Origin of the sequence: Paenarthrobacter ilicis, assembly GCF_016907545.1 — a bacterium.
GTDB classification, from domain to species: domain Bacteria; phylum Actinomycetota; class Actinomycetes; order Actinomycetales; family Micrococcaceae; genus Arthrobacter; species Arthrobacter ilicis.
In genome coordinates this window covers 1258795-1316465 of sequence record NZ_JAFBCD010000001.1, presented here as the reverse complement: position 1 = coordinate 1316465, position 57671 = coordinate 1258795, and the positions used below count along the sequence as shown (strand labels likewise).

The window sequence follows — 57671 nt, the reverse complement described above, 5'->3', positions numbered from 1 at the left end:
TTCACAGCAAAGCGTTGAACATCGGCTCCGTGGGCTTGGACGTACTGCGCAGGGCGCTGCTGGGCTGATGATTGTTCCCGCCCGAGACGCACGCCACATCCCGGGCGGGAATAACTTTCGCGCACGTAACATTTCTCAACGTACGTTCGCTATGTTATTGGGCATACACCTAACGTGTTCCGGTGAGCACCTCAACCAACACTTCCCCCTCAGCTGGAAAGACCGGCTTCCGGCTCCCCAAGTGGGCCGGTTCCTTCGGCGTCCAGATCATCGCAGCCCTCATCATCGGGCTCGTCCTCGGCTTGATTGCCAAGTACACGGGCAGCACCAAGACTGCCCCCAACGGCCTGGGCGCAACTCTCCAGACGATCGGCTCAAGCTACGTCTCCTTGCTGCAGACCGCCGTCGTTCCTTTGATTTTCACCGCGGTGGTGAGCTCCATCGCCAACCTGCGCCAGGTGTCCAACGCTGCGCGCCTGGCCTGGAACACGCTGCTCTGGTTTGCCATCACCTCGCTGGTATCCGTGCTGATCGGCATCGGCCTGGGCGTACTCCTGCAGCCCGGTGCGGCCACAGGCATCACCCAGAAGGCAGAGTACGCCGGCAAGACCGGTGACTGGTGGGCCTTCCTGATCGGGTTGTTCCCCAAGAACTTCCTTGGCTTGGGTGCCAGCTCCACAGTGACGGAAAGCGCCAATGCTGCAACCACCGTCAGCACCTCGGTCAGCTTCAACGTCCTCCAGATCCTGGTGGTGGCCATCGCCGTCGGCATCGCCGCCCTGAAGGTAGGCAAGCAGGCTGAACCTTTCCTGACGCTGAACGCCTCCGCGCTGGCAGTCATCCAGAAGGTCCTCTGGTGGATCATCCGGGTTGCCCCACTGGGCACCATCGGCCTGATCGGCAACGCTGTCGCCATCTACGGCTGGGACACCATCGGATCCTTGGGCAAGTTCACGGCCGCCATCTATATCGGCCTGGCCCTGGTGCTCTTCGTCCTGTACCCCATCCTGGTCCGCGTCCACGGACTGTCCGTCAAGCAGTACTTCTCCGGTGTTTGGCCTGCGGTCCAGCTGGCCTTCGTATCCCGCTCCTCCATTGGCACGCTGCCGCTCACGCAGCGCGTCACTGAACGGAACCTGGGCGTCCCCTCCGGCTATGCTTCCTTCGCAGTTCCGCTGGGCGCCACCACCAAGATGGACGGTTGCGCAGCAATCTACCCGGCGATCGCAGCAATCTTCGTGGCCCAGTTCTTTGGCATCAACCTGGACTTCAGCCAGTACCTGCTGATCGTGCTGGTCTCCGTCCTCGGTTCCGCTGCTACGGCCGGCACCACCGGCGCAGTGGTCATGCTCACCCTGACCCTGTCCACGCTGGGACTGCCGCTTGCCGGCGTCGGGCTCCTGCTGGCGATCGACCCCATCCTGGACATGGGCCGCACCGCGGTCAACGTTGCAGGACAGGCGCTGATCCCGGCGATTGTGGCCAAGCGCCAAGGAATCCTGGACGAGTCCCTCTACAACGCCCCTCGCAATGGTTCTGCATTTGCTGACGAATACGCAGCAGACAAGGCAGCAGCGGAGGCGGAACAGAAGGAACTGGCCGATTCCAAGGCCTGACCGCCGCGCCTTGGCTACGGCCTCATGCAAAGGCACACATCCTCCGGGGAGTTCTCCCCGGGGGATGTGTGCCTTAACGGCGTGATTCTGGATAGGCTCTGACCATGTTGATCGTCACCTCCAATGAAATTCCGGGCCACAGGATCGACGCCGTCTTCGGCGAAGTCATGGGCCTCACCGTCCGCTCCCGCGACATCGGCTCACAGATGCTTGCCGGATTCCGCTCCCTCGGCGGCGGAGAGCTGCCCGAAATGACCCGGGCGCTCTACGAAAGCCGCCAGGAGGTCATGGCCCGAATGGTCAATGAAGCACAGCAGCGCGGCGCGAACGCGATCGTTGCCATGCGCTTTGATACCTCGGAAATGGGTACCAACTGGACCGAAGTGTGCGCCTACGGCACGGCCGTCTACGTTCTCCCGCTGGGCGAAGGGGAACCCGGTGCCACAGGGCAGTCCGTGTACCTGACCCAGACCGCAGGCCAGCAGAATGCAGGCCAGCAGGGCGCCAGCCAGCCAGCTGCAGGCCAGCAGCAACCGCCCGCACCCCCGCACCAGTTCTAGTTCCCAGCACCTACCGCAACGGGCCCGCTCCCCTTGCTGTTCACCCGGTTTCCGGCGGTTCAGCGAGGGGTGCGGGCCTTTGTTGTGCGCGCCCCCAGCGGCTATGATCCACAGCCGTGCAGGACCTCAAATTGCGCACAGTGCAAACTTGCACTTAGTGTAAGTATGTGACCCAAACAAGTTCTTCACCATCGGCTGCGGAGCCCGATGAACCCAGCGCTCCCACCCGGCGCGAACTCAACAAGGCAGCCACCCGCAGCTCCATCTCCACCGCAGCCTTGGATCTCCTGAGAAGCAACGGTCCCGGCAATTTCACCGTGGAGGACATCGCTGCCAGCGCAGGGGTGTCGCGGAGGACCTTCTTCAACTATTTCCCCAGCCTCGAGGCCGCGCTGGCTTCAGTAGCGGATGGCTTCCTGGACCACGCACTGGAGCAATTCCGGCTGCGACCTGCGGACGAGTCCATCCTGGAATCGGCCCAGGCTGCCCTCATGGCGTTGGCAGATCCCATGTCCGTGGCGCCCATGGCCGAGCTCTTCAGCCTCACGCAGGACAACCGCTCCCTGGCCCGTTCCGAGCTGGAGGCTTGGGAGCACTGCACCGAACAGATCATCGAGGCCGCCCGGGGAAGGTTCCACTCCGGCGTCAGCGAGCTCTACCTGCACGCTTTGGCCGGATCCGTGATTTCCTGCGGAAAGGCTGCCATGACCGTCTGGTTCGCTGAACGCGGACCGGACTTGTCCCCGGAGTCCCTCAAAACACTCCGCCAGCACCTCATCGACGCGATGGGCCTCCTGGGAGCCGGCTTCGCGCCGCCGTCGGGCACCCCACAAACCAGCACCGCACCCGCCCTCCTTTCCACCCCAGTTTCAATCACCACAGATCGGTTCTGACATGGCTTCGTTCCTCTACCGTCTCGGTAAATTCTCGTACAGGCGCCGCTGGCTGGTCATCTCGCTGTGGCTGGCCGTCCTGGTGGCAGTCGGCGGTTCGGCCGCCGCATTCCATGGCACCATGTCCAACAACTTCACCATCCCGGGCACCGAAACCCAGCAGATGGCGGACAAACTCAAGGAAGCACTCCCGGAGTCTTCGGGTGGTTCAGCCTCAGTGGTCTTCGAAGCGGGCGAGTCCGGCTTCGACCAAGCCAAGAAGGACGCCGTCGCGGCCGCACTGACCAAGCTGCAGGACCTGCCCGAGGTCCAGGCGGTGGTGAACCCCTTCACCACCCAGGAACAAGTGGACAACGGTGCGGCTGGAATAGCAGCCGGCGAGGCGAAAGCCGCCGAGGGCAAGGCCCTCCTGGATGCTACCGGCGCGCAACTGGCTGCGAGCGAGCAGCAGCTCAACGCAGCAGCGCAGCAGCTTGCCGCTTCCGGCCTCACGCCCGCACAGATCGACGCGCAACTGGGCCAGCAGCGGGCAGAGCTCGCCGCGGGCAAGGAAAAGTTCGACGCCGGCACCAAGGAAGCGGCCGCTGGCGCCGCCACGCTGGCCCTGAGCAAGAGGCAGATTGAAGCCTCGCAGGGCATCCGGTTTGTTTCCACTGACAACAAGGCCGCAGTGGCCCAGGTGCAGTTCAAGACCTCCATCAATGCCGTGGACCCCGCAGTTCGCCAGGAAGTCCAGGACATTGTCCACGCCGTTTCTTCTTCCGGGGTCACCGCGTACGCCAGCAAGGAAATCACCGAGGACGTTTCAGAGATATTCGGCATCGCTGAAATCATCGGCATCGCTGTTGCAGCCCTCGTGTTGATCCTCATGCTGGGAACACTGATCGCTGCCGGCCTGCCGCTGGTGATGGCCCTGATCGGCGTCGCCGTGGGCGTTGGCGGCACCTTTGCACTGACCAGCGTGATCGACATGAGCTCCATCTCCCCCATGCTTGCCCTGATGCTGGGGCTGGCCGTGGGCATCGACTACTCCCTGTTCATCGTGAACCGCCACCGGACACAACTGCTGGCAGGCATGGACGGTGAAGAGTCCGCAGCACTTGCCACCGGCACGTCCGGCAACGCAGTCCTGTTCGCCGGCCTCACGGTCATCATCGCGCTTGCGGCACTGGTGGTTCCCGGCCTCCCGTTCCTCGCGGTCATGGGTGTGGCAGCCGCAGCGACAGTTGCTGTCGCCGTCGTCGTGGCCCTGACCTTGACGCCCGCCGTCCTGGCGTTGATCGGCCGCCGTCTCATTTCCAAGCGCGCGTGGGCCAAGGCCGCCACGCACAATGCCGAGCCCGGCCACGAAGCCGCTGACCGCGAACTCGAAGAGAAACGCAGCAGCGGCGGCTGGGGCGGCCTGGTGACGCGCCACCCGTGGGTTGCGTTGATTGTCAGCTTCCTTCTGCTGGGCGCCCTGGCTTTGCCGGCGGCACAGTTGCGGCTTGCGTTGCCCGACGGCGGATCCGAGCCTGTTGATTCGCAAGCCTTCAAGGCCTACGACCTCACCCGCAGCAGCTTCGGCGAAGGCGTCACCGGGCCGATCATCGTGGTTGGTGAGTTCCCTGAGGGACTCAGCGAGAACGATGCCAAGAACAAGCAGTACGACGTCGCGGACCAGCTCCGCAGCGTGGACAACGTGGTGGCTGCCGTGCCTGTGGCACTGAGCGAGGACCGCAAGACTGCCGTCTTCCAGGTCATCCCCTCCGAGGGCCCGGCCAGCGCAGGGACTGTCCAGGTGGTTTCCGATCTCCGGGCCAAGGGCACGTCCATCAAGAGTGACTTGGGCGTCAGCATTGGCCTCACCGGACAGACCGCCGGAAACATCGATGTGTCGGAGAAGCTTGGCGCCGCGCTGCCCCCTTACTTGGCGATCGTCGTCGGTCTGTCCCTGATCCTGTTGCTGCTGGTGTTCCGCTCCATTGTGGTTCCGCTGTTGGCCACGGGCGGCTTCCTGCTGTCCCTGGCGGCCGCGTTCGGCGCGGTGGTGGCCGTGTACCAGTGGGGCTGGTTGGGTGCGGTGTTTGATGTCGCCAACCCGGGCGCCGTGCTGAGCTTCCTGCCGATCATCCTGATTGGTGTGCTGTTTGGCCTGGCCATGGACTACCAGGTGTTCATTACCTCCGGCATGCGGGAATCCTTCATGCACGGTGAGTCCGCCAAGCACGCTGTCCGCTCCGGCTTCAGCCACGCTGCCGCAGTTGTCACGGCTGCCGCGATCATCATGGTGAGTGTGTTCTCCGGCTTCATCTTCAGCCACCTGACCATGGTCCGCCCGCTGGGCTTCGCCATGGCGTTCGGTGTGCTGATTGACGCCTTCGTGGTCCGCATGACCATTGTTCCCGCCGTCATGTACCTCTTGGGCGAGAAAGCCTGGTGGCTGCCCAAGTGGCTGGGCCGCATCCTCCCGGACGTGGACGTTGAAGGCGCCAAGTTGCAGCGCTCCGACAAGGATCCCAAACGCTCGGAGCAGCTGGTCCACTAGGTCCCTCTCTCACATCACCACCCAAAAACACCGTTGCTCTCTCACTTGCTCCAGGCAAGTGAGAGAGCAACGGTGTTTAAGGGGCGGGATGTGAGAGAGGGGCGTAATAGGGTGGGGGTGTGACCCGCCTGATTCTTGCTTCCCAGTCCCCTGCCCGCACCAAACTCCTCACCGAGGCCGGCATCCACCACCAGGTCCTGGTGTCCGACGTGGACGAAGACGCGGTCCAGGCCAGGTACGGCGTGACCGACGCCCACGACACCGCCTTACTGCTGGCCCGGGCCAAGGCCGAAGCCGTTGCATCACTGCCTGACGCCGAAGGCGCCCTGGTGATCGGCTGTGATTCCGTGTTCGAGTTCGACGGCGAATCCCACGGGAAGCCATACACCCCCGAGGTGGCCAAAGAACGCATGCTCCGCATGAGCGGCTCCCAAGGCGTCCTGCACACCGGGCACTGGTTGGTGGACTGCAGGGATACAGCCGCCGACGCGGACCAGGATGACGACGCCGGTGACGCACCGGAAGGGACCGGCGCCACCGTGGGTGCCGTCTCAAGCGCCGAAGTCCATTTTGCGCCCATGCTGGAGAACGAAATTGACGCCTACATCGCCACGGGTGAACCGCTGCAGTGTGCCGGCTCATTCACCATCGATGGCCTGGGCGGAGCGTTTATCCGCAAGGTTGTGGGTGACCCGCACGCGGTCGTGGGCCTCTCCATCTCCACCCTGCGCGAGCTGCTGGTTCACGCGAACGTGGGAATCACAGAATTGTGGGTGGCTGAGGACCAGTAGTTTGGATTTGTAGCAACCCTACAAAGGAAGCCGTCCTCACACACGGAATCCCCCATCAATATGGGCGGAACCCTCACAACCGCGCTAGGCTCCTCAAGGACAGAAGGAGTCAACAACTTGTCAGCTAACCCGGCGCAGCCCATTTCCAGCCCTCTTACCAAGGTCTTGATTGCCAACCGCGGAGAAATCGCGGTCCGCATCATCCGAGCTGCCCGGGACGAGGGCATTGCCTCCGTTGCCGTCTACGCAGATCCGGACCGTGACGCCCTGCATGCCCGCCTGGCGGATGAAGCCTACGCCCTGGGCGGCAACACCGCTGCGGAATCGTACCTGGTGATGGACAAGATCATTGACGTCGCCAAGCAATCCGGTGCGGACGCCATCCACCCCGGATACGGCTTCCTCGCCGAAAACGCCGGGTTTGCCAGCAAAGTCATCGAAGCCGGCATCACCTGGATCGGCCCCTCCCCCGAGGCAATTTCGGCTTTGGGTGACAAGGTCCAGGCCCGCCACATCGCGGAAAAGGTGGGCGCACCCCTGGTCCCCGGCACGGCAGATCCCGTGGAGTCCGCGGACGAAATCCTGAAGTTCGCCGAGGAATTCGGCCTTCCCGTAGCCATCAAGGCGGCCTTTGGCGGCGGCGGACGCGGCATCAAGGTTGCCCGCACCATGGAAGAAATCCCGGAGCTGTACGAGTCCGCAGTTCGCGAAGCCACTGCTGCCTTCGGCCGCGGAGAATGCTTCATTGAGCGCTTCCTTGATGCTCCCCGCCACGTGGAAACCCAGTGCTTGGCCGACTCTTTCGGCAACGTGGTGGTGGTTTCCACCCGTGACTGCTCTCTCCAGCGCCGCAACCAGAAGCTCGTTGAAGAGGCCCCGGCACCGTACTTGAGCGAGGACCAGGTGCAGAGGCTCTACGAGTCCTCCAAGGCCATCCTCAAGGAAGCCAACTACCTTGGCGCCGGAACCTGCGAGTTCCTGGTGGGCCAGGACGGCACCATTTCCTTCCTCGAGGTCAACACCCGCCTCCAGGTGGAGCACTGCGTCTCCGAAGAAGTAACCGGCATTGACCTGGTCCGGGAACAGTTCCGCATTGCCCGCGGCGAGGCCCTGGGCTACGGCGATCCCGAAGTACGCGGGCACTCCTTCGAATTCCGCATCACCGGCGAGGACCCGGGCCGCAACTTCATGCCCGCTCCGGGCACCATTGCCACGCTCAAGAACCCCACGGGCCCCGGCGTCCGCGTGGACTCGGGCGTGGAGCAGGGCGACGTCATCAGCGGCAACTTCGACTCCATGCTTTCCAAGCTGGTGGTTACCGGCGCAACCCGCGAGCAAGCTCTCCAGCGTTCCCGCCGGGCCTTGGAGGAGATGGTTGTTGAGGGCATCCCCACGGTCATCCCCTTCGACCTCGCAGTAGTGACCGATCCCGCTTTCGCTCCGACTGAGGGCCCGTTCACGGTCCACACCCGCTGGATCGAGACCGAATTCGTCAACAACATTCCGGCGTGGTCTGCCACCGGTACCGGCACGGAAACGCCCGACGCCGGGGATCGCCAGCGCGTTGTGGTCGAGGTAGGCGGCAAGCGCCTTGAAGTGGTACTTCCCTCCGGCCTTGGCGGCGGCATTGCTGCGGCTTCCGCGGGCAGCGCCAAGACCGGCAAGTCCAAGAAGCGTGCCCGCTCCGGCGGCGCGCAGGCAGCGGCTGCCGGTGGAAACGCGCTGACCTCCCCCATGCAGGGCACCATCGTCAAGGTGGCCGCCGCCGAGGGTGATGTGGTTGCCGAAGGCGACCTGATCGTGGTGCTCGAGGCCATGAAGATGGAGCAGCCCCTCACCGCGCACAAGTCGGGCACGGTCACGGGCCTCACGGCCAAGGCCGGAGAGACCGTTGCTGCGGGCGCTGTCATCGCCACCATCGAGGACTAAGAACACAGCGCCAAACGACGGCGGCTCCGCACCGGGAAGGTGCGGAGCCGCCGTCGTTAACGCTTGCTAGGCCACGTTGTTCTCGTAGTCAGTGTTCTTGGTTTCGCGGCTGAGCCACAGCGCGATGAACGTCAGCACCGCTGCGAGCGCCATGTAAGCGCCCACCCAAGCGGTTGAACCCTCGCCCAGCTGCCAGAGCGCAATGGCGATGAACGACGCCGGTGCCGCGCCGAGGACGGACGAGAGGTTGTAGGCAATCGCCGAACCCGTGTAGCGGACGTTGGCCGGGAACAGCTCGGGCAGGATGGCCGCCATGGGACCAAACGTCAGGCCCATCAGCGTGAAGCCAACAAGGAGGCCCACCATGGCAGCTGCCTGGCCGGGACCAAACATTGCGAACCAAAGGGCACCGAAGACGAAGATCCCCGCTGTCACGCCCAACAGGAATTTGCGGCGGCCCCACTTTTCAGCGAGCGGCCCGGACACCACAGTGAAGATTCCGAAGAAGACCACACCAATGATCAGCATCCACAGGAACTGGTTCTCAGGTATCCCCAGGCCAGGAACGAAGGAATCCATCTGGGCCTGGGTCATGGGCTTGCCGGACTTTTCAGCGGCCGCCTTGGCAGCTTCAAGCGACGAAGGCGCCTTGCCAAACGTCAGTGTGAACGACGTCATGATGTAGAAGAGCACGTAGGTTGCCAACATGATGAAGGTGCCCGCCAAGACGGGGCGCCAGTGATTCTTCAGGGTGGCGCCGAGCGGCAGCTTCTGGACTTTGTCCTGTTCGATGACCTTGCTGAAAGATGCGCTTTCCACCAGCTTGAGCCTGACGTAGAGGCCCACGATGACCAGAACGGCACTGAGCAGGAACGGCACGCGCCAGCCCCAGTCCATGAACTGCTGATCCGTGAGGGTTCCGCGCATCCAGATGAAGATCAGGTTGGCGATGATAAAACCGATAGGTGCTCCCAGCTGGGGGAATGTTCCGTAGACCGCACGCTTACCCGCAGGCGCATTCTCCGTTGCAAGGAGAGCGGCGCCTGACCACTCGCCACCCAGGGCGAGGCCTTGGCAGAACCGGAGAACCACCAGTAGCAGCGGCGCCAGAAGTGCCCAGCCTGCAACGGTGGCCGTGGGTAGGAGCCCTATGAGGAACGTTGCAATACCCATGGTCAGCAACGACGCCACCAGGGTGCCCTTCCGGCCAAATTTGTCACCGAAGTGTCCAAAGACGATCGCACCAACAGGCCGGGCTACGAACGCCACGCCGAAGATTGCGAAGGCACTGAGGAGGGCATTGATGTCTGTGGCGTTCGGAAAGAACAGCTTAGGGAAGACCAGCACTGAAGCGGTTGCGTAAACGTAGAAGTCATAGAACTCGATGGTCGTGCCGATCATGCTGGCGAAGATCACCCGTCCGCGCGAGTTCACTGGCTGAGTGGACTCGCCTTCCTTGGATGGTGCTGTGGAAGACATGTAATTTGCAGCTTTCATTCACATGGATTATTCGAGAGTTCAATAATAGTTCCCGGTGTCCACTGACTGGACAACCAGGTCCACAATGCGGACACATGGAGAAATCCCAATATGTGGTCGGCGCCACACTACCTCACCGTGGCCTCACGCGCCGGTGACCCCGCCGATAGGGAAATGTCACAGCACGTTTACAAACGGCGACCATCCGCGAAATGCGCCCTGCCTACCTTGGAAGGACACCATCCCCCATCAAGGAGCACTTCCGTGACTGTTGACCGCTCCGCAGATGAACTGGCACCCGCCCAGTCTTCTGCCACCGTCGCCCCCACCCTCGAGCACCGCCCCGGCCGTTGGATCGCCAACTGGGACGCGGAGGACAAAGGCCAGTGGGAAGCCGAAGGCCGGACCATCGCCAAGCGCAACCTCTACTGGTCCATCTTTGCTGAATTCCTCGGATTCGTCGTCTGGCAGCTGTGGTCCATTGTGGTGGTCCAGCTCCCCGCAGCAGGTTTCCGCTTCGACACCAACCAGATTTTCTGGCTCATCTCCATCCCCAGCCTGGTGGGTGCAACGCTGCGGATTCCCTACACCTTCATGGTCCCCAAGTTCGGCGGCCGCAACTGGACCATCGTCTCCGCGCTGCTGCTCCTCATCCCCACAACGGGCCTGGCTCTCTGCGTCTCCAACCCGGAAACACCCTTCGGCGTGATGCTCCTGATCGCTGCCCTGGCTGGTTTCGGTGGCGGTAACTTCGCGAGCTCCATGGCCAACATCACCTTCTTCTACCCGGCCCGGGAAAAAGGCTGGGCCCTGGGCCTGAACGCCGCGGGCGGAAACCTGGGTGCCGCCGTCGCGCAGCTTGTTGTGCCCATCGCCATTACCCTGCTGGCTGCCGGCACCGTCAACCTGCCCATGGCAGGCATCATCTGGATTCCGCTGATCATCGTCGCCGCGTTCGGTGCCTACAAGTACATGAACAACCTCACCAGCGCCAAGGGAGATGTGGCCGGTTCACTGGCCGCCCTCAAGGAACCGCACCTGTGGGTCATGGCGTTCCTGTACATCGGCACCTTTGGCTCCTTCATCGGCTTTGCCGGAGTCTTCCCCAAGCTGATCAAGGACTACTTCCCGGATTTCTCCTCCATCCACGTCGGCGCAGTGGCGCTCTCCCTGGCCTTCCTTGGTCCGCTGGTTGGCTCCCTGGCCCGCCCCTATGGCGGACGCATGGCTGACCGGATGGGCGGCGCACGGATGACCATCATGTCCTTCGCGTCCATGGCCATCATCACCCTCACCATGATCTGGACGCTGCCGCTGAAGAACTTCTGGCTCTTCCTCTCCCTGTTCCTCCTGCTCTTCCTGGCCAGCGGCTTCGGAAACGGCGCAACCTACCGCATGATCCCGGTCATCTTTGCCACGTCCAGCCGCGCGGCACGCAACGGCGCAAGCAGCGCAGCCACCGCACGCCTGGCCGCGTCCTCCCTGGGCCTGATCTCCGCGATCGGCGCCTACGGCGGATTCGTGATCCCGCAGGTGCTGAACGCCTCCAACACTGCAAGCGGCTCCTACACCCCGGCGTTCTACGGATTCGTTGGAGCCTACGTCCTGATGCTCGCCGTTTGCTGGATCTGCTACATCCGCCCCGCCCGGCAGCGCAACACGATCGGACACATCTAGATGCCCCACGGCGCCGAAACCCACTGCCCCTACTGCGCCCTCCAGTGCGCCATGACGCTGACCCCCGCCGCACCCGCGGCGGGGGCCGTCCCCGCACCGGAGACAGACGCAAGCCAGCCTGCCGCTCCGCTTGAAGTATCCGGACGCGACTTTCCCACCAACAAGGGCGGGCTGTGCCGCAAGGGCTGGACTTCGGCGTCGTTGCTGCGCCACACCGGCAGGGTCACCGAGCCGATGCTCAAAGGATCCGACGGCGTCCACCAGCCGATCTCCTGGGACCAGGCGTTGATGCTGGTCACCGCAGCCGTCAAGGACACCCAGCGCCGGTTCGGGCCGGACGCCGTTGGGGTCTTCGGCGGCGGAGGCCTCACCAACGAGAAGGCGTACATGCTGGGCAAATTCGCCCGGCTTGCCCTGCGGACCTCCCGCATCGACTACAACGGCCGGTTCTGCATGTCCTCCGCTGCTGCCGCCGGCAACCGCGCCTTCGGGGTGGACCGCGGACTCCCCTTCCCCGTGACAGACCTGGACTCAGCATCGGTAATCCTCATGCTCGGTTCCAACGTGGCAGAGACCATGCCGCCGTTCGTCCAACACCTCCGGGGAGCACGCGACGCCGGCGGACTGATCGTAGTGGACCCCCGCCGCTCCGCCACTGCGGAGTTCACGGCCGACGGCGGCGGCCTCCACTTGCAGCCGACCCCCGGCACCGATTTGGCACTGCTGCTGGGCATCTCCCACGTTGTGGTGCACGAGGGCTTGGTGGATGCAGAGTTCATCGCTGCGCGCACCAAGGGCTACCCGGCAGTGGTACGCAGCCTCAGCGCCTTCTGGCCGGAGCGCGTGCAAACCATCACGGGCGTGCCTGCCGGCCTCATCAGGGAAACGGCCCGGCGCCTGGCAGAGGGCGCCCGCAGCGGTGGCAGTTACATCCTCAGCGGCCGCGGCGTGGAGCAACACGTGGACGGCACGGACACTGCCACGGCCGCCATCAACCTCAGCCTGCTCCTTGGCCTGCCCGGCTCGGCCCGCAGCGGCTATGGAACCCTCACCGGCCAGGGAAACGGGCAGGGTGGCCGCGAGCACGGCCAAAAGGCCGATCAGCTTCCGGGCTACCGCAAGATCACCGATCCCGCCGCCCGGGCACACGTTGCCTCGGTGTGGGGAATCGAGGAGTCGCTGATCCCGGGACCTGGCCTGCCCGCCGTCGAACTTCTTGCGTCACTGGGACAGCCCGACGGCGTCCATTGCCTCTTCGTTCACGGCGCCAACGTGGTGGTATCCGCCCCCGACACCAACGCCGTCATCCGGGGCCTGCGCAGCCTGGACTTCCTGGTGGTGTGCGACTTCTTCATGTCGGAGACCGCCGCCGAAGCCGACCTCGTCCTGCCGGTCACGCAGTGGGCGGAAGAGGAAGGCACCTTGACCAACCTCGAAGGGCGGGTGATCCGGCGTCGTCAAGCGCTGACGCCTCCCCCGGGCGTCCGCAGCGAGCTGTGGCTCATGGCACGCCTGGCCGAGCGCCTGGACGCCCCCTCCACGTTCAGCGATGACCCGGAGACCGTTTTCGAAGAGCTGCGCCTGGCCTCCGCCGGAGGCCTGGCCGACTACTCGGGAATCGACTACGCCATGCTGGACCGCGGCGAGGCCGCCTACTGGCCCTTCCCCGCAGGCTCCACCGGAACTCCTCGGCTTTTCACTGACGGGTTTGCCCATGCCGACGGCCGTGCCGTGCTGGTGCCCGTCACCCCGTCCAAGCGGGCCGCCCGCTCCTACGCCGACGATTCGCTGTCCCTCGCTACCGGCAGGTTGCTGGAGCACTATCAATCCGGGGCCCAGACCAGGCGCGTCAGCGAACTGTTGTCCGCCCAGCCCCAGGCCCGGCTGGTCATGCACCCCTCGACGGCGGCCTCCCGCGGCATTGCCGACGGCGACTACGCCACCGTGGTCAATGACCGGGGCGAGGTCCTCTGCCGCGCAGAGCTCAGCACCACCGTCCGGCCCGACACCGTGTTCCTGCCCTTCCACTTTCCGGGCCACGAAAACGCCAACAGGCTCACGGAAGCTGCGACCGACCCGATCTCCGGGATGCCCGAATTCAAGACCAGCAGGGTATGGGTCCGGCGTGCGGTTGCCGCGCCCGTACCGGTAGCTGCCGGAGCCCTTCCCAACGCCAAGGAGGCATTGTGAGTGAGCGCATTGTTGTTGTGGGATTTGGCCCCGTGGCTTCCCGCTTGGTGGATGAACTCCTTCCGTCCGTTCGTTCCGGCCTGGTCCAGCTCCTGGTTGTAGGACAAGAAGCCGAGGCCGCGTACAACCGTGTGATGGTTGCCGAACTGGGCGTCGGCCGCACCTCGGCGGCGGCCCTCGCCATGGCGGACGCCGCTGAGTTGGAGTCCGACGGCGTCCAGGTGCGGTTGGGCGTGGAAGTGAAACGGATCGACCGTGCCCGGCAGAACGTGGTCCTCTCCGACGGGGCCACCGAGCACTACGATCGGCTGGTTTTCGCCACCGGTTCCCGCCCTGTCATCCCCAACCTCACCGGACTGAATCCTGATCCGGCCCACCCCGTCCTGCCTCCCGGCGTCACCACCCTGCGGGACCTTCACGACGCAGAGGTGCTGCGCACAGCAGTTTCCGCCGGTCAGCGCATTGTGGTGTTGGGCGGCGGGGTCCTGGGCCTGGAGACCGCCTTGGCCGCAGCGGAGGAGGGCGCCCGGGCAACGGTGGTGCACAATGGGCGGTTTCCGTTGGGCCGCAGCATCGACCGGGGCAGCGGATCGGTCCTGACGGCAAGCATGCGCGCGGGCGGTGTCCGCATGGCCGGCAATGCCCGCTCCACCGGGGTGGAGACCGCCGGCCCCGGCGGATCCTTCTCCGCGCTGCTCCTTGACGACGGGTCCGCGATCGACGGTGACTTGCTGGTGCTCTCCTGCGGCGTGCGTCCGCGGATCGAGTTGGCGGCAGGCTGTGGGCTCCCTGTTGGCCAGGGCATCCTGGTGGACCACCATCTGCGGACCTATCATGAGCCCCACATGTTCGCGATCGGTGACTGTGCCGAAGTACGCTGCGCCGATCCATCCTGCACGGACTGCCGTTCCGCATCCGGACCCTCAGGCCTGGTAGGTCCGGGCTGGCGCCAGGCCGAATGGTTGGCCGAATACCTCGTGGTCCTGGCCCGGGACGGCCAGGAAACCGCTGACGCCTTGGACCCCCTGCCGCTGGAGAAGCCCGGCGTCGTGGTCCTTAAAGCCCGCGGCATCAACCTCGCTGTGGCCGGCGACAACGACGCCGACCCCTGGGACGAAGAGTTGCTGGAAGCAGGAGCGACGTCCGGACGGGAACGCCGCCAGGTCTCCCAGTGGGCGGACCCGGAACACGGCCGGTACGTCAAAATGACCACCCGCGGCGGGGTCCTGGAGGGCCTGGTGGCAGTGGGCATGCCACGGACTGCTGCTGAACTGGTGGTGCTCTTTGAGCGTTCCTCCGAGCTGCCCGCGGACCGGTCATTGCTGCTCCGCCTGGACGGCCCCGACCAGCCCTCCGGGGCCACGGCCAACGATCCCCAGCGGACCGTGTGCCGTTGCGCCGGGGTGAGCGCTGCCAGCATCGGGGACTCCGTGGCAGAGGGATGCTCCTCAGTAGCCGATGTTTCCAAAGCAACCAGGGCCGGAACGGGCTGCGGCGGATGCCACGAGGACATCAAGGGCATCATCGAGAAGCACTTCCAGGCTGCTGCTGCGTGACGCCGCTCTTGGGGACGCGGAGCCGCAAACCCAGAAGCTACATGTGGACGTGCAAGCGGCGTGCGGCCTCGGAGATGGAACCGGTCAGCGACGGGTAGACCGTGAAGGCGCTGGCCACATCGTCCACGTGGAGTTTCTGCGTCACGGCCACGGAAATCGGGAAGATCAGCTCGGAAGCATTCGGACCAACCACCACGCCACCGATCACGGTGCCGGAGCCCTTGCGGGCAATAATCTTAACGAAGCCATCCTTGGTGTTGCGCATCTTGGCCCGCGCATTGCTGAGCAGGGACAGCATCACCACGTCACCCTGGTACTTGCCGGATGCCAGATCTGCTTCGGAAACGCCCACGGAAGCAATCTCCGGGGACGTGAAAATGTTGGATGCCACTTGGTTGAGCTTCAGCGGCTTCACACCATCACCCATGAAGTGCGCAATGGCAATACGGCCCTGCATGGCAGCAACCGACGCCAGCGCAAACACTCCGGTGCAGTCGCCGGCCGCGTAGATGTTGGGGGCCGTGGTGCGGGAAACACCGTCCACCTTGATGTGGCCGGACTCAGTCAGCGTCACGCCGGCTTCCTCAAGGCCCAGTCCCGCGGTGTTAGGAATGGAACCAACACACACCAAACAGTGCGAACCCGTCACCACCGAGCCATCACCCAAGGTGACCTTGACGCCGTCGTCCGTCCGCTCAACGGCATTGGCACGCGAGCGGGACAGGACGCGGACGCCGCGCCGTTCAAAAACGCCTTCCAACAACTTGGCGGCATCGGTATCTTCACCGGGAAGCACCTGATCGCGGCTGGAGATCAGCGTGACTTTGGAACCAAGGCCGTTGTAGGCGGAAGCGAACTCGGCACCGGTCACGCCGGAACCCACCACGATCAATTCTTCCGGAAGTTCATCCAGGTTGTAGATCTGCGCCCAGTTAAGGATGCGCTCGCCGTCGGGCCGGGCCGTGGGCAGTTCGCGGGGGTGTGCGCCGACAGCAAGGAGGATGGCGTCAGCGTCGATGGTGCGGGTGCCATCGATGGTCAGGACCTCGATGGTGTTGTTGTCCAGCAAGGTGCCGGAGCCAATGACGATCTCGACGCCCAGGCGCTCAAGTCCTGCGCGAATATCCTCGGACTGCCCGTGGGCAAGGTTCAGGACGCGGTCGTTGATGTGTTTGAGGTCCGCATGGGGCTTGGAAGCCGAACTGTCGAACTTCACTCCCAGCTCACCAGCCTCGCCTACGCGGGTCATGAGGTCAGCGGTGGCAATGAGGGTTTTGGACGGCACGACGTCGGTCAGCACAGCTGAGCCGCCAAGGCCCGCCCTTTCCACTATGGTGACGTGCGCTCCCAACGAGGCGGCAACCATGGCAGCTTCATATCCGCCGGGACCACCTCCCAGGATCGCGATACGGGGGGCACTGAAGTCAACTTGGGTGGTCACAGTCCTCAATTCTCGCTCATTGCCGCCCAGCCTGCCAGTCAGCCAAGCCTCACCGGGGCTGCAGTCCTACCAAAGTCCTGCAAACGCGGGGTAGCGTGTACCAGTGAGTAACACTGAGCTGATGAACACAGACCCCTTCGAGGCCGCGAAAGCAGCCGCAGACTTCATTGCCGCAGAAACCGGCATCGAATCCCACGACGTAGCGTTGGTGCTCGGATCGGGATGGGCCGAAGCTGCCGACCTGATCGGTGAAACCACCGCCACCCTCAACGCCTCCGAGGTGCCGGGCTTCCACAAGCCCGCTGTGGTGGGCCACGTGGGCACCATCCGGTCCGTCCTGACAAAAGAGGGCAAGCGCGCTTTGGTGCTCGGGGCAAGGACCCACTACTACGAAGGTCGTGGGGTGCGCTCGGTGGTGCACGGTGTCCGGACCGCAGCGGCCGCCGGGTGCAAGACCCTGGTGCTCACCAACGGTTGCGGCGGCCTGAATGAAGACTGGAACCCCGGCACCCCTGTGCTGATCAGCGATCACATCAACCTCACCGCCACCTCCCCTTTGGAAGGCGCCACCTTCGTGGATCTGACGGACCTCTACTCGTCGCGCATCCGCGGGCTCGCCCGTGAAGTGGATGCGTCGCTGCAGGAGGGCGTGTACGCGCAGTTCACCGGCCCCCACTACGAGACCCCGGCCGAGGTGCAGTACGCCAAGCGGATCGGCGCGGACCTGGTGGGAATGTCCACGGCGTTGGAAGCAATCGCCGGCCGGCACGCAGGCATGGAAGTATTCGGCATCTCCCTGGTGACCAACCTGGCCGCAGGCATCAGCCCGGTCCCGTTGAGCCACGAAGAAGTCCTGGAAGCCGGGCAGGCAGCAGGCAAGCGCATTTCCAAGCTCCTGGCGGAAATCATCGCCAAGCTCTGAACCGGTGGGGACGGATATGGTCCATTGCGACCCGGTTTCCGGACCATATCCTGACCCGCGTTGCCCTTTGAATCCGCAATAAGGATAGTTTTGTCCCTATGACATCCAACGATGCCGCCCTTGAACAGCTGATCACCGACGCCCGGCAGTGGGCCTCCCAAGACCCCGACCCGGCAACGTCCCAAGCCTTGGTCGAGTTGACTGACCTCGCCGCAGACGGTGACGCAGCGGCGGCCCAGGAGCTCGGCGACAGCTTCAACGGCACCCTGCAATTCGGCACCGCCGGGTTGCGCGCAGCACTTGGGCCCGGGCCCAACCGGATGAACCGGGTTGTGGTCCGCCGGGCGGCAGCCGGCTTGGCCGCCTTCCTCACCGAAGCGGTGGACGCCGCGGCCCCGGGGACGCGGCCACGCGCCGTCGTCGGCTTCGATGCGCGGTATAACTCAGACATCTTCGCGGAAGAAACAGCGGCAATTTTCACCGCTGCGGGAATCGAAACCTTCCTCATGCCGGCCGCGTTGCCGACTCCCCTGCTGGCCTACGCGGTCAAGAACCTGGATTGCGACGGCGGTGTGATGGTCACAGCCAGCCATAACCCTCCGCAGGACAACGGTTACAAGGTCTATTTGGGCAGGCACGCAGTGGCCGAAAGCGGCCGCGGCTCACAGATCGTGGCCCCCTACGACACAGAGATCGCTGCGAAGATTTCCGCCGTGGGCGGCTTGGAGTCGATCGAATTGGCCGACGCCGGCTGGTCCGTACTGCCCACTTCCATCTCGGCGGACTACCAGGCTGCCGTGGCCGGGCTGGTGGACCGGGAACATTTCCCCGCACGCGACCTGAAAATTGTGCTCACGCCCATGCACGGCGTGGGTGGGGACACCGCAGTGTCCGTCCTGAACGCCGCCGGGTTCACGGACGTCGCACTGGTGGCCGAACAGGCAGAACCGGACCCTGACTTCCCCACCGTTGCGTTCCCCAATCCGGAAGAACCCGGGGCGTTGGACCTGGCCTTGGCCGCGGCCGCTGAGGCCGGCGCGGACCTGGTTTTGGCCAACGACCCCGACGCCGATCGCGCGGCGGTCGCCGCCGTGGATCCCACCACGGGAGCCTGGCGCATGCTCCGGGGCGACGAAGTGGGAGCACTCCTTGGCGCCCACGTGGTGGCGCGCTTGGCGGCAGCCTCCGGGGAAGAAGCCCCCAGCGGAGTCTTCGCCAATTCCATTGTTTCGTCCCGGCTCCTGGCCCGCATCGCCGCCGCTGCCGGCTACTCCCATGAGGAGACGCTGACCGGCTTCAAATGGATCTCGCGGGTACCCGGGCTCACCTACGGGTACGAAGAAGCCCTGGGTTATTGCGTGGCGCCGGACCTGGTGCGGGACAAGGACGGAATTTCCGCGGCGGTGCTGATTGCCGAGCTGGCTGCAGCGGCCAAGGCCGACGGCAAGACCATCTTCGACACCCTGGATGAGCTCTACCTGGTGCACGGCTTGCACGCCAGCGACCAATTGAGCATCCGCGTGGCAGACCTCGGACTCCTGGACGCCATGATGAACCGCTTGCGCGTCAACCCGCCGGAGACCTTCGGGGACTCCGCAGTGGAGGTGTTCACCGATCTGGCGGAGGGTAGCGACGCGTTGCCGCCCACGGATGGCCTGCTGTACCTCACACGGGACCAGAGCCGGATCATCATCCGTCCCAGCGGGACCGAGCCCAAGCTCAAGTGCTACCTGGAGGTCATCCAGCCGGTGGACTCGGCAGCAGAACTGGCAGCGGCACGCCAGGCTGCCAGGACCTCCCTGGACGATGTCCTGCGTGATGTCCGGGAAGCACTGGGCCTCTAGAGTTCGATCTCCACATGCCCGTCCACCACACGGGCAGCAAAGGCAGCAAGGCGCAGTTCCGGGTTGGTGAAGCACTCACCGGTTTCCAGATCGTAGACCTCCTTGTGCAACGGCGAGGCGATGGTGGGCCGGGTACCGCGGGATCCCATGATGCCGCGGGCCATGACGTTGGCCAGCGTGGCAGGGTCCTGCTGGTCCACGGCGAAGACCTCCGCAGCGCCGGCCCGGAACAGCGCCACTTGCCTGCCGGATACAAGTGCGGCCTCACCCCATGCCGGCTCCAGCTCGTCCAAAGGGCACACCCTGTGCCAGGTGGTGGATGGTTCCCCATGGTTTCCGGCACGGTCCAGGTTCCCGGCACGATCCAAGATGACAGTCATTTCAGCCCCTCTCGCTGCGTCCGGGTGCCGGCTCTTTCCGCCAACGACTCCCGGACCGGCCGCATTTGCGGCCATTCCCCACGCTAGGGCTTTGGTGTTTCACAGGAGCCGCAGGTTTATGTCCGGCTGGTAAAAGAGACCTCACGCAGCGGGAAATGCTTTTGTGATGCAGAAGTTAAGATCACGAAACATAAGGGAAACTGAAGCGAAACTGCGCGTCCCTAGGGTGGAACCACGAGTTGCGGAGATCCGTCTGCAACAACTGCGAAAGGCCCACCAGTGACCGGACACACTTCAAGCACAAAGACCCCGCGCCGCGTGGTGGTGGTTGGCGGCGGTCCCGCTGCCCACCGCTTTGCCGATGCCATGTACAACCGGGGCCTTGAAGGGTGGCAGGTAACAGTTCTCACCGAAGAGAACCACCTCCCTTACGACCGCGTGGCGTTGAGCAAGGCCCTCACCGAGACAGGCGTGGACCTCACCTTGGGCAACGCGACCATGTGGGACCACCAGGCGCTTCAGTTGAAGACCGCCGAGCGCGCCGTCTCCATTGACATAGCGGCGAAGAGTGTGGCCACGGCGTCCGGCGCTGAGTACGGCTACGACCATCTGGTGGTGGCATCGGGTTCGGATGCGGCCCGACTGCCCATCCCCGGGGCGGAGCACACCCACGTGTACCGGACCCTGGAAGACGTGTGGGCCATCAACAAGGCCATTGCCCAACTGACCGCGAAGCTGGGCCGCAAGGTTAAAGCCGTCACCATTGGTGGAGGCCTCCTGGGGCTTGAGTCCGCGGCAGGAACCGAGCAATTGGGCGCGACTCCGATCGTCATCAACGGCTCGCCCTGGCTGATGAATACCCAGCTGGATGAGGGCGCAGGCCAGGCGTTGGGCAGACTCATTGAAGCCAAGGGATTCACGGTCCACGGCGGGGTTTTCCCCTCCGAGGTTGTCACGGACGACGACGGCAACGTCACCGGCGTTCTGATGGCTGATGGCCGCACCATTGAAGCGGACCTGGTGATCGTGGCGATTGGCGTACGTCCCCGCGACGACCTTTTCCGCGCTGCCGAGGGCGAAGAGCAGCTGTTCAGCCTTGGCCAGCGCGGAGGCGTGGTCATCAACGATTTTTGTGCCACGGAAGTGGACGGCATCTGGGCCATCGGCGAGGTGGCCAACTTTGGCGGCATGTGCTTGGGCTTGGTGGCTCCTGCCAACACCATGGCGGAGATCGTCGCGGACCGGCTGCACGGTGGCGAGGCGACGTTCCCTGGCTTTGACACGGCCACCAAGCTGAAATTGTCCGGCGTTGATGTAGCCAGCTTCGGTGACGCGTTCGCCCGGACCGAGCATGCCTTGGAAATTGTGTATGCCGACCCTGCCCGTGGCGTCTACCAGAAGATTGTGACCACTGACGATGCCAAGACCCTGTTGGGTGGCATCTTCGTGGGCGATGCCTCCCCGTACATGAGCCTGCGTCCGTTGCTTGGCCGCGAGCTTCCGGCAGAGCCCGGCGCCTACCTGACGGCTGCCGGTGGCGGCGAGGCTCCGGAGACGGAACTCCCCGATGATGCAATCCTGTGTTCCTGCAACAACGTATCCGCCGGCACCATCCGCGACACCATCAATGGCTGCGGCGCATGCGAGGGCAGCGCTCCTGTGCAGGAACTGGGCGAGCTGAAGGGCTGCACCCGTGCCGGCACACAGTGCGGTTCCTGCGTACCCATGCTGAAGAAGCTGCTGGAGGGTGAACTCACCAAGTCCGGCATCGAAGTATCCAAGGCCCTGTGCGAGCACATCAGCCTCTCCCGGCAGGAACTCTTCGACGCCATCCGGGTTCTGGAGCTGACGTCCTTTGAGGACATCATGGCCAAGTACGGTACCGGCGCCGGTTGCGATATTTGCAAGCCGACCATTGCCTCCATCCTGGCCAGCCAGCACTCCGCCTACGTTCTGGATGCAGGACGTGGTGCTCTCCAGGACACCAACGACCGCGCGCTGGCGAACATGCAGAAAGACGGAACCTACTCCGTTGTTCCCCGGATTGCCGGTGGTGAAATCACCCCGAAGGGCCTGGGTGTGATCGCCGCAGTTGCCGAGAAGTACAACCTCTACACCAAGATCACTGGCGGGCAGCGGATCGATATGTTCGGAGCCCGCCTTGAGCAGCTGCCGGACATCTGGAAGGAACTGGTGGACGCCGGGTTCGAATCCGGCCAGGCCTACGGAAAGAGCCTGCGGACCGTGAAGTCGTGCGTCGGCTCCACATGGTGCCGTTTTGGAGTGCAGGACTCCGTGCAGATGGCCATCGCCCTGGAGCTGCGGTACCGCGGACTTCGCAGCCCGCACAAGCTGAAGATGGGTGTTTCCGGTTGCGCCAGGGAATGCGCCGAAGCCCGCGGCAAGGATGTTGGCGTCATCGCCACCGCTGACGGATGGAACCTGTATGTGGGCGGAAACGGTGGCGCCACCCCGGCCCACGCACAACTGCTCGCCAAGGACCTGGACGATGAAACCCTCCTGAAGTACATCGACCGCTACCTGATGTACTACATCCGCACGGCCGACCGCCTCCAGCGCACCGCGCGCTGGCAGGAAGAGCTCGACGGCGACATCAAGCACGTAGAGGACGTGGTGGTACGCGACTCCTTGGGCATCGCCGAGGAGCTGGAAGCCGCCATGGCCAAGCACATTGACACGTACCAGGATGAATGGGCTGAAACCCTGAAGGATCCTGAGCGCCTGCGCCGTTTCCGTTCTTTCGTGAACGCCCCGGACCAGAAAGACGAGTCCATCTCCTTCGTACCGGAGCGCGGCCAGATCCGGCCCGCCACCAACGAAGAAAAGGGTGGCGTGCTGATCGCCTCCACCATCCCGGTACGCAGCGAATAACAAGGGGAACCCATGCAGCTCACCATTGATCTCACCGGCCGCGAAGTACTGGTGGCAGGATCCGAAAAAGCCGCCCGCCAGGCAGTCCGCCGCTACCGGTCCGCCGGAGCCACCGTCATCCACCTGACCGAACCCGGGGCCACTGCCGGGGCCGGAACAGGGGCCGACAGCATGCCTGAACGTCCCTTCCTGGTGGCGGTGATCGACGACGGCGGCACAGGCTGGGGTCCGTTGGTGGAACGCTGCCTCAAGGACGGGATTCCTGTTGCCACCGAACCGGCAGCCGGAGCGGAAGGCCACGTAACGCTGGTGGGAGGCGGTCCCGGAGCCCTGGATCTGCTCACCGTTGGTGCGGTGAACGCCTTGCGGGACGCCGACGTCGTGTTTTACGACCGCCTGGCTCCCTACCAGGAGCTCGCCGGACTGACCTCTGCGGAGTTGGTGGATGTGGGCAAGCAACCCGGCCTGCACAAGGTGACACAGCGCGACATTGAGAAGCTCATGGTGGAGGCCGCACTGTCCGGCCTGAACGTGGTCCGGCTCAAGGGCGGAGATCCTTACGTGTTTGGACGCGGCGGGGAGGAAGTGGCGGCCTGCGTCGCGGCCAGCATCCCCGTCCGGGTGATTTCCGGTGTCACCAGCGCCATCTCTGTTCCCGCCGCGGCTGGCATCCCGGTAACGCACCGCGAGGTGAGCCACATGTTCACAGTGGTGTCCGGACATGCTCCCCTGACTGAGCGGGAACACACCCACCTGGCCCGTCTGGGCGGGACAATCGTGGTCCTGATGGGCATTGGTACGTTGCCACAGATGGCGGCCGGCCTGCGTCGGGCGGGCATGGCCAAGGACATGCCCATGGCTGTGGTGGAACGCGGCTACCGTCCCGGCCAGCGCACCACGATTGCAGATTTGGGCACCATCGAAACAGCAGCCATCGGCTGCACCAACCCGGCAGTGCTGGTGATCGGCGAGGTTGTGAGGGTGGCTGAGGCCAACCGGAACCATGCCGAAGCCTCCGCCGAGCTGGACCGACTTGCAGCTTCGCTCCTTGAAGCCTGAAGGTAGATACCCATGACTGTTGCACGCGCCCTCGAAGTCCCGGGAACAAGCCCTGCCCCGGAACCCACCGAATCCCCTGATTCCCCCCTGGACGGATTCCGGATCGGTGTCACGTCCCACCGCCGGTCCCGCGACCTCATTGAAGCTTTGGAACGCCGCGGGGCAAGCGTTCTGCACGCTCCTGCGCTGAAGATCGCTCCTGTCCAGGAGGACATGGTGCTGATCGAGGACACCAGGACGATTATCGAGGCCAAGCCGGACATCTGCATCGCCACCACCGCTTACGGCATGCGCCGCTGGTGTGAGGCTGCCGACTCCTTCGGCATTGGCGAGCAGCTGCTGGAAACACTGTCCGCCTGCCGGATGTTCGTCCGGGGACCCAAAGCCCGCGGCGCGGTCCGCGCTGCCGGCTTGGCCGACGTCGGAATCAGCAGCGACGAAACCACGGCGACGCTGGTGGACATGCTGCTGGTGGAGGGCGTCCGCGGGAAAACCGTGGCTGTCCAACTCCACGGGTACACCGACGTACGGCAGTTGGAGCGGCTGCGCATGTCCGGCGCCAGAGTCCTGACCGTGACGCCGTACCGCTGGGTCAAACCCGACGGCGAGGACAAACTGCCGCGGCTGATCGAGGCCGTCTGCAGCGGAAACCTCGATGTCCTGACGTTCACCAGCGCTCCCGCCGTTGACGCGATGTGGAGTACTGCGCATGAGATGGGTCTGTACCGCCAGCTCATAGAAGCCCTCAAAGGACCGGTAACAGTTGCCGTGGTGGGTCCGGTGACCGCCCAACCGTTGGTGGACGCCGGCCTGTCGCCATTGATTCCGGACCGGTACCGCATGGGCGCACTCATCCGGTTGGTCACCGAGCACCTGTCCCTGAACCATGTCCGGCGCCTGGAGACCAGGAATGCCACGATCGAGCTGCGCGGACGGTGCCTGCGGATCAATGGCGAAGTAGTGGATCTGGCTCCAGCACCCCTGCTGCTCCTGCGTGCTCTGCTGGGTGCGGGTGGAGCGGTCCTCTCCCGCGAAGCGCTCTCTGACTTGCTGGACCTGCGCGGATCCGTCCACGCCTTGGACATGACGGTCAGCCGGCTGAGGTCCTCCCTGCCCGATGGCAAGCTTGTTGAGACCGTGGTGAAGCGCGGCTACCGCCTGAGGGCCTGAAACCGCTGGTGGGGCGGCCACCCTAGGCCGCCTTCACCAGCGGGAGCTCATCCCAGTGCGTGGTGTACCTCGGGCTGAGCCTGGCGCGCTTCATGGACCAGTCCGGGCCGCCTTTGATGCCTGCGTGCCCCAGCCCGATGGAGCCCCGACCATACCGCATGCTCACGTCTTCCAGCAGTGGACCGATCCCCCGTTCCTCATGACGGTTCTCGAAGATCTCCAACGGCCTTTGGTTTCCGGTAGGACGAAGGTCCGTCACCATGATCCCGGCTTTGGCGTACCGGACACCCTCCACGATTTTAGGCAGCAACGCATGTGCGGCTTTGGTCAGCAGCACGGGGTCAGATGTTGGCATGGGAAGGGCAACGTTGACTGCGGGGAAGGACTTGTCATGGGGGTTGTAGACGGAGGTCTGCGCGAATGCGGTCAGTAATTTTGCCTGGAGGTGGTGTTTGGCCAGCCGCGCGCTGGCCATCTGCCCGTAGACGCTGAGGACTTGGCGCACTCCCGCCGAGGTGGTGATGGGCGTGGAGAAAGAGCGGGAGAAGATCAGTTGGTCCCGCCCTATGCGCTCTTCTTCCATGGGGATGCAGGCCGTTCCCTGCAACTCCAGGACGGTGCGCATCATGACGATGGAGAACTTGTCACGGAGTGCCACGGGATCGGCGCGCACCAGATCCATGATGGAAAAGATGCCGATGGCGTTCAACCTTTTGGTGAGCCGCGTGGCGACGCCCCATATCTCCACCACGGACAATCGCTCCATCAGGGCCTCGCGCTGGGCAAGTGGCACCGAGTCCCACCGGCACACGCCGTTGAAGGCAGGGTTGTGCTTGGCCCACTTGTTGGCCAGCTTGGCCAAGGTCTTGGTGCGGGCGATGCCCACGCAGACAGGAACTCCAACGTGCCGGTAACACGCGTCCTTGATGGTGCGGCCCAGGGCAAGGAGATCCTCCGGGGAGCCCTTGACGCCCAGGAACGCCTCGTCAATGGAGTACACCTCCTGCCAGGCCGAGTAGCGCCCCAGCAGCTCCATGACCCGGGAACTGATGTCCCCATAGAGTTCGTAGTTGCTGGACAAAGCGATCAAACCCCACTCTTTGGCCCTGGGTGCCAACTTGAACCAGGGGTCCCCGAGCCCGATGCCGAGTTTCTTGGCCTCTGGGGACCTGGTGACCGCACAGCCATCATTGTTGGAGAGCACAATCAGGGGCCTGCCCTCCAGCGCGGGATTGAAGGCCCGCTCGGCAGAGGCGTAAAAGCAGTTGATGTCCACGTGGGCAATCTCCGGCATGTGCCGCATGAGTGCTGGCTTCGACATGGTCCTCCTGGTGCAGCAGCGTCTAGCAGACGCGCCCAGGTTTTCCGGACAGGCGCGCCGTGAATTCGAAGATATGTTCGAATAACTCCACTGTACCTCCGGGCCCCGACAAGATAGCCCCGGATTCCTGCCCCTTGTGGATAACGGGTACCGTGAGGGAAGCCACCATGGCCCCTCATAAAGTGACCGCCCATCAAAAGGAGTCTGCACCCATGAGCACCGCGCCCTTGACTGAAACCGTGCCCTGGACTGAAGGTGACTGGACCAACCAACCGGCATCCGTCGTCGAGCGTGACGGTGAACTGCTGGTGACGGCGGTGGAGGGCAGCGATGCCTGGCGCATCACTTCTTATGGTTTCATCCACGCCTCAGAGCATGCGCTGCTGGCTCCGCTCCCCCAGGACAGCGCAGTAGAGGTGGAATTCACGGCAGACTTCTCTGCGCAGTTTGACCAAGCCGGAGTGTTTATCCGTGTCGGCGGCGAGCACTGGATCAAGGCAGGTGTGGAGTTTGCGGACGGAGCGGCGCAAGTGGGCGCCGTGGTGACCGATGGCGTGTCCGATTGGTCGCTGGCACCGGTGCCGGACTGGGCCGGGCGGCGAGTGGTGGTTCGCGTCAGCCGGTCGGGCGATGCTGTGACAGTCCGGGCCGGCCTGAGCGGGGAGTCCCTGCAACTGGTTCGAGTGGCGCCCCTGGCTGAAGGGCTGACGGCTTTCGCGGGGCCGCTGGTGTGCGCACCCACCCGGAGCGGGTTGACGATCCCGTTCCACTCCTGGCGGACCACTGCCCCTGACACCCAACTGCACTGATACCCAACTGCACTGGCACCCAACAGCCCTGACGTAAACCACGCGTTAAACCAAGGTTGCCGACCTGTCCCCACGACAGATCGGCAACCAAGACTTGGTGAACCCTAGTGGGCATCCTTGCGGTGCACGGTGTAGATGGCGCCGGTGGTGACATCTTCCTCCAAGGCTTCCAGGGTGCGCCCACGCGTTTCGGGAACCTGCGTGTAGATGAAGATCAAGGCCAGGATCCCTACTCCTCCGAAGAGGAAGAACGTGCCCGTGATGCCCACTCCGGCAACCAGGGTGGGGAAGAACAGGCCCAGCAGAGCGTTGGCGATCCACAGGCAGAAGACCGAAAGGCCAATAGCGAAGCCGCGGACATGCAGCGGGAAGATCTCGGACAACATGACCCAGACGGCGATGTTGAGGAACGTCTGCATGGAACCGACGAAGGCCACCACCAGGAAGAGGATCACGAACGGTCGGGCCTCGTTCCCCACGGGCAGGACCACGGAGGCGATGCCGATGAGGAAGTGGCACACCGTTGTCAGGGTGAAGCCCACCAGCAGTGTGGTGCGGCGGTTGATGCGCTGCATCAGCGAGAGGGCAATAACGCCACCAACAACTGCAATGACGCCGGGGGCAATGTTGGCGATCAGGGCAGCATTCGAGTCAAAACCGGCTTCCACCAGCACTGACTGGCCGTAGTACATGATCGAGTTGATGCCGGTCAGCTGTTGAGCCACGCCCAATCCGATGCCCACCAGGATGATGCGGAGGATCCACTTGTCCTTCAGCGCCGCCCAGGACGTGGCTTTGGAGGCACGCTCCTCATCGGCGAGCTGCTTGACGTCGGCCATTTCAGCCTCGGCCCGCTCCACCGAGCGGATGGTCTTGAGGACCGTGAGCGCTTCCTCCCAGCGGCCCTTGGAGATCAGCCATCGGGGGGATTCGGGCATCCGCAGCATGCCGAAGAACAAGGCGATGGCCGGCAGTGCGGCCACGGCCAGCATGACGCGCCACACTCCACCGAATTCACCCCAGATGTTGCCAATGATGGCGTTGACGATGAAGGCGGCCAGCTGGCCGATCACGATCATCAGTTCGTTCCGGCCCGCCAGGGATCCGCGGATTTCGTACGGGGCGAGCTCGGCCAGGAACACCGGAACCACCGTTGAGGCCCCGCCCACAGCCAGGCCCAGAATGAGGCGTCCCACCACCATGATTTCGAAGGAGGGGGCAAACACACATGCAAGAGTTCCCGCCAAGAAGAGCACCGCGAGCAGAATGATGGTTTTGCGGCGCCCCCACGAATCGGACAGGCGGCCGCCACCGACTGCTCCCAGGGCGGCACCGAAGAGCAACGAGCTGGTGACGATTCCTTCCGTCAGGGCCGTCAGACCCAGCTCGGCGGTCATGGGTCTCAGTGCGCCATTGATGACACCAGTGTCATAGCCAAAGAGGAGGCCGCCGAAGGTGGCGACCAGTGCTACCAGACCGAGCCGCTTTCGGTGCGGCCCGTTGGTCAGCGGAGGGAGGGCGGCGCCGTGGGCACCTTCCCGCTGCATTTGCGTAGCAGACATCAGGACTCCTTTGTCATTGTGGTGCGGGCCATACTCCCGCTCTGACTATCAGGCTAACGCGCGAAAGACTTAAATGTAAGGTCAAACTAACAAATACCTTCAAATGTCCGGTTTGCGACGTGCGAAGATGGGAATATGGCACCTGATCCCCGCAACCGGCCAGCGACACAAAGTGACGTTGCGAGGGAAGTGGGTGTCTCGCGGACCCTTGTCTCCTTCGCCTTCCGCGGCGCACCCGGGGTCAGCGAGGAGACAAAGCAGGCCATCTTCGCCGCGGCGAAACGTCTTGGCTACCGGCCCAACGCCGTCGCCGCCGATCTGGCACGCAAGCACCGCTCCGCCGTCGGACTTCATCTGATGGATATCCGCAACGAGATCTTCGCCGACATCCTCAGCGGCGTCAGGCTGGCGCTCCCCCACGACGGCAACCGGCTCATCCTCAGCGTGTCCCGATCTGTGGACGGAGTGGACGAAGGCGCCCTGGAATCGCTGATCGAGGCCAGGGTGGGAATCATCATCGCCGCCACCTTGCTGGACACCGACGAGCGCGTACGCGAACTCTCGCGCATCGTGCCGCTGGTCAGTGTCACCCGCCCGGTGGAAGGCGTGGACAGCGTCTATTCGGATGACATTGCCGGAGCGGCGGCCGCCACGGAGCACCTGCTGGCCCTGGGGCACCGACGGATCGCGCACTTGGCGGGACCCGCCTACGACGGCCACACGGACCGGCGCCGGAGTTACGAGAAAACCATGCACGACGCCGGGCTGACGCCCCTGACCTTGCCCGCCGACGACTTCACCCACGAAGCCGGACAGCGGGGCGCCGCGCAATTGCTGGACCTGGCGGACCGGCCCACCGCAATCTTCACACACAACGATCAACTGGCCCTCGGCGCACGGGAAGCCATCCACGCCCGGGGATTGAGCGTCCCGGGCGATATTTCCCTGATTGGGTACGACAATTCCCGGACCTCGAGTCTGTATGGAATCGGCCTCACCTCCGTGGACCTGAAGGCAGCAGCCTTGGGAACCATCGCAGGGGAAGTGGCCCTGGAACGCCTCAGGTCCCCGGACGCACCCCCAGCGGACAGGCGTCTCATGCCGCACTTGGTGATCCGGTCCTCCACGGCACCCCCGCGGGACTGAGGGCCCGGCCCGGGCCTGGACCTCCGCGCTCACGAAGGTACCGCAAGGTACTTGGTGTGCGGGATGGGGTTACTTGGCGGCCGGGACGAGGGAAGCGATCAAGCCCTCAATGCGCGTCTTGATCTCATCGCGGATGGGGCGGACAGCCTCGACGCCCTGCCCGGCCGGATCTTCGAGGACCCAGTCCTCGTAGCGCTTGCCCGGGAAGTACGGGCATTCGTCCCCGCAACCCATGGTGATGACGACGTCGGATTCCTTCACAGCGTCCGTGGTGAGGACCTTCGGGATTTCAGCGGACATGTCGATGCCCAGTTCAGCCATGGCCTCCACGGCGGCGGGGTTCACCTTGTCCGCGGGCTGGGAGCCCGCGGAGCGGACTTCGATCCGGCCCTTGCCCAGGGTTGTCAGGAACGCGGCAGCCATCTGGGACCGTCCGGCGTTGTGGACGCAGACGAACAGGACGGAGGGCTTCTTGGTGGTTTCGATGCTCATGGTGTTCTCCAAGGGTCTAACAATTAGCGGGAAGCTGGCTCAGTGATGAAGAAGCGGTTGCGGGCCCACAAGGCGGCGTAGACGAGGGCGACCAGGACCGGGACTTCGATCAGGGGGCCGACGACTCCAGCGAGGGCCTGGCCTGAGGTGACGCCGAAGGTGCCGATGGCCACGGCGATGGCGAGTTCAAAGTTGTTGCCCGCTGCGGTGAAGGCGAGGGTGGTGGTCTTGGCATAGCCGAGGTTCAGTAGTCGCCCCAGGACCATGCCGAGGCTGAAGACCACCAGGAAGTAGACCAGCAACGGAACGGCGATGCGGACCACATCCAGTGGTCGGGAGGTGATGGTGCCACCCTGCAGGGCGAACAGGAGGGTGATGGTGAAGAGCAGCCCGTAGAGTGCCCACGGCCCGATTCTGGGCAGGAACCTATTCTCGTACCAATCCCGGCCTTTGGCCCTCTCACCGACGGTGCGGGTCAAGAATCCAGCCAGCAGCGGGATGCCCAGGAAGATCAGCACCGATGCGGTGATGGCCCAGAAGGAGAATTCCGAGGTGGTGGTGGGCAGGCCCAACAGGGACGGGAGCCACTGGAGGTAGAACCAGCCGAGCGCGCCGAAGGCGATTACCTGGAAGACGGAATTGATGAACACGAGCACGGCCGCGGATTCACGGTCCCCGCAGGCGAGGTCGTTCCAGATCATCACCATGGCGATACAACGGGCCAGGCCGACGATGATCAGCCCGGTGCGGTATTCAGGCAGATCGGGGATAAAGATCCATGCCAAGGCGAACATGAAGGCCGGGGCAAGGAGCCAGTTAATCACCAGGGAGGTGATCATTAGCTTCCGATCGGCCAGGACGCGGTGAGCCTGGTCGTAACGGACCTTGGCCAGGACCGGGTACATCATCACCAGCAGCCCGACCGCGATCGGCAGCGAAACCTCGCCGATCTTGACAGCCTCCAACGCGGTGTTCAGGCCCGGGATCAAGCTGCCCAAGAGCAGGCCAAGGGCCATGGCGGCGATGATCCACACCGGCAGGAAACGGTCCGGGGTGGAAAGTTTGCCAACCACGGCAGCCTCGTCCTGGCGGAGGGGCGGTGTATCGGTCCGGGTGCTCACGGGTCTCCTGTGCAGCTCAGCGTTGGATTGATGAAGATCGATATTGAAGTATGTCCAGCTATATCGATGGATGTCAATCCATGCATAATGGGACACATGAACTCTCTGCAAACTCTTCAGCCCGGGGTTGATTCAGACTGCTGCGTCCCGTCCGGGAACCCGGCAATGAACGCTGAAGAAGCACAGCAGAAAGCCCTCGTCTTCAAGGCCTTGGCCGACCCCAACAGGTTGCGGCTTCTCTCCATCGTCAGAGCAGGCGAATCGGGCGGGTCCTGCGTATGCGATCTCACCGAGCCCTTGGACCTCGGCCAGCCCACCGTGTCCCACCATCTAAAAATCCTGGTGGAGGCCGGACTCCTGCATCGCGAAAAGCGCGGCACCTGGGCGTACTACTCGCTGGTCCCCGGGGCATTGGAAGAGGTGGCCGCAGTTCTTGCTGCCCTATGAACCGGATTTTTTCGACGGGCTGCCCGTTTAACGGAAAAGCGCGCATTACACGTGATGCAGGCACGTGGTGGCCACACCCCAGATGGTCAGCTCCGAGAGTGCCTCAACCCTAATATCCGGAAACCTGGGATTGTCAGCCTGGAGCACCACGCCGCGGTCAGTGATACGCAGCCTCTTGATGGTTAACTCGCCATCCAGGACAGCGACGACGACGGACCCGTCCTTCGGCTCGAGGGCGCGGTTCACAATCAACTCGTCGCCATCACTGATGCCCGCCCCTTCCATGGACTGGCCCGAGACGCGGACCACGAAAGTGCTGGTCACATCCTTGATCAAGTGCTCATTCAGGTCTATCCGACCGTCAAAATAATCCTGCGCCGGGGAAGGGTACCCGGCAGCAACAGCCACAGGAGCCAGCAAAACCGACACCAGGGAAAAACCCGCATCTATCACACGGGGGCCGACGATAACGCCCACAACACACCACTTTTCGAATATATGTTCGATAATTGAGTGTACAGCGACTGGGCGACATTTACTGGACTGGGCCGGAGTGCGGCCGGGACGCAAGAGGTATCAGGCCGGATTTCCCCGCGGATTCCACTCCACAGCCTGCGCAACAACCCCCGAGGGCAACAACCTCCTCCCCGGCATGGCCGGGATCCCGGGATGGAACCGCGCAGCACGCCTCGCCCCGCCAGGCATTGACGCCTTCCCGGACCGCGATCCCCGCGATAACCAGGGCCGCACCCGCATCCGCCCACCACCAGCCCAGGGCGCTGTTCAGGACCAAGCCGATCAACAGGACGGCGGAGAGATAAGTGCACAGGAGGGTCTGCTTGGAATCCGCAACCGTGGTCCTGGAACCGAGCTCGCGGCCGGCACGGCGTTGAGCCCAGGACAACACGGGCATGACCGCCAGACTCAGGGCGGCAATCACGATTCCCGCCATGGAGTGCCGGGCCTCCCCCTCTCCGGTCAGCGAGCGGACCGCGTCCACCGCAACGAAGGCCGCAAGGGCAAAGAAGGACAGCGCTATGATCCGCAGGGTCAAGTGCTCGCGCCGCTCCGGATCCTTTGCGGCGAACTGCCAGGACAACGCCAGCGCCGAGGTTACTTCGATGATGGAGTCGAGCCCGAAACCAATCAATGCCGAGGAGTCCGCCACTCCTCCGGCCCAGAGTGCTACGGCCGCCTCAATGACGTTGTAGGTAATGGTTGCGGCCGCAAACAGACGAATACGCCGCCTCAAAACGAGCCGGCGGTCCGACGTCGAAGCCTGTGGAGTCGAAGCCTGTGGAAGTGCACTCATGCCGTGCAAGTCCCGTCCGGGGCGCAGCAGGCCGGATCCACTGCGAGGACGACACCAAGCAAGTCCTGGATGGCATGACCGAGGCGGGTGTCCGCCAGCTCATACCGGCTCCGCCGCCCATCAGGAACGGCAACAACCAGACCGCACCCGCGGAGGCACGTCAGGTGGTTGGACATACTCTGCCGCGACACCCCCGTCAGCTCGGCGAGGTCAGAGGGGTAGGACGGAGCGTGGGAAAGTGCCAGGAGAATCCGGGCACGGGTGGGGTCTGACACCGCATAGCCGAACCTGGCCAGCACGGGTGCCTGGGTGAGCGTCTCCATGCCGCAAAAGTACATCCAATATTGTATTCACGCAATTCTGTACTGTGTCCGACGCCTAACCCCCAAGCCCACCCACTTTGTACGTCACATGCGTCACCAAGCCCGTGCCGCTGACGGATGTCGGTTCCAATTCCAGGTTCCCCACTCCGTCCAGAAGCCGTTCACCTCCGCCGAGGATCACGGGCGCGATGTGCAACCGCAGCTCGTCCATCAAGCCCGCGGCCAGGAACTGACGGGCGGTGGATGCACCTCCTGCTACGGCCACGTTCCGGTCGCCGGCAGCCTCCGCCGCCCGGGACAGGACCGCTTCAATACCCTCATCCACGAAGTGGAAGGTTGTTCCCCCCTCCATCACCAAGGGCTCGCGCACATGGTGGGTCAGCACATAAACGGGCGCGTGGTAGGGCGGCTCCTCATCCCACCACCCGCGCCAGCCCGCATCCCAGGGGCCGGGTCCCGGACCAGCGAACATGTTCCGCCCCATGATGAATGCCCCTGCCGCGAGGATGCCTTCAACGTGGGCGGCGTTGGCACCACGTTCCTCGAATTGCCAGCGGTGCAGGCTTTCACCGCCAACACCCAGTGGCTGTTGCAGGCTTTGATGGGGACCGGCGACGTAGCCGTCCAGTGAAATGGTGAGATCGCATGTGACGTGGCTCATGCGGACATCATGCCAGCTGCCCATTTACTCCACATCATTTACAGAACCGCTCCCCGGTGGGAACATAAGGCCCATAGTCCGCGAAGGCACCGCTCGGCCAGGCCCGGCCCCTCCGTTTGGCTGTACGAAATCTCTCCGTGAGAGGAACGGCCATGGGTCGTCTGGGGACCGGGAACGACGGCGTCGAAAAAGTTGATGCCGTTGTGGTCGGATCGGGTTTCGGCGGCTCGGTCGCGGCACTGCGGTTGGCTGCGGCGGGAGAATCCGTGGTGCTTATGGAGCGCGGAAAACCCTACCCGCCCGGAAGCTTCGCCCGCTCGCCGTCGGAAATGGGCCGGAACTTCTGGGATCCGGACCGCGGCCTGTATGGCCTCTTTGATGCCTGGACCTTCCGCGGGACTGAGGGCCTGGTGTCCAGCGGACTGGGCGGCGGCTCGCTGATTTACGCCAACGTGCTGCTCCGCAAGGACGAGAAATGGTTTGTGACTGAGTCCCCCATTCCGGGTGGCGGCTACGAAAACTGGCCTTTTACCCGCGCGGATCTGGACCCTTGGTACGACGCCGCCGAGGCCATGCTTGATCCCGTCCCCTACCCCTACGAGGACACGGCGAAAACCCTGGCCATGGAGGCCACCGCGGCCAACCTTGGGCTGGCCATCTCCCGCCCTCCCCTGGCCGTCACCTTCAGCGCAGGCCCGGACCCGCTGCCGCGCACCAACCGCACCCTTCCCCTCCCCTACTACGGCAGCATCCACGGACCGGAGACGGTGCGGACCACCTGCACCCTCAGCGGCGAATGCGACATCGGCTGCAACGCCGGCGCCAAGAACACCCTGGACCACAACTACGTGTCCGCGGCTGCAAGCAAAGGGGCAGACGTCCGGACGTTTCACGACGTCCGCGGGATCCGGCCCTTGGATCACGGTGGCTACGAGGTCCGGTACGTGGTGCACAGTCCGGAACGCCGGGGCGGATTGCTGACCGAACGCATCGTCCATTGCCGCCGGCTCATCCTTGGTGCCGGCACGTTCGGCACCAATTTCCTCTTGCTCCGCAACCGGGGCTCCCTCCCGGCCCTTAGCGACGCCTTGGGCACCCGGTTCAGCGGCAACGGCGATCTGCTGACGTTCATCATGGACACCAAGATTCCGGCCACCGATGGTTCGCGGCCCGGCGTGCGGACGCTGACCGGCAGCAAAGGACCCGTCATCACCACTGCGATCAGGGTGCCGGACTCCAACGACGACGACGGTGAAGGCCGTGGCTACTACGTGGAGGACGCCGGGTACCCCGCGTTCATGAACTGGCTGATCGAAACCGCCCAGCTGCGCACCACGGTCAAGAGGACCGCCAAAGTTGCGGGGCAACTGTTCAAGGACAGGCTGTTCGACGCCGGACGGTCCAATGTCTCTGCCGATCTCGCCGCCGCGTTGGGTGACGGACGGCTGTCATCCAGCTCAGTGCCGCTGCTGGGCATGGGCAGGGATATCCCGGACGGCGTGATGACGCTCCGCGATGGACGGCTCGCCATTGCCTGGACCATGGCCACCTCCAAGGAGTACTTCGGCCGGGTCCGGTCCACCATGGAATCGATCGCCCGGGACCTCGACGGCAATTTCATCGACAATCCGCTCTGGTGGGCCAAGCGCGTCATCACCGTGCACCCTATCGGCGGTGCACCGTCGGGCAGGCATCCGGGCGAGGCGGTCTGCGACCAGTACGGAGAAGTCTTCGGCTATCCGGGCCTTTTCGTGGTGGATGGCGCCGCCATGCCGGGTCCCGTGGGCGCCAATCCTTCCCTGACCATCGCTGCTTTCGCCGAACGGGCCTGCGCCCACATGCTCGCCGGCGCCAGCACCGTCGGGCGCAGGGGCATCCGTCCAGCGGATGCCATGGGCCCCGGTGGGCACGACGAAGTGGTGCCGCTCCAGCAGAAGGCGGCTGGCGCCGTCGTCGACGTCGGTGCGCTGGCTCCGCGCGCCCTGGCCCCGGATGCCACCAAGGGAAAGGGCGCCCGGGCCGAGCAGCCTGCGAGCGCCGTGGCCGCGCCGGACCGGGCCGATCGTGGCCTGGGCTCACCCGCCGGGAAAGCAGAGAATCCCACGTCGGTGCGGTTTACCGAACAGATGCACGGCTGGTTCAGCCCGGGCGTGACGGACCCGGAGAAGGGCCGGAGCCTGGGCCGGGACCGCAGCCGGAAGATCATGTTCGAGCTGACCATCACCGCGGAGGACATGGCGGCGTTCGTGGCTGACCCGCTGCACCCGGCAACGGCAGGGGGCTATGTTCTGGCCGATTATTTCGGCGGCCGCATGCCGGTGGAGAGGGGATGGTTCAACCTGTTTGTGGAGGACAAGTCCGACGACGGCAGGACGGCCAGGCGCATGGTGTACCGGTTGTGGTTGCGGGACCCGGGTGGGACGCCTTTCACGTTCACCGGCCATAAGCTCATCCGCAACGACGCCGGTTTCGATCTCTGGCCGGACACCACCACGCTGCAGGCCACCATCCTGAGGGGGCACGTACCGCCCGGGGAGCCACCCGGCGCAGGCGGATCCGACACCGACACCCACACCGACACCGACGGAATCGTCGGCGCGGGCATCCTTTTCATCCGTCCGCTGGATTTCGCCAAACAGCTGACAACGTTCCGCGCCGAAGGTCCTTCGCCGGCAGCGGGCCTGCTGGCATTCGCGAAACTGTTCGGCGGCGAACTGTGGCAGGTGTACGGGCGTGCCCGGCGCCGCGTCCCGGTCCCCCTCAAGCCAAAGCAATGAAAAGCAGGGAGCTCGCTGACCACCGCGCGGTCCTGGGTTTCACTCCCCAGGCAGCGGTCCGCTGGCTCTCGCCGATGTCGCTGGCACGGACGGCGCTGAAGGTCATGGCAGCCACCGTTTTCGCTGATTTTGGTGATAAGCGTGAGCTGGAGGGTAGTTTCCCGTCGGATCACCTGCGCCTGGACAGGCTGCCCGCCCCGGGACAGCCTGCCCAGCCCGTCGTGGGAAGCCGCGGTCTCCCCGGGCCGGCGGAGCTTCACACCGGCCCCGCCGCCACGGACATGTGGATCGACTACGCCGCGGACCTCGGGGACGGGTTCGACCCCACGTATACGGTGGCCTCCCTGCTGGCCCAGGACACCCTGGCCGTTGGCGGCCGTGAGCTTCCCCGGGGCAGGCTGCTGGTACTGGGTGGCGATGAGGTGTACCCCGTGGCGTCTCCTGCCGCGTACCAGGACCGGATGGTAGGTCCGTACAGGACGGCGTTCCCCGCCCAAACGGGTCCGGTGATGCTGGCCCTCCCCGGGAACCACGATTGGTATGACGGCCTCACCTCCTTCATCCGGACCTTCACGCGACAGCGGAACATCGGCGCCTGGCGGACCATCCAGACGCGCAGCTACTTCGCCGTCCGGCTCACCGGCAAGGCACCGGACCAAGGCAAGGGCAGGGACGGGGACAAGGGCGGGGACGGGGACAAGGGCGGGGGCGGAACACCCGGGTGGTGGCTCCTGGGCCTGGACAGCCAACTGGGCCAGTACATTGATGAGCCCCAGCTGGATTACTTCTACCGGAACGTCACCCTCCAGCTGCAGCCAGGGGACGCGATCATCCTGTGTGTCGCAGCTCCCTTCTGGGTGAAGGTGGCCCACGGCAGCAGCGAATTAGGGCAGGTGGATTTCTTTGAACAGGACTACCTCCGCCGCCGTTTCGATCCCGGCTCCAGCGCTTTCCAACCCACCGGCGCCAGCGTCCGGCTGTGGCTCTCCGGGGATCTGCACCACTACTCCCGCTACCAACAATGGGCACCCGGCGATGACCAGGGCTTTCCCGCGGATCCCGCCAGGACCCAGATGATCACCTGCGGCCTGGGCGGCGCATACCTCTCCGACGCGCACTGGCTGCCGGAGGAGGTGGCCCTCCCCGCGCCGGTTGACGGGGCAAGCGGATCGGTCGCGATGCGTCAAGAACGCCAGGGACCCGGTGCCCGTCGATTCACCAGGACGCCCGCCACCTTCCCGGGCCCCGCGGAGTCGCGGCATCTGGGCAAACGGTTGGCAAACCCCTTCTCGCCTTATTGGCTTCCCCTCCGGAATCCGGGATTGGGAGTGTGGCTGGGACTCGTCCACGTGATCGCCGCACTGGCCCTGTGGACGGTCTTCAGCGCGTTCAGGGGCGAATCCTTCCTGGACAGCATCAACAGCATGACGCAGGGAAACACCCCACTGCTGGTGGGCATCATGGTCCTGGCCATGCCGCTCCTGCTGGCCGTCGTTGTGATGCTCTCCCATGCCGCGGGCATGGCCCGGTCCGGCGTGGTCGTCTTCGCCCGGGGCGCGCTGTACCAGCTGGCGGCGCTCGCGGTGAGTGCCGCCGTCGTAGTACTGCTTCCCTGGCCCGGCACGTGGCCGGACGGGTTGGTCTTCCTCCTGGCACTGGCCGTGGTGTACCTGGGTGGGTGGGTCGTGGGCAGTGAAGCGTTTGCGCTCTTCATTGTGGCGACTCCCAGCGGTGAAGTGTCCACGTGGAAGATGTCCGGCCAAGCCATAGAGGACCACAAAGGCTTCCTCCGCCTGCACCTGGCCGCCGACGGCTCCCTGACCATCTACCCGCTCATGGTGGACACAGTCTGCCGGGACTGGCACCTGGTGGAGTCCGACGACGTGCGGCTGGTCCCGGCGTCCGGCCTGCCCGCCGTGCGGCTGCTTGAAGAGCCCATCACCATCGCGCGGAAGGGAACCACCTGATGAACATCACCCGTGCCGGGCACCGGACCGAGGTCATCCCGTTCCGCGCGCGCGACAACACGCCCCTGAACCTGGTCCACGTGACGTCCGCGGCCGTGGTCACCAAGGGCCCCGTCATGCTGGTGCACGGCTCCGGCGTCAGGGCGGAACTGTTCAGGCCGCCCATCCGGACCACCCTGGTGGATGTCCTGCTGGAAGACGGTTGGGATGTGTGGATGCTGAACTGGAGGGCCTCCATCGACCTGGACCCCCTCTCCTGGACGCTGGCCGACGCCGCCGTGTACGACCATCCAGCCGCCGTCGAGCACGTTCTCAAGGCAACCGGCGCCGAAAGCATGAAGGCCGTGATCCACTGCCAAGGATCAACCTCGTTCACCATGTCCGCAGTGGCAGGGCTGCTCCCCCAGGTGGACACCATCGTGTCCAACGCCGTGTCCCTCCATCCCGTGGTCCCGGCATTCTCCCGGGTCAAGATCGACTACCTCACGCCCATCGTCAAAATCTTCACCCCCTACCTGTCCCCGGCATGGGGCTACAAGTCACAGGGCTACTTCACCCGGGTAATCCGCGGACTGGTGAAAGCGACGCACCACGAGTGCCACAGCACCGTCTGCAAGATGGTCAGCTTCACCTACGGCAGCGGCCGCCCGGCCCTCTGGTCCCACGAAAACCTCGACGCCGCCACCCACCAATGGCTGGAAGGCGAGTTCGCGGAAGTCCCCGTGACGTTCTTCGAAGAAATGGGCCGAAGCATCAAGGCCGGGCACATGGTGGCTGCCGGGAACCACCCCGAGCTGCCGATGGACTACACCGCCGAAGCGCCCCGGACCGACGCCAGGTTCGCGTTCATCGCCGGCCTGGACAACCTCTGTTTCCTGCCCGAAAGCCAGCAACGCACCTTCGAGTTCTTCCAGAAGCACCGCCCGGGCAAGGACTCCCTCCACCTCATCCCCGGCTACGGCCACCTGGACGTGTTCTTCGGCGAGCACGCCTGGCAGGACACCTTCCCCGTGATCATCCAACAGTTGAACGGAACCAAGGAGCTGCACGCATGAAAACCCTCACGGAACTGCTCACCCCGCTGCTCAAACTCGTGCCCTCGCCGGTCCCCGCCCGGCAGGAGCGGCTCCGCGGCCAGCACGCCTTCGCCGACGGAATCAAGTACGTCATGCCCGTGAACTCCGACGACTCCCCCGTACTGATGGCCGCCTTCCCCATCAACAAACGCGCCGCAGCGTCCGTCCTCCCCGGCTCCGAAATGCGCCCCTTCAGCCTGGGTGGCAAAGGACTGCTGGTGGTCACGGTGGTCAACTACAAATCCACGGACATCGGCAAATACATCGAATACTCCCTGGCCATCGCCATCACCCATGGCACCCGGCCCGCCCCGCCCATCCTGCCCCTGCTCTTCCAAAAAACGTTCAAGCTGGGCCAGTTCGTGGTGGACCTCCCCGTCAGCACCGAAATCTCCGTCAAGGGCGGCAAAGGAATCTGGGGCATGCCCAAACACCAGGCCAACCTGGACTTCGTGGTCACGGACACCACCGTCTCCGCCCAATACGACAAGGACGGCCACCTGGGGTGCTACATCGAAATCGAACGCCCCGCAGCACCAAGTCCACTGGGACTGCCCCTCAAACTCGCAGCCTCCAACTACTGCGCGTTCCGCAACATGCTCTGGAAATCCGACATCTACTTCGAAGCCACCGGCGACATCGCCCTGGGCGCCCAAGCCAAAGCCAGGCTCATCCTCGGTGACGCGCCCGGCGTCGAGCCCCTGAAAAAACTGCAGGTGGAAAGCAAACCCGTCTTCACCGCCTGGCTGCCCCAAGCCCACGGCGTCCTGGATGACCACTACGAGGCCTGGTTCCTCACAGCTCCCACGGAAGCGGACGCGGCGGCCCTCAACGGCGGAAACATGATGGACAGCGTCACGGACCTGGGCCAAAGCCAACAATGGCTCACCCCGCCGGACCGCACCCGCGTCAGGAACGCCGCATCCGCAGGAAACACCCCATGAACTGGCTCCTCCTGGTCAACGCCCTCTACTTCCTCTTCGGCGCCACCATGTACGTAGGCACCATGTGGGTCCTTAAACTCTTCCTGTACCCCACCTGGCACGCGTTGGCACGCGACAACGTGGACATGCACTTCGGCATCCCCACCCGCGCCGCCACCAAGTTCTTCACCGTGGTGGTGCCCGTCATGTTCATCTCCGGCGGCATCCTGGTCTGGTCAGAATGGGGCACCACCAGGATCATCCCCGCCATCATCTGCCTGCTGGGCATCCTGGTCCTCACCGGGGTTGGGCAAGGACTCATCATCCCCATCAACGTCCGGATCCGCGGCGGAGACTTCGCCGACGACGCCGAACTCCGCTCCCTGCTCAAACGCTGGATGATGCTCAACGACATCCGCTTCTACGTCTCAACACTCACCTGGGCCGCCATGGTGTGGCTGATCGTGGACCGCGGACGGCTCCTGGAATCCTACGCATGAGCAACGATCCCCTCCGCGCAGTCCTGGCCGCCATCGCCGCCATCACGGTACTCACCGGCGCCAGCCAAATACCGTTCGGCGGTGCTTTCCTGCAACTGCTCGGCGCCGACAACACCCCCGGAACGCGGCAGCTCTTCGGAACAGTGGGGATGTTCATGGTGGTGGTCGGCGGACTACTCCTCCACACCCTGCTCACCACCGGCTCCGCACCGGTCACAGTGCTGTGGTGCGGGGTGCAGAAAGCCGGAGCCTTCGCAGCCGTGGGAATCGGCGTCCTCACCGGCGTGTTCGCTCCCATCGCGCTGTCGGTGGCCTTCTTCGACCTGGCGACGGCGGTCCTGCTGTTCATCTACTGGCGCCGGACCACCACCGGGCAGCAACCGGGACGTGCCCCGTGAAACGCTCGCTGGTGCTGGCCGGTGGTGGAATGCGGGTTGCATGGCAGGCAGGCGTGGTCAAAGCGCTCGCAGAAGAGGGCCTGGAGTTCCATCACGTGGACGGCACCTCCGGGGGCATTCTCACGGCGGGCATGCTGCTCTCCGGGATCTCCGCCGAGGAAATGTGCGCCCGCTGGTCCGGTGTGGACGTCAAGGACTTCGGCTCTGCCCTGCCATGGGGCCAGTACGTCAAGGGGCCGTGGGCCCTGCCCGCCATCGGGGACGCCGATGGCATCCTGACCAAGGTGTTCCCCGCACTGGGAATCAACGACGCCACCATCCGTGCGCGCGCAACGGAACCGGGCGCCGTCGAGGGTTCCTTCAACGTGGTGGAGTTCGTCCACAAACGGTGCCACGCAATAGATGCCAAGGAGATCGACGCCGGGCTGATGGCTGCGGGCATGTCCCTCCCCATCTTCCTCACGCCGTTGCGCCGCGACGGGAACATCTGGACCGACGCTGTGTGGATGCGGGATGCCAATGTGGCCGAAGCCCTGCGGCGGGGCGCGGAGGAGGTGTGGCTGGTCTGGTGCATCGGCAACTCGCCATATTGGGGTGACGGGCCGTTGGAACAGTACGTCCACATGATCGAGATGAGCGCCATGGGTGCGCTGCTGGCCGACTTCGACGCCGCCCGGGCTGTGGGCAGGGAATTCGTCCTGCACGTGATCCGCCCCGAGCACCCGCTCCCGCTTGACCCCGAGTTCTACCTGGGCCGGGTGGATGCTGACACGCTGATGGGCATGGGGTACAGGGACGCCCGCAACTACCTGGCCGACATGCCCGCCGCCGGCCTGGCAAAGGACCCCGCCTGCACTGCCATGACGGAGCCCGCTCCGGGAGTCCGCTTCAACGACACCCTGCGTGGCGAACTGGACGGGCAGCCCATGGTGTTCCGAGCCACCGTCACCCTGCCCACCGAACCCCTGCCCACCAAACCCCTGCCCACCAAACCCACTAATACCCCTCCGCAGCTGACCGGCTACCTGGAGCATCCGCGGTTCGGGCGGGTCTTCCTTGCCGAGGGTCATGTCCATGCAACCGGCGATGAGGTGGCGTACCGCGCGCGGCTCAGGCTCGACGGCGGGTGGCAGGACGTTGCTGTAACCCGCACCTTGCGCGACGATCCCGGACCTGACGCCTGGCAGGATTCGCGCCACGCCCTCCTGGAGCTGGGCCAGCGGACTGCACGGCTGACCATGAGCCTGGCCGACGCCGCGGGCCTTCTGGCTTCCGTGGAACCGGTGGGCGCCCATGGACTGGTGGACCGGGCCGCGGCGGTGGCCGGTTTTGCCGCCAATGGCCTGCGGGAACTGCTCCGGAGGTACTAAGTGTGATCCAGGTTATTACCGACGGGTAAACGGCACGCTACGGATGAGCCAAAGATGGCAACAGCGGGGAAACACCCCCGAAAAACCGGGACCCTAGGCTGATGATCAACAGCACCAAACAGGTCACAGCGAAAGGGCCCACCATGTCCTCCACCCCGTCCGCAGCTTCCCTCCACATCGTCATCGCCGGCGCGGGCCCCGCAGCCCAGGCGTTGGTTCGCCGGTTGGCCGGAGCAGCAGACCCCCGCCAGCGCCCTTTCGATGGCAGCATCACCGTGCTCAGCAACCGCGACGATTGCCCCGAAGCCCTGCTGGAACTCGCTGAACTGCCGCAGGTGTCCGTCCGCTTCGGCCAGCCTGCCAGCTACATCGACACCGACGCCAAGCGCGTCACCACCGTTGACGGCCTGGAGTTCTCCTACGACCAATTGGTGATCGCCACTGGCTCGGCCCCCGCCCTTCCGCCGGTCAACGGTGCTGAAGCCAGCCTGAGCTACTCCACCATTGACGACGCCGCGGACATCGGTGAAGCCGTCAAGGACATCACCCGGGCCGTGGGCCGCCGTCCCCTCGGGATCCTGGTGGGTACCGGGCCTGCGGCAGGCCAGGCCGAGGCCGTCCTCCGCTCCCGCGGCGTCCGTCCTGTGCGCACCACCGTCCGCCCCACCGCCGTCGTCACATCGATCGCCGGTGCCTCCACCGGGATTGTTTTCGAGGACGGCAGCAGCATGAACGGCGACCTCGTGGTGATCGCCGAGGAGCGCCTGGCCCGGAACGATCTCGCGGCAAGTGCGGGACTGGCCACCGCGGCCGACGGCGGAATCGCCGTGGGGCGCAACCTCGCGACGTCCGTACCGGGCATCTGGGCAATCGGCGATGCCGCATCCTGCGACGGCCTTCGCCTGGGGCTGCTTCTTTCCGCAGAATCCTCGGCCATGCTGTGCGCGTCGGGCATGCTCCTGGGTGCCATGGGCAACGAGCACTCCGGCCTGCTGGCAGCCTGAGGGAAGCCTTCCCGCGGCTGGCCGGGCACTCCCGGACAGCGGCGGGGCATGTGGCAAGATGGTCCTTTGACGGGCAGTGACAACCCTGCGGCCACCGGGCCGGCCACGCCCTGCACGGAAGGATTCCATGAGCAACGAAGCCGTCGCCCCTGCATCTATTGCCTCGTACATAGACCACACCCTCTTGAAGCCCGAAGCCAGCGAGGCGGACATCCTCAAGGTGTGTGCCGAGGCCGTCGAATACAAGTTCAAGTCTGTGTGCGTCAATCCCGTCTGGGTCAAGGCCGTCACCAAAGCCCTCAAGGGCTCGGGTGTGCTGACATGCTCGGTGATTGGCTTCCCGTTCGGCGCAACGCCCAGCGACGTCAAGGCCTTCGAGGCGCGCGGCGCCGTGCTGGATGGCGCCAACGAGATCGACATGGTCATCAACATGGCCGCTGGCCGCGCTGGTGACAAGGGTGCCTTGACCGAGGACATCCGGACCGTCGCCGAGGCTGTCCACGCCGGCGAGGCCATCCTGAAGGTGATTATCGAGACGTCCATGCTGACCGATGACCAGAAGGTCATCGCCTGCGAAGCTGCCGTGGAGGCAGGTGCGGACTTCGTCAAAACGTCCACCGGATTCAACGGCGGCGGTGCCACTGTAGAGGATATTGCCCTGATGCGGCGCACTGTCGGCCCCGATCTGGGGGTCAAGGCCTCCGGTGGAGTGCGATCCCTGGCCGATGCGCAGGCTATGATTGCTGCTGGTGCAACACGTATCGGTGCCAGTTCCGGCATTGCGATTGTCAATGGGGAACAGGGCTCGTCCGCTTACTGACGCTTCCATCACCGCCAGAGATTTGAGCCCCGCGGGGGCCTAGGAGGAACGAATGTCCAAGAACGCCACAAGCGCCCCCATCGAGCGCGAAAACAACCTCGGCCAGAGCATTGTCGTTTTCGTGGTCATGATGGTGCTGTTCCTGGGTGCCATCTACTCCCTGTCCTTCCTGACGCTGGACAACCCGTGGCCCATGGCCGTGTGCCTCGGCCTGTTCGCCCTGGCGTTCTGGATCCCCCAGACCATCCTGGGCCGCTCGGATTCTGCCGGCGAGAACTAAACCCTTCTAAAGCAACGCGGGGTCACTTACGGCCCATAATCCCCCTCGGGATGGGCCGTAAGTGACCCCGCGTTGGTGTTTAAAGCGCGAGGGCCGCCAGCACTGCGGGCCAATGCTGCTGCGCCAAAGTCCAAGCCGCGGACACCATGCCCACCATGGCGTAGCCACTCACCGGGATGAGAACCAACCACTCACGCCGCGACCCGGCCCGCCCCAGCAGCGGAAGCGAGAAAGCTCCGTTGGCCCGCCAAATCCCGCTGATCACTGATTTACGCAGGAACTTCGGCGGTTTGATGACAATCGGCCACAACAGCGGCACTCCCCCCACGGTGATCATGTCGCCCACAATGTGCACGGCGACGCCGGTCAGCATGGACAACGGCAGCCAACTCCACTGATCCGGCGCGAACCACGTGACCAGCCCTGCCATGACGATCGCGAAGAGCCAGTTGGTGATCCAGCCGGACTTCGGGAACAGGTTCAGGGCTTTGGCCGCCAGGTTGATCATGAACATGCACAGCAGGCCCGCGCCCACGGAGAGCTTCCCCAGGGGCGTCACCATCTGGAATTGCGCGGCCATCGCGGCCAGCACCACAAAGGCCGAGGCCCCAAGCAGCGAATGGGTTCCTTGGCGATGGCCTCCGCTGGCCTTCTCGATGCCCACGGCTATCACGTTGGACAGCGGCGGCAACGAGTTGGCAATGGTGCTGTGGCGGTGGTCCCAGTCGCACACCAAGGCGGTACCCGCCGTCGCCATGGCTCCAATCAGGATGCCGGTGGCATCCAGGGGGTACCAGCCCAAGGCGTACGGCCCGGTTGAAGCAATGGCTATCCACGCCGCGGCTCCCGACGCGGCGTGGTGTCCTCCCATCATCGACGCTAGCCCGCCTTGACGGGTGCGTCGGTGAAGATCGCCTCGATCACGGTGTTGGCCCACTGCAGGATCTCGGCGTCCTGGAGGTCCCGGCCGCCGATCCTGGCCGTCTTCGGTTTGGGAATGAGCACGGCGTCCAGTGCCGGCTTTACCTGGGACCCGGGATACATGCGGTTCAAACGCATGGTTTTGGACTCGGGCAGTTGCGCGGGCGAGAAACGGATGAAGTTGCCCTGGAGCGCGACGTCGGACAGTCCGGCTTCGCGAGCACCCACCCTGAAACGGGCCACGGCTATCAGGTTCTGGACGGGCAGGGGCGGCTCGCCGTAACGGTCCACGAGTTCCGCCAAGACCTCGTCGATTGCCTCGTAGGTGATGGCTGCGGCCAGTTTACGGTAGGCCTCCAGGCGCAGGCGCTCACCAGGCACATAGTCGTGCGGCAGGTGCGCGTTGACCGGCAGCTCGATCTTCATCTCGGCGGCCTTCGCCTCGGCCTCGCCGCGGTACTCGGCCACGGCCTCGCCCACCAGCCGGATGTAGAGGTCGAAGCCGACGCCCTGGATGTGGCCGGATTGCTCGCCGCCCAGCAGGTTGCCCGCACCACGGATCTCCAGGTCCTTCATGGCCAGCTGCATGCCCGCACCAAGTTCGTTGTGCGCCGCAACCGCCTTGAGGCGTTCCAGTGCCACCTCGCCCAGGGGCTTTTCCGAGGGATACAGGAAGTAGGCGTAGGCACGTTCGCGGCCACGGCCAACACGGCCACGCAACTGGTGGAGCTGGGAGAGACCGTACTTGTCCGCGCCATCAACAATGAGCGTGTTGGCGTTGGAGATATCCAGGCCGGTTTCGATGATGGTGGTGCACACCAGCACATCGAAGCGCTTCTCCCAGAAGTCCACAATGATCTTCTCCAGCCGGCTCTCGGACATTTGCCCGTGGGCAACCTCCACCCGGGCTTCCGGGACGAGTTCCCGGATCTGGGCCGCGATCCGTTCGATCGACGACACCCGGTTGTGGACAAAGAACACCTGTCCTTCACGCATGAGTTCGCGTCGGATGGCCGCCGAGGTCTGCTTGTTGGTGAAAGGGCCAACGTAGGTCAGTACCGGGTGGCGCTCTTCCGGGGGCGTGGCCAGGGTGGAGGTCTCGCGGATGCCTGTCAGGGACATCTCCAGGGTTCGCGGGATGGGGGTTGCGCTCATGGCCAGGACATCCACGTTGGTGCGCATCTTCTTCAGCGCTTCCTTGTGTTCCACGCCGAAGCGCTGTTCCTCATCCACGATCACCAGGCCAAGGTCCTTGAACTCGAAGTCCTTGGACAGGAGCCGGTGGGTGCCGATCACCACGTCCACGGCGCCGCTCTTGACGCCCTCGGCCGTCTCCTTCGCTTCCTTGCCGGTCTGGAAGCGCGAGAGTGGCTTGACGCGCAACGGGAAACCGGAGAAACGCTCGGTGAACGTTTCATAGTGCTGCTGGGCAAGGAGCGTGGTGGGCACCAGGACCGCCACCTGCTTGCCGTCCTGCACCGCCTTGAACGCCGCGCGGACGGCGATCTCGGTCTTGCCGTAGCCCACATCGCCGGATACCAGGCGGTCCATGGGGATTTCCCGCTCCATGTCCGCTTTGACCTCGTTGATGGTGGTCAGCTGATCAGGGGTCTCCACATAGGGGAAAGCTTCCTCCAGCTCGCGCTGCCACGGGGTATCCGGGGCGAACGCGTGGCCACGGGAGGCCATGCGCGCCGAGTACAGGCGGATCAGCTCGCCGGCAATCTCCTTGACGGCCTTGCGGGCCTTGGACTTGGTGCTGGCCCAGTCCGCGCCGCCCATCTTGCTCAGTGCCGGGGCATCGCCGCCCACGTAGCGCGTCACCTGGTCCAACTGGTCCGTGGGGACGAACAGCCGGTCCCCCGGGGCTCCGCGCTTGGACGGCGCGTACTCCAGGACCAAGTATTCGCGCAGGCCGGCATCCGAGGAGGACGTGCCCGCCACCTTGCGTTGAATCAGCTCCACGAACTTGCCGATTCCGTGCTGCTCGTGGACCACAAAATCGCCGGCGTGCAGCTGCAAAGGGTCCACGGCATTGCGGCGCTTGGACGGCATCCGCCGCATGTCCTTGGTGGAGCCGGCGCTGGCGCGCCCCAGCAAATCGGCTTCGGTCAACAGGCCCAGCTTGAGCCCGTCCAGCACAAAACCACGGCCGACGGCGGCAGTGGTCACCTCGATGATGCCCGCTTGGGGCTCCGTGTCCAGGGAATCAATACGGGAGCACGGAATGTCTGCGTCGTGGAAGAGCTCCGCCAAACGCTGGGCCGGTCCTGGACCGTCCGTCACCACCACCACGCGCCACTGATCACGGACACGGGAACTGATGAACTCCAGCATCTCGGCAACATCGCCCTGGTAGCCGCGCGGCTCCCGGGCCCGCATGTTGAGCACATCGATGTCCAGCACCAGGTCCTCGTCCGAGGCCAGCGAGGTGATGGACCACCAGGACACGCCATGCTCCAGCGCTGCCGAGCGGGTGTCGGTGAGTGAACGGAAACTGGCCGCATGCAGGTCCGAGGACGCCTGCGAGGACAGGTCCAGGGGCGCCGCGCCGCCGTCGGATGCCGTGGACCACGCAGCTTCCAGGAATTCCTCGTTGGTGGCAGCGAGGTCGTGGGCGCGGGTGCGGACCTTCTCCGGCTCGATCACCACGGTCAGGGAGCCGGCGGGCAATTGATCGACGAAAGGAACCATGGCATCCACCAGCACCGGGGCCAGGGACTCCATGCCCTCCACGGCGATGCCGCCGGCAATCTTTTCCAGCATGTCGGCCGCTGCGGGCATGTCCGCCTTGAGCTTCGCGGCGCGGGACATGACGGAGGGCGTGATGAGGATCTCGCGGCACGGCGGGGCGTGAAGTTCCGTGGGGTGGTGGACTCCGGGCGCGGACAGCGAGCGCTGGTCAGCGACAGCAAACCAGCGCATCTGGTCCACTTCGTCGCCGAAGAACTCCACCCGGATGGGGTGGTCCTCGGTGGGTGGGAACACATCGAGGATGCCGCCGCGGACAGCGAATTCGCCGCGGTGGGTGACCATATCAACCCGGGCGTAGGCGGCATCGGAAAGAGCCCGGACAACGTCGGTGAACGAGCGCTCCTGGCCCACCTTCAGCGTGACCGGAACCAGGTCGCCCAAGCCGGCAACAATCGGCTGGACCACAGCGCGGACTGGTGCCACCACCACCCGCAGGGGTGCCGCCGTCGAGCTTTCCGGGTGTGTGAGCCGCCGCAGGACGGAGAGCCGGCGGCCCACGGTGTCCGAGCGCGGGGAGAGCCGCTCGTGCGGAAGTGTTTCCCAGCTGGGGAAGGCTGCTACGGACTCGGCGGGCAAATAGGAGCACAGTGCCGCGGTGAGGTCGTCGGCTTCCCGGCCGGTTGCCGTGACGGCCAGGACCACCGGCGCGTCCGCGTTATTGGCGGCCAGGGCATCAGCCATTTCAGCGAGCAGGACCGCGCGCATCCCGGTGGGTGCGCTGATCTGGTAATCGCTGTTCCGGTCCGCGAAAGGGCGCTGCGCCTCCGTCCGGACACGCGCAAAAGTCTTGTCTTCCGCGAGGGCGCGGCGCAGACCGTTGAGGCTCATGGCTGAAACTCCTAGGGTGGTTCCAAGGGCAGGCAACACAAATGCCCGGAAATTCAGATGAATGCCGGGTAATTCCAGCCTACCTCTACCCCCAGCCCCAGGAGTTCTTCATGCAGCCAACCGACGCTTCGCATTCCAACACACCGCAGAACACCAGGACCGTGCTGGTGACGGGGGCCACCGGGTACATCGGCGGGCGGCTGGTGCCCCGCCTCCTTGAGGCCGGCCACACAGTGAAGGTCCTGGTCAGGACGCCGCAGAAAATCGCCGACGTCCCGTGGCACGATGACGTGGAGATCGTGGAAAACAGCCTTTCCGATGCCGATGGACTGACAGAGTCCTTCAGCGGAGTGGAGGTCCTGTATTACCTGGTCCACTCCATGGCGTCCGGCAGCGGATTCGAAGCGAAGGAAGAGGCCATGGCCCGGTTGGTGGCGGATGCCGCTGCTGAGGCGGGAGTGGAGAGGATCGTCTACCTCGGCGGGTTGCACCCGGAGGACACGGAGCTCTCCACCCACATGCGCTCCCGCGAAACCGTGGGAAAGGTGTTCCTGGAATCCCCGGTTGATTCGATCGTGTTCCAGGCAGGCGTTGTGATCGGGTCTGGCTCGGCGTCCTTCGAAATGATCCGGCACCTTGCAGATACTTTGCCGGTGATGCCTGCACCGAGCTGGGTGAACAACAGGATCGAGGCAATCGCCGTCCGCGATGTCCTGCACTACCTGGTGGCCGCCGCCGCGTTGCCCGATCACCTGAACAGGTCCTTCGACATCGGGTCACGGGACGTCCTGAAGTACAAGGAGATGATGAACGAGTACGCGGTGGAACGCGGGCTCCCCCGCCGGCTGGTCATCGCCCTCCCCGTGCCCGCCCCCAAACTGGCAGGGCTGTGGGTGGCGTTGGTGACTCCCATCCCGTGGTCCATGTCCTTGCCCCTGGTCCAATCGCTGCAGCACGATGCCATCTCCCGCGAGCACGATGTGGACCAGTACTTCCCCCAGCCCGACGGCGGCCTGACGTCCTACCGCCGCGCCGTCGCGTTGGCGTTGGGCAAGGAGCGGGACGGGCAGGTGGAGACCACCTGGGCCAACGCCGGAATCGACGCCGATCCCCTGCCCAGCGACCCGGACTGGGCAGGCTACAAGGTGTACGTTGACGAGCGCACGTTCCACAGCGAGGCCAAGCCTGAGAACGTGTGGACCATTATTGAGGGCATCGGAGGCAAGAACGGCTGGTATTCCCTCCCCTTGGCCTGGCGGGTCCGCGGCTGGTTGGACAAGCTGCAGGGCGGAGCGGGGCTGCTGCGTGGACGCCGTCACCCCAAGACCCTGAACACCGGCGAAGTGGTGGACTGGTGGCGAGTGGAGACGATCGACCGCGGGCACCTGCTCCGGCTCCGTGCCGAGATGCGGGCTCCCGGTGGCGCGTGGCTGGAGCTGGGTGTTGAGCCGGACGGAGAGGGCAGCCTGTACAAACAGCGGGCCATTTTCTTCCCGCGAGGGTTGGCCGGACGGCTTTACTGGCTGGGCGTGTACCCGTTCCACGGGTTCATCTTCCCCTCCATGGCCCGCAACATTTCGGCGGCCGCCACGGACCTTCAGGACAGCAAAGCCAAGGGGTCCGGTTCCGGGGTGGTCAGCCAAACACCGTAGGATGTTGGGAGCTAAAAGCTTGACCACCACCATCCACGGAGGACCCATGGCCCTGAGTGCATCCACCACCTTGCCCCATAGCGTTGACCGCGTAGCGGCCGTCTTTGTCGACGAGGATTTCCTGCGCCACACGAGCGAACTCGTGGGCGGTTCCCTGGAATCCTTCACGATCGACGGCGACACTGCCGGCGCGTTCACCACCACCACGGTGCGCACGCTTCCCACCACGCGACTTCCGGAGATCGCGCGGAAGTTCGTTGGCGAAACGTTGACGGTCACCCAGAACGAGCAGTGGGAAGCACCCGCCGCTGACGGCTCACGCGCCAGCACCATTGCGCTGAAGATCCAGGGCGCTCCCCTGGACGTGAAGGCTGTCCAGCGCTTGGTAGCTGAGGGAACCAGCACCCGGATCGAACTCGAAGGCAATGTCACGTCCTCGGTTCCATTCCTGGGCGGCAAGATCGCGGACGCTGCGGAGCCCATGGTCGGCAAGGCCTTGAACATCCAGTCCCAGCAGGCCCAGGCCTGGCTCGAAAGCCACTAGCGTGCAGCTGCCTGTCCTTCTGGCCCTTGTCCTGATCATTGCCGGACTCTGGTCCTTGCTGGTGTGGCCGCAGTTCCTCAAGCGCGTCATGAAGGACCCGCGCGCCCGGGACGCTGCAGGTAAGGCGACCAAGTTCCTGACGGTCCACGTTGTCCTGGTCACCATCTCCATGGTGCTGGGACTCGCGACGGCGGCAATCGGCGTCGCAGGCCTCGTCGCCTGAGTTTTACCCAACTGGGTCGCAGTAGTGCGCGTTTTGACCGTTCATAACGCGCACTACTGCGACCTACTTGGGTAGAATGGTTATTGGTGTGCCGGGAAGTCTGGTCGGCGGTTATTTTGCAGTACCCGCAACTGCCCGCCCACCCTGGAAGGGGCCCCGTGGCCAATCCCCGCACGCCAATCTTCACCCGCTCAAGCTACCCCGAGTACCGCCGCATCCTGTCCATACTCCGGACGGAGACAGTGGGCGGAGGCCTCCTTCTTGCCGCGACAGTGATAGCACTGATCTGGGCGAACTCCCCCGCCGCAGCAGCCTACTTCTCCCTCCGGGACTTCACCATCGGCTACGAGCCATGGCACTTGGAGCTAAGCCTTGGCCATTGGGCTTCCGATGGCCTCCTGGCGGTCTTCTTCTTTCTGGCCGGCTTGGAACTCAAGCGTGAATTTGTTGCCGGTGAGCTCCGCAAGCCTGCCAAGGCGATCGTCCCCGTAGCTGCAGCAGTGGGGGGCGTGGTGGTTCCGGCGCTGATCTACGCAGCGATCAACATGGGCAGCCCGGAAACCCTGCAGGGTTGGGCCATTCCCACTGCAACGGACATCGCTTTTGCCTTGGCCGTCCTGGCCGTCATCAACACCCACCTGCCTGCGGCCCTGCGGACGTTCCTGCTCACCCTGGCCGTGGTGGATGACCTCATCGCGATCGGCATCATCGCCTTCTTCTACTCCTCCGGGCTGCAGCCGGCCATGTTGCTGGCCGCCCTTCTTCCGTTGGGGCTCTTCGCTTTCCTGGTCCAACGGCGCATCCGCAGCTGGTACTTCCTGGTTCCGCTGGCACTGGCCACCTGGGGGTTCATCCACGCCTCCGGCATCCACGCCACCGTGGCCGGAGTGTTGTTGGCCTTCGCAGTTCCCGTAGCCGCCAAAGGAAAAAAGAACGAACCCGCCGAAGGCCTGGCGGAGTACTTTGAACACCGGCTGCGTCCATTCTCCGCCGGTTTCGCCGTGCCGGTCTTCGCCTTCTTCTCCGCAGGAGTTGCCCTGGGTGGAATCACCGGCGTCGGCGCCGCATTGCAGGATCCCGTGGCGGTGGGCATTGTGCTGGCTTTGGTGCTTGGCAAGGCAGTGGGCGTTTACGGAACAACGTTCCTGGTCACCAAGACCACCAGGGCCAGCCTGGACTCCAGCATCGCCTGGATAGACCTGTTCGGCGTGGCACTCCTGGCGGGCATTGGCTTCACGGTTTCGCTGCTGATCGGCGAGCTGAGCTTCGGTGCGGGCTCGGCCCACAACGACCACGCCAAGGTGGCCATCCTGGCGGGTTCCCTGATCGCGGCGCTGCTGGCCGCCGTCGTCCTCAAGGCCCGCAACCGGCGCTACCGCCAGGTGCAGGCAGAGGAAGAACTGGACGACGACGGCGATGGCGTACCGGACGTTTTCAGCCGCACCTAAGCCGGAGCTTTCGGGGGCGGATCGTCAGTTCGTGGTGGGTGTGGCTCCCGGCGTGGTGGCCTGGTTCAAGGCGTCTTCGGCGGCAACCCAGGAGATCATGGCGCACTTGACCCTGGCCGCATAGCGGGCAACGCCCTCGAACGCGGCCGCATCGCCCAGAATCTCCGGGTCCGCCGCCACCTTGCCGCGTGACCGGAGGACCTCACGGAAGTTCTCGATCACAGCCTGCAGTTCGGCCACCGGCATGCCCTCACCCAGCTCAGAGAGAACCGATGCGGACGCCATGGAGATGGAACAGCCCGCACCGTCCCAGCTGATCTGCTGGACGGTGCCGTCTGCCACGGCCAGGCGGAGCGTCACCTCATCACCGCACACGGGGTTCAGCTGGTGGGATTGGCCGGTGGAGGCGCCCGCAGGAGCTGCGGTGTCCGCCAGCCCGCTGCCGTGCCGCTGCTTTGAATGGTCCAGGATGATCTGCTGGTACAACTGGTCGAGACTCATGGTGTTGCTGCCTAACTGCAAAATTCAGTAATAACCGGGAAGTTCAGTGACGCAGGTTCACGCCTGGAAGTAGCCTCGGACGCCTGCCACGGCGTCAAGGAAAGCGTCCACGTCATCAGTGGTGTTGTAGAGGTAGGTGCTGGCGCGCGTAGTAGCGGTCAGGCCGAGACGGCGGTGCAGCGGCTGTGCGCAGTGGTGGCCCACGCGCACGGCAATGCCCCGGTCATCCAGGAACTGTCCGACGTCGTGGGCGTGGACACCGGCAACGTCGAATGCCGCAAGGCCGATGCGCTCCGAACCTGAAGCCGGGCCCACCACCCGGATGCCGTCGATCGCTTCAAGGCCTTTGACAAGCCGCTGGCCCAAGGTGGCCTCCCACGCATGGATGCGGTCAATGCCGGTTTCCGTCAAGTAATTCACGGCCGCAGCCAACGCCACCGCTTGGGAGATCCGTTGTGTTCCGGCCTCAAAGCGCTGCGGCGCAGGCAAGTATTCGGCCTGTTCCATGGTGACGGTGGTGATCATGGAGCCGCCGGTCAGGAATGGCGGGAGGACGTCCAGCAGTTCCTGCTTCCCGTACAGCACGCCGACGCCGGTGGGTGCCAGCATCTTGTGACCGGAGAACACCGCGAAATCCACGTCCAGGGCTTTGACGTCCACGGCCAGGTGGGGCACGGACTGGCAGGCATCCAGGACCACCAGGGCCCCCACACGGCGGGCCATGGCCACCAGTTCGGAGACAGGATTGATGGTGCCCAGAACGTTGGACGCGTGCGTGAAAGCAAGGACGCGGGTCCGCTCCCCCACGATCCCTGCGGCCTCGTCAAGGCGGAGTGCGCCGTCGTCGGTGATCGGGATGTAGCGGAGCGTGGCGCCGGTACGGAAAGCCAGCTCCTGCCACGGGATCAGGTTGGCGTGGTGCTCCATTTCGGTCACCACGATCTCGTCCCCCGGGCCGATGGCCAGATCCTTCAGGGCTGAACTTCCACGGCCCTGCGCAGCCCACAACGCTGCGTTGGACAACGCGTAGCTGATCAGGTTCAGGCCCTCCGTGGCATTGGAGGTCCACACCGTTTCCTCATAGTTGGCACCGATGAAGTCAGCCACGGTCTGGCGGGCATCTTCAAAAACTTCGGTGGCTTCCACGGCCAGGTGGTGGGCGCCACGGTGGACAGCCGCATTCCGCTGCTCGTAAAACTCCTGCTCGGCCTCGATCACGCTAAGCGGGTTTTGCGAGGTGGCGCCGGAATCCAGGTAGACCAGGCGTTTACCGTTCACCAACTGGTCCAGGACCGGGAAATCATTCCGGATCCGCAACACCTCCGCGTTGTCCATGGTGGGCACGGACCGCAGCAGTGAGGCGGGAGTTGAAACGGCAGTCAAGGGGCGCTCCTTGGAAATCCTTCAGGGACTCTCCATTATCCCACGGAGCTCCAAGACTGCCCGTGTGCTTTGCAGCACGTCAGTTTCCTGCCCGACCCGGCACCCAGCCCAGCGGCGGCACCGTTCCACTGTCGAACGCACTGAACAAGCGTTCCACCAATGCCCGGGTGCGGCGGCTGGCTGCGCTGCGGGTCCGGGCCTCGTACCCCCTTGCCGCCCTGGCAAAGCAGACGGCGGCGTGGGAGAACTGCCGTTCCGCAGCAAGGCTCCGGCCCGCCGATTCCAAGCCCCGCGGATCATCACTCAACAACGCGCCGGCAAAGGTAGCCCACGATGCCCCCGCCGCACCATGGATGGACGTTCCAACTCCGGCCAGGCGCCGCTCAAACATCAGGTCGTCCAAGGCCATGCTGTGGGGTTCAAGGGTCATCAGGGACAGCGCCTCCGCTTCGAGCGCGGGCGCGTGTGCGGCACGGAACCTGTCGGCCGCCAGCAGCAACCGCCCGGGGTGGGCCGTTGCCATGTCCTGGGCAGCTGCCAGGAAAACGGAAGCCACAGAGGACAGGAAACCGTCACGGTCATCGTCCCCAGCACCCATCGTGGAGGCCGTTTGTTCCACCAGTTCCAAGGCCCCCTGCGGATTACCGCACAGCGCCTCGGAGTAAGCCAACAATGCCCCGGCCAAGGCGCGCACCGGCGGCAATCCGGCGTCGGACAATTCCGCCAGCACCGGTTCCAGCGTTGCCCGCGCCGCGCGGGCAAAGCCCTGGCTTACCAAGGCGTACCCACGGGCCACCTCCTGGCACATGGCCATGGTGGCAGGCAACGCGTAGGGAGCGGGGCCCTCCAGCAGCGCGTCCAGCCGGTCCCACGCCAGGTTGTACCGCAGGCAGACTGCATGCCGGAGCAGCACGGCCGGGCGCAACATGTCAAGGTCCGGGTGGGCCTCCACTGCGGCCAAGGCAGCAGCGGACCTATCCAGGGCTTCGGTTACCTCACCGGCCAGCAGAAGGTGTTCGGCCTCCATGACCGAGCGCATCAGTTCTTCGAAGGGCCCGGACGAGTCCCCTGACATCACTGCCTCCCGGGCTGCGCCAGGGGTGGCCCCCAGCAGCTGCAGTGCCATCAGGCGGTGGGCGGCGTCAATGCGGACAGCTTCGGACGTTGACTGAGCCAGTGACTGCAATTCCAGCTCCGCTTCCCGTACCTCCCCCTCGGCCACCAGCGCCCGGGCCCTCAGCAACCGCGCCTCGTCCCGGTGTTCAGGTCCTGAAACTGCCGCCGCGGCACGGATGGCCAGTTCCGCCGTCGTTGGCCTGTCAGCCGCTGGTGCCGCGGCCAGGAGAAGTTCGTCGGAAAGCGGCAGGCCGCAGTCCAACGTCCACATCATCCAAGGCAACATGCGCGGTGCTGCCTCGGTGCTGGGGGCTGGTTCCTCCAGGCCCAGGCGCAGTGCGAGGCTCCGGGACCCAGGCACTGAAAGCCGGGTGGCTTCGCCACGCAACCACGAGCTCGAGCGCAGCAATGGTGGCTGGCCGGGCAGCAACCGCACCAGCTGCCTGCCCAGGAGGGCCTGCACGGCCGCCGGTCCGAAATGACGTTCGACGGCGTCCAGGGGCACCGGTTCTGCGAGCGCCACGAGCTCCAAGGCCTGCCGTTCCTCGGCCGCCAACTCCGCGTTGTCGGCGCGGACGTAAGCGACCACCCCCGGCCAGCCGCAGCGCACCCTGAGGTTGATGGTCCAAAAGCCTTCCTTCAGCACCAACAGGCCAGCGTGCCGTGCGTCGTCCAGTGCACGCCACAGCAGACCCACGTTGAAACCACTCATGGCGGCAAGCAAGCTGCTGGCCCGTTGTTGAACCCGGCCGCCAAGCACTTCTTCGCACAGCCGGTGGGCGTCACCGAACGTGAACGGCGGCATCAGGTACTGGTCAAGGAAGCCGTCTTCCCATAGTTCGTAAAGGTCCGTGGGCAAGGGCTTATTGCTGTCCGCGGTGGCAACCAGCGTGGCGCCGAAACCCGGAATCAGCTGCAGCAGGACGGCAAGTGATGCCGGGTCCAGATACTGGATGTCATCCACCAGCAGCACCAGGGGCGGCCTGGACGGTTCCACCTGCCGTTTGGGCCGGCGTCGTGCACCCAACGGCGTGTAGAGGTGCGGTGCCGGCCCCAGCGAGGTGGT

48 protein-coding genes (2 of these 48 only partly in view) are annotated in these 57671 nt (G+C 64.8%); 32 read left to right on the top strand and 16 right to left on the bottom strand.

Annotated elements, in window-relative coordinates:
• The 7 genes from JOE60_RS06095 to JOE60_RS06065 form a co-directional block, all read left to right on the top strand.
• Window positions 1–68, top strand: partial view of a DUF885 family protein gene (locus JOE60_RS06095; RefSeq protein ID WP_167264738.1) — the end only. 1615 nt of this gene lie to the left of the window's left edge; only the last 68 of its 1683 coding nucleotides appear in the window; its start codon lies beyond the left edge, outside the window; it ends in the stop codon at window positions 66–68.
• A gap of 114 nt (window positions 69–182) precedes the next feature.
• Window positions 183–1616, top strand: a complete 1434-nt coding sequence (locus tag JOE60_RS06090) for a dicarboxylate/amino acid:cation symporter (protein ID WP_167264737.1) — start codon at window positions 183–185, stop codon at window positions 1614–1616.
• 104 nt (window positions 1617–1720) lie between these two features.
• Window positions 1721–2176 carry a YbjQ family protein gene (locus JOE60_RS06085; RefSeq protein ID WP_167264736.1) on the top strand — a complete coding sequence of 152 codons (456 nt, stop codon included), beginning with the start codon at window positions 1721–1723 and terminating at the stop codon, window positions 2174–2176.
• 167 nt (window positions 2177–2343) lie between these two features.
• Window positions 2344–3069, top strand: a complete 726-nt coding sequence (locus JOE60_RS06080) for a TetR family transcriptional regulator (protein ID WP_167264735.1) — start codon at window positions 2344–2346, stop codon at window positions 3067–3069.
• Window position 3070: 1 nt separating this feature from the next.
• Window positions 3071–5596, top strand: coding sequence for an MMPL family transporter (locus tag JOE60_RS06075; RefSeq protein ID WP_167264734.1), 2526 nt, complete (start codon window positions 3071–3073; stop codon window positions 5594–5596).
• A gap of 119 nt (window positions 5597–5715) precedes the next feature.
• On the top strand, window positions 5716–6387 hold the full coding sequence (locus JOE60_RS06070) for a Maf family nucleotide pyrophosphatase (RefSeq protein ID WP_167264733.1): 672 nt from the start codon (window positions 5716–5718) through the stop codon (window positions 6385–6387).
• 60 nt (window positions 6388–6447) lie between these two features.
• Window positions 6448–8316: an acetyl/propionyl/methylcrotonyl-CoA carboxylase subunit alpha gene (locus JOE60_RS06065; protein ID WP_167264732.1), complete on the top strand. Its 1869-nt coding sequence runs from the start codon at window positions 6448–6450 to the stop codon at window positions 8314–8316.
• A 66-nt stretch (window positions 8317–8382) separates the two neighbouring features.
• Here JOE60_RS06065 and JOE60_RS06060 read toward each other — a convergent pair whose 3' ends face one another.
• On the bottom strand, window positions 8383–9795 hold the full coding sequence (locus JOE60_RS06060) for an MFS transporter (RefSeq protein ID WP_167264731.1): 1413 nt from the start codon (window positions 9793–9795) through the stop codon (window positions 8383–8385).
• Window positions 9796–10059: 264 nt separating this feature from the next.
• On the opposite strand from JOE60_RS06060, the gene JOE60_RS06055 reads away from it, so the two are divergent.
• The 3 genes from JOE60_RS06055 to JOE60_RS06045 are packed head-to-tail and all read left to right on the top strand — an operon-like array spanning window position 10060 to window position 15218.
• On the top strand, window positions 10060–11472 hold the full coding sequence (locus JOE60_RS06055; RefSeq protein ID WP_167264730.1) for an MFS transporter: 1413 nt from the start codon (window positions 10060–10062) through the stop codon (window positions 11470–11472).
• Window positions 11473–13662: a molybdopterin oxidoreductase family protein gene (locus tag JOE60_RS06050; RefSeq protein ID WP_167264729.1), complete on the top strand. Its 2190-nt coding sequence runs from the start codon at window positions 11473–11475 to the stop codon at window positions 13660–13662.
• Window positions 13659–15218, top strand: coding sequence for an FAD-dependent oxidoreductase (locus JOE60_RS06045; protein WP_167264728.1), 1560 nt, complete (start codon window positions 13659–13661; stop codon window positions 15216–15218). Before JOE60_RS06050 ends, JOE60_RS06045 begins: the two co-directional genes overlap by 4 nt.
• 37 nt (window positions 15219–15255) lie before the next feature.
• On the opposite strand, the gene JOE60_RS06040 is transcribed toward JOE60_RS06045, so the two are convergent.
• Window positions 15256–16659, bottom strand: a complete 1404-nt coding sequence (locus JOE60_RS06040; protein ID WP_167264727.1) for an NAD(P)H-quinone dehydrogenase — start codon at window positions 16657–16659, stop codon at window positions 15256–15258.
• 121 nt (window positions 16660–16780) lie between these two features.
• Here JOE60_RS06040 and JOE60_RS06035 point away from each other — a divergent pair, with 121 nt between their 5' ends.
• Both JOE60_RS06035 and JOE60_RS06030 read left to right on the top strand, forming a co-directional pair.
• Entirely contained in the window at window positions 16781–17581 is an 801-nt protein-coding gene (locus JOE60_RS06035; RefSeq protein WP_208381331.1) for a purine-nucleoside phosphorylase, read from the top strand.
• 98 nt (window positions 17582–17679) lie between these two features.
• Window positions 17680–19425, top strand: a complete 1746-nt coding sequence (locus JOE60_RS06030) for a phospho-sugar mutase (RefSeq protein WP_167264725.1) — start codon at window positions 17680–17682, stop codon at window positions 19423–19425.
• On the opposite strand, the gene nirD is transcribed toward JOE60_RS06030, so the two are convergent.
• Window positions 19422–19805, bottom strand: a complete 384-nt coding sequence (nirD, locus tag JOE60_RS06025) for a nitrite reductase small subunit NirD (protein WP_167264724.1) — start codon at window positions 19803–19805, stop codon at window positions 19422–19424. The genes JOE60_RS06030 and nirD overlap by 4 nt on opposite strands.
• Window positions 19806–20084: 279 nt before the next feature.
• Between nirD and nirB the strand changes: the two genes are divergently transcribed.
• Genes nirB through JOE60_RS06010 form a run of 3 tightly spaced genes read left to right on the top strand, consistent with a single transcriptional unit; the run spans window position 20085 to window position 24926 of the window.
• Window positions 20085–22697 (top strand): nitrite reductase large subunit NirB, encoded by a 2613-nt coding sequence (gene nirB / locus JOE60_RS06020; RefSeq protein ID WP_167264723.1) that lies wholly within the window; start codon window positions 20085–20087, stop codon window positions 22695–22697.
• Window positions 22698–22709: 12 nt separating this feature from the next.
• A complete protein-coding gene (gene cobA / locus JOE60_RS06015; RefSeq protein ID WP_167264722.1) occupies window positions 22710–23756 on the top strand; it encodes a uroporphyrinogen-III C-methyltransferase in 1047 nt (348 codons plus the stop codon).
• 12 nt (window positions 23757–23768) lie between these two features.
• Window positions 23769–24926: a uroporphyrinogen-III synthase gene (locus tag JOE60_RS06010; RefSeq protein WP_167264721.1), complete on the top strand. Its 1158-nt coding sequence runs from the start codon at window positions 23769–23771 to the stop codon at window positions 24924–24926.
• 22 nt (window positions 24927–24948) lie between these two features.
• On the opposite strand, the gene JOE60_RS06005 is transcribed toward JOE60_RS06010, so the two are convergent.
• The gene (locus JOE60_RS06005; RefSeq protein ID WP_204814854.1) at window positions 24949–26247 is read right to left on the bottom strand and encodes a Y-family DNA polymerase; all 1299 of its coding nucleotides are present in this window, start codon (window positions 26245–26247) and stop codon (window positions 24949–24951) included.
• A 212-nt stretch (window positions 26248–26459) separates the two neighbouring features.
• Here JOE60_RS06005 and JOE60_RS06000 point away from each other — a divergent pair, with 212 nt between their 5' ends.
• Window positions 26460–27056, top strand: a complete 597-nt coding sequence (locus tag JOE60_RS06000) for a DUF1349 domain-containing protein (protein WP_167264720.1) — start codon at window positions 26460–26462, stop codon at window positions 27054–27056.
• Window positions 27057–27160: 104 nt separating this feature from the next.
• On the opposite strand, the gene JOE60_RS05995 is transcribed toward JOE60_RS06000, so the two are convergent.
• A complete protein-coding gene (locus JOE60_RS05995) occupies window positions 27161–28618 on the bottom strand; it encodes a sugar porter family MFS transporter (RefSeq protein WP_167264719.1) in 1458 nt (485 codons plus the stop codon).
• Window positions 28619–28753: 135 nt separating this feature from the next.
• On the opposite strand from JOE60_RS05995, the gene JOE60_RS05990 reads away from it, so the two are divergent.
• Window positions 28754–29764 carry a LacI family DNA-binding transcriptional regulator gene (locus JOE60_RS05990; RefSeq protein WP_167264718.1) on the top strand — a complete coding sequence of 337 codons (1011 nt, stop codon included), beginning with the start codon at window positions 28754–28756 and terminating at the stop codon, window positions 29762–29764.
• A gap of 69 nt (window positions 29765–29833) precedes the next feature.
• Here JOE60_RS05990 and JOE60_RS05985 read toward each other — a convergent pair whose 3' ends face one another.
• Together JOE60_RS05985 and arsB are read right to left on the bottom strand one after the other, a co-directional pair.
• Entirely contained in the window at window positions 29834–30256 is a 423-nt protein-coding gene (locus JOE60_RS05985; RefSeq protein WP_167264717.1) for an arsenate reductase ArsC, read from the bottom strand.
• 23 nt (window positions 30257–30279) lie between these two features.
• Window positions 30280–31329, bottom strand: coding sequence for an ACR3 family arsenite efflux transporter (gene arsB / locus JOE60_RS05980; protein ID WP_167264964.1), 1050 nt, complete (start codon window positions 31327–31329; stop codon window positions 30280–30282).
• Between the two features lie 144 nt (window positions 31330–31473).
• Between arsB and JOE60_RS05975 the strand changes: the two genes are divergently transcribed.
• Window positions 31474–31824: an ArsR/SmtB family transcription factor gene (locus JOE60_RS05975; RefSeq protein WP_167264716.1), complete on the top strand. Its 351-nt coding sequence runs from the start codon at window positions 31474–31476 to the stop codon at window positions 31822–31824.
• 45 nt (window positions 31825–31869) lie between these two features.
• Here JOE60_RS05975 and JOE60_RS05970 read toward each other — a convergent pair whose 3' ends face one another.
• The 4 genes from JOE60_RS05970 to JOE60_RS05955 are packed head-to-tail and all read right to left on the bottom strand — an operon-like array spanning window position 31870 to window position 34120.
• Window positions 31870–32301 (bottom strand): LexA family protein, encoded by a 432-nt coding sequence (locus JOE60_RS05970; RefSeq protein WP_167264715.1) that lies wholly within the window; start codon window positions 32299–32301, stop codon window positions 31870–31872.
• Between the two features lie 58 nt (window positions 32302–32359).
• On the bottom strand, window positions 32360–33136 hold the full coding sequence (locus JOE60_RS05965; protein WP_239528825.1) for a cation diffusion facilitator family transporter: 777 nt from the start codon (window positions 33134–33136) through the stop codon (window positions 32360–32362).
• Window positions 33133–33459 (bottom strand): ArsR/SmtB family transcription factor, encoded by a 327-nt coding sequence (locus JOE60_RS05960; RefSeq protein WP_167264714.1) that lies wholly within the window; start codon window positions 33457–33459, stop codon window positions 33133–33135. Before JOE60_RS05960 ends, JOE60_RS05965 begins: the two co-directional genes overlap by 4 nt.
• Window positions 33460–33514: 55 nt before the next feature.
• A complete protein-coding gene (locus JOE60_RS05955; protein WP_167264713.1) occupies window positions 33515–34120 on the bottom strand; it encodes a dihydrofolate reductase family protein in 606 nt (201 codons plus the stop codon).
• 152 nt (window positions 34121–34272) lie between these two features.
• Between JOE60_RS05955 and JOE60_RS05950 the strand changes: the two genes are divergently transcribed.
• The 10 genes from JOE60_RS05950 to JOE60_RS05905 all read left to right on the top strand — a co-directional run bounded on the left by JOE60_RS05950 (window position 34273) and on the right by JOE60_RS05905 (window position 45235).
• Window positions 34273–36897, top strand: coding sequence for a GMC oxidoreductase (locus JOE60_RS05950; RefSeq protein ID WP_167264712.1), 2625 nt, complete (start codon window positions 34273–34275; stop codon window positions 36895–36897).
• The gene (locus tag JOE60_RS05945; RefSeq protein WP_167264711.1) at window positions 36894–38864 is read left to right on the top strand and encodes a hypothetical protein; all 1971 of its coding nucleotides are present in this window, start codon (window positions 36894–36896) and stop codon (window positions 38862–38864) included. The genes JOE60_RS05950 and JOE60_RS05945 overlap by 4 nt, the downstream gene beginning before the upstream one ends.
• On the top strand, window positions 38864–39919 hold the full coding sequence (locus JOE60_RS05940; protein ID WP_167264710.1) for an alpha/beta hydrolase family protein: 1056 nt from the start codon (window positions 38864–38866) through the stop codon (window positions 39917–39919). The genes JOE60_RS05945 and JOE60_RS05940 overlap by 1 nt, the downstream gene beginning before the upstream one ends.
• Entirely contained in the window at window positions 39916–40884 is a 969-nt protein-coding gene (locus JOE60_RS05935; RefSeq protein ID WP_167264709.1) for an acetoacetate decarboxylase family protein, read from the top strand. The genes JOE60_RS05940 and JOE60_RS05935 overlap by 4 nt, the downstream gene beginning before the upstream one ends.
• Window positions 40881–41363 (top strand): hypothetical protein, encoded by a 483-nt coding sequence (locus JOE60_RS05930; RefSeq protein WP_167264708.1) that lies wholly within the window; start codon window positions 40881–40883, stop codon window positions 41361–41363. Before JOE60_RS05935 ends, JOE60_RS05930 begins: the two co-directional genes overlap by 4 nt.
• Entirely contained in the window at window positions 41360–41761 is a 402-nt protein-coding gene (locus JOE60_RS05925) for a hypothetical protein (RefSeq protein WP_167264707.1), read from the top strand. The genes JOE60_RS05930 and JOE60_RS05925 overlap by 4 nt, the downstream gene beginning before the upstream one ends.
• The gene (locus JOE60_RS05920) at window positions 41758–43131 is read left to right on the top strand and encodes a patatin-like phospholipase family protein (RefSeq protein ID WP_167264706.1); all 1374 of its coding nucleotides are present in this window, start codon (window positions 41758–41760) and stop codon (window positions 43129–43131) included. Before JOE60_RS05925 ends, JOE60_RS05920 begins: the two co-directional genes overlap by 4 nt.
• A 143-nt stretch (window positions 43132–43274) precedes the next feature.
• Window positions 43275–44135, top strand: coding sequence for an FAD-dependent oxidoreductase (locus tag JOE60_RS05915; RefSeq protein ID WP_167264963.1), 861 nt, complete (start codon window positions 43275–43277; stop codon window positions 44133–44135).
• A gap of 127 nt (window positions 44136–44262) precedes the next feature.
• On the top strand, window positions 44263–44955 hold the full coding sequence (gene deoC / locus JOE60_RS05910) for a deoxyribose-phosphate aldolase (protein WP_167264705.1): 693 nt from the start codon (window positions 44263–44265) through the stop codon (window positions 44953–44955).
• A gap of 52 nt (window positions 44956–45007) precedes the next feature.
• Window positions 45008–45235, top strand: coding sequence for a hypothetical protein (locus JOE60_RS05905; protein ID WP_167264704.1), 228 nt, complete (start codon window positions 45008–45010; stop codon window positions 45233–45235).
• A 79-nt stretch (window positions 45236–45314) separates the two neighbouring features.
• On the opposite strand, the gene JOE60_RS05900 is transcribed toward JOE60_RS05905, so the two are convergent.
• Both JOE60_RS05900 and mfd read right to left on the bottom strand, forming a co-directional pair.
• Complete coding sequence (locus tag JOE60_RS05900; RefSeq protein WP_204814853.1) at window positions 45315–46109, bottom strand: metal-dependent hydrolase; 795 nt, start codon at window positions 46107–46109, stop codon at window positions 45315–45317.
• A 5-nt stretch (window positions 46110–46114) separates the two neighbouring features.
• Window positions 46115–49738 (bottom strand): transcription-repair coupling factor, encoded by a 3624-nt coding sequence (mfd, locus tag JOE60_RS05895; protein ID WP_167264703.1) that lies wholly within the window; start codon window positions 49736–49738, stop codon window positions 46115–46117.
• 110 nt (window positions 49739–49848) lie between these two features.
• On the opposite strand from mfd, the gene JOE60_RS05890 reads away from it, so the two are divergent.
• The 4 genes from JOE60_RS05890 to nhaA all read left to right on the top strand — a co-directional run bounded on the left by JOE60_RS05890 (window position 49849) and on the right by nhaA (window position 53605).
• The gene (locus tag JOE60_RS05890) at window positions 49849–51390 is read left to right on the top strand and encodes an SDR family oxidoreductase (protein WP_239528824.1); all 1542 of its coding nucleotides are present in this window, start codon (window positions 49849–49851) and stop codon (window positions 51388–51390) included.
• A 46-nt stretch (window positions 51391–51436) separates the two neighbouring features.
• Complete coding sequence (locus JOE60_RS05885; RefSeq protein WP_167264961.1) at window positions 51437–51934, top strand: DUF2505 domain-containing protein; 498 nt, start codon at window positions 51437–51439, stop codon at window positions 51932–51934.
• A 1-nt stretch (window position 51935) separates the two neighbouring features.
• Window positions 51936–52157, top strand: a complete 222-nt coding sequence (locus JOE60_RS05880; protein WP_167264701.1) for an SCO4848 family membrane protein — start codon at window positions 51936–51938, stop codon at window positions 52155–52157.
• 158 nt (window positions 52158–52315) lie between these two features.
• Window positions 52316–53605 (top strand): Na+/H+ antiporter NhaA, encoded by a 1290-nt coding sequence (gene nhaA / locus JOE60_RS05875; RefSeq protein WP_336109901.1) that lies wholly within the window; start codon window positions 52316–52318, stop codon window positions 53603–53605.
• Window positions 53606–53629: 24 nt separating this feature from the next.
• Here nhaA and sufU read toward each other — a convergent pair whose 3' ends face one another.
• The 3 genes from sufU to JOE60_RS05860 form a co-directional block, all read right to left on the bottom strand.
• Window positions 53630–54106 carry a Fe-S cluster assembly sulfur transfer protein SufU gene (gene sufU, locus JOE60_RS05870; protein ID WP_167264699.1) on the bottom strand — a complete coding sequence of 159 codons (477 nt, stop codon included), beginning with the start codon at window positions 54104–54106 and terminating at the stop codon, window positions 53630–53632.
• A 57-nt stretch (window positions 54107–54163) separates the two neighbouring features.
• A complete protein-coding gene (locus tag JOE60_RS05865; protein ID WP_167264698.1) occupies window positions 54164–55489 on the bottom strand; it encodes a cysteine desulfurase in 1326 nt (441 codons plus the stop codon).
• Between the two features lie 79 nt (window positions 55490–55568).
• Window positions 55569–57671, bottom strand: the 3' portion of a protein-coding gene (locus JOE60_RS05860; RefSeq protein WP_167264697.1) for an ATP-binding protein. Its footprint extends 381 nt past the window's final position; the window shows 2103 of its 2484 coding nt (coding positions 382–2484); the start codon falls outside the window, past its right edge; its stop codon occupies window positions 55569–55571.

What these genes read in the sequence shown, in the direction of transcription:
- JOE60_RS06085 (WP_167264736.1), top strand. Translation starts at nt 1,721, where the DNA reads ATGTTGATCGTCACCTCCAATGAAATTCCGGGCCACAGGATCGACGCC.
- JOE60_RS06075 (WP_167264734.1), top strand. Translation starts at nt 3,071, where the DNA reads ATGGCTTCGTTCCTCTACCGTCTCGGTAAATTCTCGTACAGGCGCCGC.
- JOE60_RS06065 (WP_167264732.1), top strand. Translation starts at nt 6,448, where the DNA reads ATGGGCGGAACCCTCACAACCGCGCTAGGCTCCTCAAGGACAGAAGGA.
- JOE60_RS06060 (WP_167264731.1), bottom strand. Translation starts at nt 9,795, where the DNA reads ATGTCTTCCACAGCACCATCCAAGGAAGGCGAGTCCACTCAGCCAGTG.
- JOE60_RS06050 (WP_167264729.1), top strand. Translation starts at nt 11,473, where the DNA reads ATGCCCCACGGCGCCGAAACCCACTGCCCCTACTGCGCCCTCCAGTGC.
- JOE60_RS06035 (WP_208381331.1), top strand. Translation starts at nt 16,781, where the DNA reads ATGAACACAGACCCCTTCGAGGCCGCGAAAGCAGCCGCAGACTTCATT.
- JOE60_RS06030 (WP_167264725.1), top strand. Translation starts at nt 17,680, where the DNA reads ATGACATCCAACGATGCCGCCCTTGAACAGCTGATCACCGACGCCCGG.
- nirD (WP_167264724.1), bottom strand. Translation starts at nt 19,805, where the DNA reads ATGACTGTCATCTTGGATCGTGCCGGGAACCTGGACCGTGCCGGAAAC.
- cobA (WP_167264722.1), top strand. Translation starts at nt 22,710, where the DNA reads ATGCAGCTCACCATTGATCTCACCGGCCGCGAAGTACTGGTGGCAGGA.
- JOE60_RS06010 (WP_167264721.1), top strand. Translation starts at nt 23,769, where the DNA reads ATGACTGTTGCACGCGCCCTCGAAGTCCCGGGAACAAGCCCTGCCCCG.
- JOE60_RS06005 (WP_204814854.1), bottom strand. Translation starts at nt 26,247, where the DNA reads ATGTCGAAGCCAGCACTCATGCGGCACATGCCGGAGATTGCCCACGTG.
- JOE60_RS06000 (WP_167264720.1), top strand. Translation starts at nt 26,460, where the DNA reads ATGAGCACCGCGCCCTTGACTGAAACCGTGCCCTGGACTGAAGGTGAC.
- JOE60_RS05995 (WP_167264719.1), bottom strand. Translation starts at nt 28,618, where the DNA reads ATGTCTGCTACGCAAATGCAGCGGGAAGGTGCCCACGGCGCCGCCCTC.
- JOE60_RS05990 (WP_167264718.1), top strand. Translation starts at nt 28,754, where the DNA reads ATGGCACCTGATCCCCGCAACCGGCCAGCGACACAAAGTGACGTTGCG.
- JOE60_RS05985 (WP_167264717.1), bottom strand. Translation starts at nt 30,256, where the DNA reads ATGAGCATCGAAACCACCAAGAAGCCCTCCGTCCTGTTCGTCTGCGTC.
- JOE60_RS05975 (WP_167264716.1), top strand. Translation starts at nt 31,474, where the DNA reads ATGAACTCTCTGCAAACTCTTCAGCCCGGGGTTGATTCAGACTGCTGC.
- JOE60_RS05965 (WP_239528825.1), bottom strand. Translation starts at nt 33,136, where the DNA reads ATGAGTGCACTTCCACAGGCTTCGACTCCACAGGCTTCGACGTCGGAC.
- JOE60_RS05960 (WP_167264714.1), bottom strand. Translation starts at nt 33,459, where the DNA reads ATGGAGACGCTCACCCAGGCACCCGTGCTGGCCAGGTTCGGCTATGCG.
- JOE60_RS05955 (WP_167264713.1), bottom strand. Translation starts at nt 34,120, where the DNA reads ATGAGCCACGTCACATGCGATCTCACCATTTCACTGGACGGCTACGTC.
- JOE60_RS05950 (WP_167264712.1), top strand. Translation starts at nt 34,273, where the DNA reads ATGGGTCGTCTGGGGACCGGGAACGACGGCGTCGAAAAAGTTGATGCC.
- JOE60_RS05945 (WP_167264711.1), top strand. Translation starts at nt 36,894, where the DNA reads ATGAAAAGCAGGGAGCTCGCTGACCACCGCGCGGTCCTGGGTTTCACT.
- JOE60_RS05940 (WP_167264710.1), top strand. Translation starts at nt 38,864, where the DNA reads ATGAACATCACCCGTGCCGGGCACCGGACCGAGGTCATCCCGTTCCGC.
- JOE60_RS05935 (WP_167264709.1), top strand. Translation starts at nt 39,916, where the DNA reads ATGAAAACCCTCACGGAACTGCTCACCCCGCTGCTCAAACTCGTGCCC.
- JOE60_RS05930 (WP_167264708.1), top strand. Translation starts at nt 40,881, where the DNA reads ATGAACTGGCTCCTCCTGGTCAACGCCCTCTACTTCCTCTTCGGCGCC.
- JOE60_RS05925 (WP_167264707.1), top strand. Translation starts at nt 41,360, where the DNA reads ATGAGCAACGATCCCCTCCGCGCAGTCCTGGCCGCCATCGCCGCCATC.
- JOE60_RS05915 (WP_167264963.1), top strand. Translation starts at nt 43,275, where the DNA reads ATGTCCTCCACCCCGTCCGCAGCTTCCCTCCACATCGTCATCGCCGGC.
- deoC (WP_167264705.1), top strand. Translation starts at nt 44,263, where the DNA reads ATGAGCAACGAAGCCGTCGCCCCTGCATCTATTGCCTCGTACATAGAC.
- JOE60_RS05905 (WP_167264704.1), top strand. Translation starts at nt 45,008, where the DNA reads ATGTCCAAGAACGCCACAAGCGCCCCCATCGAGCGCGAAAACAACCTC.
- JOE60_RS05900 (WP_204814853.1), bottom strand. Translation starts at nt 46,109, where the DNA reads ATGATGGGAGGACACCACGCCGCGTCGGGAGCCGCGGCGTGGATAGCC.
- mfd (WP_167264703.1), bottom strand. Translation starts at nt 49,738, where the DNA reads ATGAGCCTCAACGGTCTGCGCCGCGCCCTCGCGGAAGACAAGACTTTT.
- JOE60_RS05890 (WP_239528824.1), top strand. Translation starts at nt 49,849, where the DNA reads ATGCAGCCAACCGACGCTTCGCATTCCAACACACCGCAGAACACCAGG.
- JOE60_RS05885 (WP_167264961.1), top strand. Translation starts at nt 51,437, where the DNA reads ATGGCCCTGAGTGCATCCACCACCTTGCCCCATAGCGTTGACCGCGTA.
- sufU (WP_167264699.1), bottom strand. Translation starts at nt 54,106, where the DNA reads ATGAGTCTCGACCAGTTGTACCAGCAGATCATCCTGGACCATTCAAAG.